General features: G+C 69.8%; 56 protein-coding genes (1 of these 56 cut by a window edge). 33 read left to right on the top strand and 23 right to left on the bottom strand.

The window, feature by feature from the left end:
- The 6 genes from DMC61_RS16190 to DMC61_RS16165 form a co-directional block, all read right to left on the bottom strand.
- Window positions 1–419, bottom strand: partial view of a trypsin-like serine protease gene (locus DMC61_RS16190; RefSeq protein ID WP_125689930.1) — the 5' portion only. It extends 352 nt beyond the left edge of the window; the window shows 419 of its 771 coding nt (coding positions 1–419); the start codon lies at window positions 417–419; the stop codon falls past the left edge of the window.
- Window positions 420–428: 9 nt separating this feature from the next.
- Entirely contained in the window at window positions 429–1,499 is a 1,071-nt protein-coding gene (gene glpX, locus DMC61_RS16185; RefSeq protein WP_043848377.1) for a class II fructose-bisphosphatase, read from the bottom strand.
- Window positions 1,500–1,583: 84 nt separating this feature from the next.
- A complete protein-coding gene (locus DMC61_RS16180) occupies window positions 1,584–1,805 on the bottom strand; it encodes an exodeoxyribonuclease VII small subunit (RefSeq protein ID WP_037340891.1) in 222 nt (73 codons plus the stop codon).
- Window positions 1,802–2,203 (bottom strand): hypothetical protein, encoded by a 402-nt coding sequence (locus tag DMC61_RS16175; protein ID WP_125689929.1) that lies wholly within the window; start codon window positions 2,201–2,203, stop codon window positions 1,802–1,804. The genes DMC61_RS16180 and DMC61_RS16175 overlap by 4 nt, the downstream gene beginning before the upstream one ends.
- On the bottom strand, window positions 2,200–3,462 hold the full coding sequence (gene xseA, locus DMC61_RS16170) for an exodeoxyribonuclease VII large subunit (RefSeq protein WP_125689928.1): 1,263 nt from the start codon (window positions 3,460–3,462) through the stop codon (window positions 2,200–2,202). The genes DMC61_RS16175 and xseA overlap by 4 nt, the downstream gene beginning before the upstream one ends.
- Window positions 3,459–4,115, bottom strand: a complete 657-nt coding sequence (locus DMC61_RS16165) for a lipid droplet-associated protein (RefSeq protein WP_125689927.1) — start codon at window positions 4,113–4,115, stop codon at window positions 3,459–3,461. The genes xseA and DMC61_RS16165 overlap by 4 nt, the downstream gene beginning before the upstream one ends.
- A gap of 151 nt (window positions 4,116–4,266) precedes the next feature.
- Here DMC61_RS16165 and DMC61_RS16160 point away from each other — a divergent pair, with 151 nt between their 5' ends.
- Window positions 4,267–5,280 (top strand): 4-hydroxy-3-methylbut-2-enyl diphosphate reductase, encoded by a 1,014-nt coding sequence (locus tag DMC61_RS16160; protein ID WP_043848376.1) that lies wholly within the window; start codon window positions 4,267–4,269, stop codon window positions 5,278–5,280.
- Between the two features lie 90 nt (window positions 5,281–5,370).
- Here the strand turns inward: DMC61_RS16160 and DMC61_RS16155 are convergent, their stop codons facing one another.
- Complete coding sequence (locus tag DMC61_RS16155) at window positions 5,371–6,246, bottom strand: DUF6542 domain-containing protein (protein WP_125689926.1); 876 nt, start codon at window positions 6,244–6,246, stop codon at window positions 5,371–5,373.
- A 247-nt stretch (window positions 6,247–6,493) separates the two neighbouring features.
- Window positions 6,494–7,408 carry a DNA recombination protein RmuC gene (rmuC, locus tag DMC61_RS16150; RefSeq protein WP_016337155.1) on the bottom strand — a complete coding sequence of 305 codons (915 nt, stop codon included), beginning with the start codon at window positions 7,406–7,408 and terminating at the stop codon, window positions 6,494–6,496.
- A 179-nt stretch (window positions 7,409–7,587) separates the two neighbouring features.
- On the opposite strand from rmuC, the gene DMC61_RS16145 reads away from it, so the two are divergent.
- On the top strand, window positions 7,588–8,739 hold the full coding sequence (locus DMC61_RS16145) for an exonuclease SbcCD subunit D (RefSeq protein ID WP_063277589.1): 1,152 nt from the start codon (window positions 7,588–7,590) through the stop codon (window positions 8,737–8,739).
- Window positions 8,736–11,687 (top strand): AAA family ATPase, encoded by a 2,952-nt coding sequence (locus tag DMC61_RS16140; protein WP_125689925.1) that lies wholly within the window; start codon window positions 8,736–8,738, stop codon window positions 11,685–11,687. Before DMC61_RS16145 ends, DMC61_RS16140 begins: the two co-directional genes overlap by 4 nt.
- Window positions 11,688–11,771: 84 nt before the next feature.
- Here the strand turns inward: DMC61_RS16140 and DMC61_RS16135 are convergent, their stop codons facing one another.
- Together DMC61_RS16135 and DMC61_RS16130 are read right to left on the bottom strand one after the other, a co-directional pair.
- On the bottom strand, window positions 11,772–12,272 hold the full coding sequence (locus DMC61_RS16135) for a methylated-DNA--[protein]-cysteine S-methyltransferase (RefSeq protein ID WP_016337152.1): 501 nt from the start codon (window positions 12,270–12,272) through the stop codon (window positions 11,772–11,774).
- A 10-nt stretch (window positions 12,273–12,282) separates the two neighbouring features.
- On the bottom strand, window positions 12,283–13,728 hold the full coding sequence (locus tag DMC61_RS16130) for a DNA-3-methyladenine glycosylase 2 family protein (protein WP_125689924.1): 1,446 nt from the start codon (window positions 13,726–13,728) through the stop codon (window positions 12,283–12,285).
- A gap of 105 nt (window positions 13,729–13,833) precedes the next feature.
- Here DMC61_RS16130 and ychF point away from each other — a divergent pair, with 105 nt between their 5' ends.
- Both ychF and DMC61_RS16120 read left to right on the top strand, forming a co-directional pair.
- Window positions 13,834–14,916 carry a redox-regulated ATPase YchF gene (ychF, locus tag DMC61_RS16125; RefSeq protein ID WP_016337150.1) on the top strand — a complete coding sequence of 361 codons (1,083 nt, stop codon included), beginning with the start codon at window positions 13,834–13,836 and terminating at the stop codon, window positions 14,914–14,916.
- Between the two features lie 2 nt (window positions 14,917–14,918).
- Window positions 14,919–15,236 (top strand): hypothetical protein, encoded by a 318-nt coding sequence (locus DMC61_RS16120; RefSeq protein ID WP_125689923.1) that lies wholly within the window; start codon window positions 14,919–14,921, stop codon window positions 15,234–15,236.
- A gap of 1 nt (window position 15,237) precedes the next feature.
- Here the strand turns inward: DMC61_RS16120 and DMC61_RS16115 are convergent, their stop codons facing one another.
- Window positions 15,238–15,606 (bottom strand): hypothetical protein, encoded by a 369-nt coding sequence (locus DMC61_RS16115; RefSeq protein ID WP_125689922.1) that lies wholly within the window; start codon window positions 15,604–15,606, stop codon window positions 15,238–15,240.
- Between the two features lie 42 nt (window positions 15,607–15,648).
- On the opposite strand from DMC61_RS16115, the gene DMC61_RS16110 reads away from it, so the two are divergent.
- Together DMC61_RS16110 and DMC61_RS16105 are read left to right on the top strand one after the other, a co-directional pair.
- Entirely contained in the window at window positions 15,649–16,176 is a 528-nt protein-coding gene (locus tag DMC61_RS16110; protein WP_125689921.1) for a hypothetical protein, read from the top strand.
- The gene (locus tag DMC61_RS16105) at window positions 16,173–17,387 is read left to right on the top strand and encodes a DUF6357 family protein (RefSeq protein ID WP_255431510.1); all 1,215 of its coding nucleotides are present in this window, start codon (window positions 16,173–16,175) and stop codon (window positions 17,385–17,387) included. Before DMC61_RS16110 ends, DMC61_RS16105 begins: the two co-directional genes overlap by 4 nt.
- An 83-nt stretch (window positions 17,388–17,470) precedes the next feature.
- Here the strand turns inward: DMC61_RS16105 and DMC61_RS41430 are convergent, their stop codons facing one another.
- A complete protein-coding gene (locus DMC61_RS41430) occupies window positions 17,471–17,614 on the bottom strand; it encodes a hypothetical protein (protein WP_199750000.1) in 144 nt (47 codons plus the stop codon).
- A 102-nt stretch (window positions 17,615–17,716) separates the two neighbouring features.
- Between DMC61_RS41430 and DMC61_RS16095 the strand changes: the two genes are divergently transcribed.
- Window positions 17,717–18,091 (top strand): hypothetical protein, encoded by a 375-nt coding sequence (locus DMC61_RS16095; RefSeq protein WP_125689919.1) that lies wholly within the window; start codon window positions 17,717–17,719, stop codon window positions 18,089–18,091.
- 13 nt (window positions 18,092–18,104) lie between these two features.
- Window positions 18,105–19,166 carry an ankyrin repeat domain-containing protein gene (locus DMC61_RS16090; protein ID WP_125689918.1) on the top strand — a complete coding sequence of 354 codons (1,062 nt, stop codon included), beginning with the start codon at window positions 18,105–18,107 and terminating at the stop codon, window positions 19,164–19,166.
- A 39-nt stretch (window positions 19,167–19,205) separates the two neighbouring features.
- On the opposite strand, the gene DMC61_RS16085 is transcribed toward DMC61_RS16090, so the two are convergent.
- A complete protein-coding gene (locus DMC61_RS16085) occupies window positions 19,206–20,567 on the bottom strand; it encodes a M20/M25/M40 family metallo-hydrolase (protein WP_125689917.1) in 1,362 nt (453 codons plus the stop codon).
- Between the two features lie 92 nt (window positions 20,568–20,659).
- Window positions 20,660–21,034 (bottom strand): hypothetical protein, encoded by a 375-nt coding sequence (locus DMC61_RS16080; protein ID WP_125689916.1) that lies wholly within the window; start codon window positions 21,032–21,034, stop codon window positions 20,660–20,662.
- A gap of 136 nt (window positions 21,035–21,170) precedes the next feature.
- On the opposite strand from DMC61_RS16080, the gene DMC61_RS16075 reads away from it, so the two are divergent.
- From DMC61_RS16075 to DMC61_RS16065, 3 genes are read left to right on the top strand one after another with little or no spacing between them, the layout of a single operon-like run.
- Window positions 21,171–21,374 carry a hypothetical protein gene (locus DMC61_RS16075; protein WP_016337139.1) on the top strand — a complete coding sequence of 68 codons (204 nt, stop codon included), beginning with the start codon at window positions 21,171–21,173 and terminating at the stop codon, window positions 21,372–21,374.
- Window positions 21,371–21,751, top strand: coding sequence for a type II toxin-antitoxin system death-on-curing family toxin (locus tag DMC61_RS16070; RefSeq protein WP_125689915.1), 381 nt, complete (start codon window positions 21,371–21,373; stop codon window positions 21,749–21,751). The genes DMC61_RS16075 and DMC61_RS16070 overlap by 4 nt, the downstream gene beginning before the upstream one ends.
- 17 nt (window positions 21,752–21,768) lie before the next feature.
- A complete protein-coding gene (locus tag DMC61_RS16065; RefSeq protein ID WP_125689977.1) occupies window positions 21,769–22,107 on the top strand; it encodes a helix-turn-helix domain-containing protein in 339 nt (112 codons plus the stop codon).
- Between the two features lie 385 nt (window positions 22,108–22,492).
- Here the strand turns inward: DMC61_RS16065 and DMC61_RS16060 are convergent, their stop codons facing one another.
- A complete protein-coding gene (locus DMC61_RS16060; RefSeq protein WP_125689914.1) occupies window positions 22,493–22,783 on the bottom strand; it encodes a 4a-hydroxytetrahydrobiopterin dehydratase in 291 nt (96 codons plus the stop codon).
- A gap of 75 nt (window positions 22,784–22,858) precedes the next feature.
- Here DMC61_RS16060 and DMC61_RS16055 point away from each other — a divergent pair, with 75 nt between their 5' ends.
- The 3 genes from DMC61_RS16055 to DMC61_RS16045 are packed head-to-tail and all read left to right on the top strand — an operon-like array spanning window position 22,859 to window position 26,552.
- Window positions 22,859–23,911, top strand: a complete 1,053-nt coding sequence (locus DMC61_RS16055) for a thiamine ABC transporter substrate binding subunit (RefSeq protein ID WP_125689913.1) — start codon at window positions 22,859–22,861, stop codon at window positions 23,909–23,911.
- A 47-nt stretch (window positions 23,912–23,958) separates the two neighbouring features.
- On the top strand, window positions 23,959–25,536 hold the full coding sequence (locus DMC61_RS16050) for an iron ABC transporter permease (protein WP_125689976.1): 1,578 nt from the start codon (window positions 23,959–23,961) through the stop codon (window positions 25,534–25,536).
- The gene (locus tag DMC61_RS16045) at window positions 25,536–26,552 is read left to right on the top strand and encodes an ABC transporter ATP-binding protein (protein WP_125689912.1); all 1,017 of its coding nucleotides are present in this window, start codon (window positions 25,536–25,538) and stop codon (window positions 26,550–26,552) included. The genes DMC61_RS16050 and DMC61_RS16045 overlap by 1 nt, the downstream gene beginning before the upstream one ends.
- Window positions 26,553–26,612: 60 nt before the next feature.
- On the opposite strand, the gene DMC61_RS16040 is transcribed toward DMC61_RS16045, so the two are convergent.
- The 3 genes from DMC61_RS16040 to DMC61_RS16030 are packed head-to-tail and all read right to left on the bottom strand — an operon-like array spanning window position 26,613 to window position 29,565.
- On the bottom strand, window positions 26,613–27,491 hold the full coding sequence (locus DMC61_RS16040; RefSeq protein ID WP_016337131.1) for an ABC transporter permease: 879 nt from the start codon (window positions 27,489–27,491) through the stop codon (window positions 26,613–26,615).
- Window positions 27,488–28,483 (bottom strand): ABC transporter ATP-binding protein, encoded by a 996-nt coding sequence (locus DMC61_RS16035; protein ID WP_063277575.1) that lies wholly within the window; start codon window positions 28,481–28,483, stop codon window positions 27,488–27,490. Before DMC61_RS16035 ends, DMC61_RS16040 begins: the two co-directional genes overlap by 4 nt.
- A complete protein-coding gene (locus tag DMC61_RS16030) occupies window positions 28,480–29,565 on the bottom strand; it encodes a DUF2092 domain-containing protein (RefSeq protein ID WP_016337129.1) in 1,086 nt (361 codons plus the stop codon). Before DMC61_RS16030 ends, DMC61_RS16035 begins: the two co-directional genes overlap by 4 nt.
- Window positions 29,566–29,709: 144 nt before the next feature.
- Here DMC61_RS16030 and DMC61_RS16025 point away from each other — a divergent pair, with 144 nt between their 5' ends.
- The 3 genes from DMC61_RS16025 to DMC61_RS16015 are packed head-to-tail and all read left to right on the top strand — an operon-like array spanning window position 29,710 to window position 32,162.
- Window positions 29,710–30,438, top strand: coding sequence for a response regulator transcription factor (locus DMC61_RS16025; protein ID WP_063277574.1), 729 nt, complete (start codon window positions 29,710–29,712; stop codon window positions 30,436–30,438).
- A complete protein-coding gene (locus DMC61_RS16020; RefSeq protein ID WP_125689911.1) occupies window positions 30,435–31,763 on the top strand; it encodes an ATP-binding protein in 1,329 nt (442 codons plus the stop codon). The genes DMC61_RS16025 and DMC61_RS16020 overlap by 4 nt, the downstream gene beginning before the upstream one ends.
- A gap of 9 nt (window positions 31,764–31,772) precedes the next feature.
- Window positions 31,773–32,162: a (deoxy)nucleoside triphosphate pyrophosphohydrolase gene (locus DMC61_RS16015; RefSeq protein ID WP_038508515.1), complete on the top strand. Its 390-nt coding sequence runs from the start codon at window positions 31,773–31,775 to the stop codon at window positions 32,160–32,162.
- Between the two features lie 49 nt (window positions 32,163–32,211).
- Here DMC61_RS16015 and trpS read toward each other — a convergent pair whose 3' ends face one another.
- Window positions 32,212–33,177 carry a tryptophan--tRNA ligase gene (trpS, locus tag DMC61_RS16010; protein WP_125689909.1) on the bottom strand — a complete coding sequence of 322 codons (966 nt, stop codon included), beginning with the start codon at window positions 33,175–33,177 and terminating at the stop codon, window positions 32,212–32,214.
- A 278-nt stretch (window positions 33,178–33,455) separates the two neighbouring features.
- On the opposite strand from trpS, the gene DMC61_RS16005 reads away from it, so the two are divergent.
- A complete protein-coding gene (locus tag DMC61_RS16005) occupies window positions 33,456–33,755 on the top strand; it encodes a YciI family protein (protein WP_016337123.1) in 300 nt (99 codons plus the stop codon).
- 7 nt (window positions 33,756–33,762) lie between these two features.
- Here DMC61_RS16005 and DMC61_RS41425 read toward each other — a convergent pair whose 3' ends face one another.
- A complete protein-coding gene (locus DMC61_RS41425) occupies window positions 33,763–33,921 on the bottom strand; it encodes a hypothetical protein (protein ID WP_167337783.1) in 159 nt (52 codons plus the stop codon).
- A 195-nt stretch (window positions 33,922–34,116) separates the two neighbouring features.
- Here DMC61_RS41425 and typA point away from each other — a divergent pair, with 195 nt between their 5' ends.
- The 5 genes from typA (at window position 34,117) to DMC61_RS15980 (ending at window position 42,841) form a co-directional block, all read left to right on the top strand.
- Window positions 34,117–36,039: a translational GTPase TypA gene (gene typA / locus DMC61_RS16000; RefSeq protein WP_016337122.1), complete on the top strand. Its 1,923-nt coding sequence runs from the start codon at window positions 34,117–34,119 to the stop codon at window positions 36,037–36,039.
- Between the two features lie 874 nt (window positions 36,040–36,913).
- Window positions 36,914–38,623 carry an ABC transporter family substrate-binding protein gene (locus DMC61_RS15995; RefSeq protein ID WP_125689975.1) on the top strand — a complete coding sequence of 570 codons (1,710 nt, stop codon included), beginning with the start codon at window positions 36,914–36,916 and terminating at the stop codon, window positions 38,621–38,623.
- A 287-nt stretch (window positions 38,624–38,910) separates the two neighbouring features.
- The gene (locus tag DMC61_RS15990) at window positions 38,911–40,716 is read left to right on the top strand and encodes an ABC transporter family substrate-binding protein (RefSeq protein ID WP_125689908.1); all 1,806 of its coding nucleotides are present in this window, start codon (window positions 38,911–38,913) and stop codon (window positions 40,714–40,716) included.
- A 183-nt stretch (window positions 40,717–40,899) separates the two neighbouring features.
- Entirely contained in the window at window positions 40,900–41,916 is a 1,017-nt protein-coding gene (locus DMC61_RS15985; RefSeq protein WP_016337118.1) for an ABC transporter permease, read from the top strand.
- Window positions 41,909–42,841, top strand: a complete 933-nt coding sequence (locus DMC61_RS15980; protein ID WP_125689907.1) for an ABC transporter permease — start codon at window positions 41,909–41,911, stop codon at window positions 42,839–42,841. Before DMC61_RS15985 ends, DMC61_RS15980 begins: the two co-directional genes overlap by 8 nt.
- 149 nt (window positions 42,842–42,990) lie before the next feature.
- Here DMC61_RS15980 and DMC61_RS15975 read toward each other — a convergent pair whose 3' ends face one another.
- Window positions 42,991–44,772 (bottom strand): ABC transporter ATP-binding protein, encoded by a 1,782-nt coding sequence (locus tag DMC61_RS15975; RefSeq protein WP_072030078.1) that lies wholly within the window; start codon window positions 44,770–44,772, stop codon window positions 42,991–42,993.
- A 158-nt stretch (window positions 44,773–44,930) separates the two neighbouring features.
- Between DMC61_RS15975 and mshB the strand changes: the two genes are divergently transcribed.
- From mshB to DMC61_RS15960, 3 genes are read left to right on the top strand one after another with little or no spacing between them, the layout of a single operon-like run.
- Window positions 44,931–45,773 (top strand): N-acetyl-1-D-myo-inositol-2-amino-2-deoxy-alpha-D-glucopyranoside deacetylase, encoded by an 843-nt coding sequence (gene mshB / locus DMC61_RS15970; RefSeq protein ID WP_233594819.1) that lies wholly within the window; start codon window positions 44,931–44,933, stop codon window positions 45,771–45,773.
- A complete protein-coding gene (locus DMC61_RS15965; protein WP_125689906.1) occupies window positions 45,770–46,177 on the top strand; it encodes a hypothetical protein in 408 nt (135 codons plus the stop codon). Before mshB ends, DMC61_RS15965 begins: the two co-directional genes overlap by 4 nt.
- Window positions 46,170–46,976, top strand: a complete 807-nt coding sequence (locus DMC61_RS15960; protein WP_063277765.1) for a hypothetical protein — start codon at window positions 46,170–46,172, stop codon at window positions 46,974–46,976. The genes DMC61_RS15965 and DMC61_RS15960 overlap by 8 nt, the downstream gene beginning before the upstream one ends.
- Here DMC61_RS15960 and DMC61_RS15955 read toward each other — a convergent pair.
- Entirely contained in the window at window positions 46,960–47,721 is a 762-nt protein-coding gene (locus DMC61_RS15955) for a site-2 protease family protein (RefSeq protein ID WP_016337112.1), read from the bottom strand. The two genes, DMC61_RS15960 and DMC61_RS15955, sit on opposite strands and share 17 nt — an antisense overlap.
- A gap of 171 nt (window positions 47,722–47,892) precedes the next feature.
- Between DMC61_RS15955 and DMC61_RS15950 the strand changes: the two genes are divergently transcribed.
- The gene (locus DMC61_RS15950; RefSeq protein ID WP_007028952.1) at window positions 47,893–48,276 is read left to right on the top strand and encodes a WhiB family transcriptional regulator; all 384 of its coding nucleotides are present in this window, start codon (window positions 47,893–47,895) and stop codon (window positions 48,274–48,276) included.
- A 132-nt stretch (window positions 48,277–48,408) separates the two neighbouring features.
- Window positions 48,409–51,675, top strand: coding sequence for a glycosyltransferase family 2 protein (locus DMC61_RS15945; protein ID WP_233594818.1), 3,267 nt, complete (start codon window positions 48,409–48,411; stop codon window positions 51,673–51,675).
- Window positions 51,676–51,968: 293 nt separating this feature from the next.
- Here DMC61_RS15945 and DMC61_RS15940 read toward each other — a convergent pair whose 3' ends face one another.
- A complete protein-coding gene (locus DMC61_RS15940; protein WP_016337110.1) occupies window positions 51,969–52,400 on the bottom strand; it encodes a metallopeptidase family protein in 432 nt (143 codons plus the stop codon).
- A 116-nt stretch (window positions 52,401–52,516) separates the two neighbouring features.
- Here DMC61_RS15940 and DMC61_RS15935 point away from each other — a divergent pair, with 116 nt between their 5' ends.
- The 4 genes from DMC61_RS15935 (at window position 52,517) to DMC61_RS15920 (ending at window position 55,647) form a co-directional block, all read left to right on the top strand.
- Complete coding sequence (locus DMC61_RS15935) at window positions 52,517–52,870, top strand: DUF3499 domain-containing protein (protein ID WP_073848429.1); 354 nt, start codon at window positions 52,517–52,519, stop codon at window positions 52,868–52,870.
- Window positions 52,871–52,942: 72 nt separating this feature from the next.
- The gene (locus tag DMC61_RS15930) at window positions 52,943–54,298 is read left to right on the top strand and encodes a phosphomannomutase/phosphoglucomutase (RefSeq protein WP_125689905.1); all 1,356 of its coding nucleotides are present in this window, start codon (window positions 52,943–52,945) and stop codon (window positions 54,296–54,298) included.
- A 52-nt stretch (window positions 54,299–54,350) separates the two neighbouring features.
- Window positions 54,351–54,572, top strand: a complete 222-nt coding sequence (locus DMC61_RS15925; protein ID WP_016337108.1) for a Trm112 family protein — start codon at window positions 54,351–54,353, stop codon at window positions 54,570–54,572.
- Window positions 54,556–55,647 (top strand): hypothetical protein, encoded by a 1,092-nt coding sequence (locus DMC61_RS15920; RefSeq protein WP_043848372.1) that lies wholly within the window; start codon window positions 54,556–54,558, stop codon window positions 55,645–55,647. The genes DMC61_RS15925 and DMC61_RS15920 overlap by 17 nt, the downstream gene beginning before the upstream one ends.
- Window positions 55,648–55,667 lie beyond the last annotated feature (20 nt).

The following is a 55,667-nucleotide window of genomic DNA, read 5'->3' as shown; positions in this document are numbered from 1 at the left end:
GGCGTCCCGGGCGCCACGACGGCACCGATCGCGATCGGCGCCGCCTTCACCGGGGCGGCCAGCCGCACCAGCGCGAGATCACCGCCCGCGTGCTCGGGTTCGGGGTTGTAGGACGGGTTCACGACGATCTCGGCAGGCTTCGCGATTTCGCCGCCTTGGGTGTTGTCGTTGCTGCCGATCCGCGCACCCAGATTCGCCGGGTTCTTGCCCTCGACGCAGTGCCCCGCCGTCACGAGCCAGTCCGCCGCGATCAGCGTCCCGGCGCAGAAAGCCTTGCCGGAGGCCGAATGCAGCGAAACGATGAACGGATAGGGCTCCTCGGCCTCTCTGCCGCCGACGAGGTCGCCCGCGCCCGAGGCCTGCCCGGCCGGCGTGAGGAGCATCGCCGCGAGCAGGACCACGAGCACGCGCTTGAGCACGGTTTCTCCTTACGGGAGCGGGGGAACGACGTCGTCTTCCAGGGTTTCGTCGAGGTGGCCGTCGAAGTTGACGGACGAGTACGAGCGGAGCTTGGTCAGCCGGTGGTAGCCGTCGATCATCCGGACCGTGCCGGACTTCGACCGCATCACGATCGACTGGGTCGTGGCGCCGCCCGCGCGGTAGTGCACGCCGCGCAGCAGGTCGCCGTCGGTGACGCCGGTGGCGCAGAAGAACACGTTGTCGCCGCGGACGAGGTCGTCGTTGCCGAGCACGCGGTCGAGGTCGTGGCCCGCGGCCAGCGCCTTCTCGCGCTCCGCGTCGTCCTTCGGCCACAGGCGGCCCTGCAGTTCGCCGCCGAGGCACTTCATCGCGCAGGCCGCGATGATGCCTTCGGGGGTGCCGCCGATGCCGAGCAGCATGTCGACGCCGGTGCTCGGCCGGGCCGCGGCGATCGCGCCCGCGACGTCGCCGTCGGAGATGAACCGGATCCGGGCGCCCGCCTCGCGGACCTCCTTGATCAGCTGCTCGTGGCGCGGCCGGTCGAGGATGCACACGGTGACGTCGGAGACGCTGGAGTTCTTGGCCTTCGCGACCCGGCGGATGTTCTCCGCGATCGGGGCGGCCAGGTCGACCTTGCCCGCGGCGTCCGGGCCGACGGCGAGCTTCTCCATGTAGAACACCGCGGACGGGTCGAACATCGCGCCGCGTTCGGCGACCGCGAGCACGGCCAGCGCGTTCGGCATGCCCTTGGCCATCAGGGTCGTCCCATCGACCGGGTCGACCGCGACGTCGCAGTCCGGCCCGTCGCCGTTGCCGACCTCTTCCCCGTTGAACAGCATCGGGGCTTCGTCCTTCTCGCCCTCGCCGATGACGACGACACCGCGCATCGACACGGTCGAGACCAGCTGGCGCATCGCGTCCACGGCGGCACCGTCCCCGCCGATCTTGTCCCCGCGGCCCACCCAGCGGCCCGCGGCCATCGCGGCGGCTTCGGTCACGCGGACCAGTTCCATCGCGAGGTTGCGATCGGGGGCTTCAGGGCGTCGAGAAGAGCTGGCGGACGAGGTGGGGGTGGGCATGCGGCCTCCCGGGTCAGGAACTCGGCGGGGTCCCAGTCTCTCAGATACCCACGGTGGTTCGGTGGCGCAGGAGCATGGTGAACGTCACTGACCGTCGCCGGCCTCGTCCTCGACGGACGACAGCGCGGCCTCGATCCGCTCGCGCGCGCCCTCGAGGTGGTGCTCGCAGACCTTCGCCAGCTGCTCGCCCTTCTCCCACAGGGCCAGCGACTGCTCCAGGGACAGCCCGCCCGCTTCGAGCTCGCGGACGACCTCGACCAGCTTGTCGCGGGCCTGTTCGTAGCCGAGTTCGGCGGTCTCGCTCACGCTGTGCTTCCTTCTACCGGACGTCGGTGCTTGCCGATACCCGCGCACACTACCGCGCCGGCCATGGCGTTGTCGTAACCCACGAAGGCGAGAGCGAACTCCTGGCCGTCACCCTCCGCGATCGCCGCGACCAGGTTCTCCTGGGCCCTCGCCACCCGTTTGCGGTGCACCGTGCCGTCCGCGAACCACCAGCGGGTGCCGACGTGCTCAGCCGTCGCTTCGGAGAGTTTTCGCAGCTGGGCGTCGAGACCCCGCTTGGTGGCGAAGTCGCATCCGGCCAGCAGCACCGTCCAGCACTCACCGGCCGCGCGGTCGGTCAGCAGCGCGTTGCGCAGTACCTCGGCGGCGTCGGCCCGTCTCGCGGCGTCGATGGTCAAAGGCAGGAAACTCGCCGTCAACGCCCCTCCTCCGGCTCTCCTGAGACGACGGCGCCGAGCGCGCCGTCGACCACGCGGACGCGCAGTTTCGCGCCGTCCACGACCTCGGAGACGGACCGGAGTACCTGAAGGTTGCCTTCGGAATCGGTGTACTGCACCACGGCGTAGCCGCGTTCGAGGGTCGCCGCCGGGCCGAGCGCGGTCAGCCGCGCGCGGGCGCTGGCGATCTCGGCCTGGTCCTTCGCGAGCAGCGTGAGCATCGCGCGCCGTCCGCGTTCGCGGTGGATCTCGACGTCGTCCGAGCGCCGCTGGATCGGCCCGAGCGGGTCGGCGAGCACGGGGCGGCTGCGCATCTGGTTCAGCAGCCTGACCTGCGTGTCCACCCAGCCGTGCAGGGCGCGGCGGCCGCGATCGCGCATCTGGCGGACACGCTGGGTCTCCTCGCGCACGTCGGGCACGATCCGCTTGCTGGCGTCGGTCGGCGTCGAGCAGCGGAGGTCGGCGACGTGGTCGAGCAGCGGGGTGTCGGGCTCGTGCCCGATGGCGCTGACCACCGGGGTCCCGGCGGCGGACACGGCGCGGCACAGCGCTTCGTCGGAGAACGGCAGCAGGTCTTCCACGCTGCCGCCGCCGCGGGCGATCACGATGACGTCGACGTCCGGGTCATGGTCCAATTTGGACAGTGCCTGGAGGATCTGCGGGACGGCCAGCGAACCCTGCACGGCGGTGTTGATCACCTTGAACGCGACATGCGGCCAGCGGGCCTGCGCGTTCACCAGGACGTCGCGTTCGGCGGCGGACGCGCGACCGGTGATCAGCCCGATTCCCTTGGGCAGGAACGGGATCTTGCGTTTGCGCTCGGGTGCGAACAGGCCCTCGGCGGCCAGCAGGCGTCGCAGCCGCTCGATCCGCGCGAGCAGCTCGCCGATGCCGACCGCGCGGATCTCGTTGGCGCGCAGGCTCAGCGAACCGCGGTTCATGAAGAACGTCGGCTTCGCGTGCACCACGACGCTCGCGCCTTCGCGCAGCGGCGGTTCGATCGTGCGCAGCAGGCCCATCGGGCAGGTCACCGACATCGAGACGTCCGCGGACGGGTCGCGCAGGGTCAGGAACGCGGTGTTGGTGCCCTGGCGGGCCGAGATCTGCGTGACCTGGCCCTCGACCCAGACCGCGCCGAGGCGGTTGATCCATTCGCCGACCTTGCGGGCGACCGTGCGGACCGGCCACGGGTTCTCGGCGGTGGTGGACGGGCCCGCCGCGGAAGTGGCTTCGGCGCTCACTGGCCTTCCGCGCCGTCGCCGTCGGCCTTCTTCACGTTCCCGATCCGCCGCGCGAGCATGCCGACGAACGACGCCCTGTCGGCGTTCGCCTTCTCATAGGTCAGCAGCTCTTCCAGCTGCGCGAGGTCGAACCGGCGCAGCCGGGCGCGCAGCTGCGGCAACGTGAGCGTGTCGTAGTCGTCGAGCCCGGCCGGACCGGAGGTCACGGGCGCGCTCGCGCTGTCGAACTCGCCGTCGGGGTGCTCCTCGGCGAGCGCGCGCTCCTCCTCGGCCCACGGGTCCTCGGTGAGCGCTTCGAGATCGCGGAGGTGGCCGTTGGTCTCCCCGCGTGGCTCGGGGACCTCGGCGTCTTCCCGCAGCGGGACGACGCACGAGTCGCGCTCGTACCGGCGTTCGCCCAGGTCCGGCGGGAGATCTTCGTCGAAGGTCGCCCAGCTGGGCGTGTCCTCGACCGGGCGAAGGCCCGACAGCACGTCGTCGCCCTTGATCGCGAGCTCGGTGACGTGCTGCTGGACGCGCATGGAGAACTGGAGCACCTGGCTGACCACCGTGACGGGGAGCCCGGTGAGCTGCTTGGGAAGTTCGCGAACCCGCTCGGCGGTGGTGACGGCGAGGCCCGCGGCGACCCGAAGGGGGAGCGGGAGAGGCTTCATGCGTCTAGCCTGCCGTATTCAGCCCATCCTGCCCAACCGAACGGGTGTGTCGGCTCACAGGACGTGACTCCCCGCACATACTTTGGAGGGGTTCCCTGGTCACCTGAACGTGAGTGCGAGGTGCCCCCGGGGCAGCCCGTACCCTGGGGGCATGAGTTCTGCGAGTCCCGGAATCACGCCCGCCGGCAGTCCGACGATCAGCGAGTCCGGTGTGCCGGCAGGTGGCAAACGTGTCCTGCTCGCCAAGCCTCGCGGCTACTGCGCGGGTGTCGACCGCGCGGTCATCGCCGTCGAAAAGGCACTCGAGCTCTACGGCGCACCTGTGTACGTGCGCAAGGAGATCGTGCACAACCGGCACGTCGTGGAGACCCTGCGCGAACGCGGGGTGATCTTCGTCGACGAGACCTCCGAGGTGCCCGAGGGTGAACTGGTGGTGTTCTCCGCGCACGGCGTCTCGCCCGCGGTGCACGCCGAGGCGGCCGAGCGCAACCTGCGGACCATCGACGCGACCTGCCCGCTCGTGACGAAGGTGCACAAGGAAGTCAACCGGTTCGCGAAGGACGACTACGACATCCTGCTGATCGGCCACGAAGGCCACGAAGAGGTCGAAGGCACCGCCGGCGAGGCTCCCGACAAGGTGCAGCTCGTCGACACCGCCGAGGACGTCGACAAGGTCCAGGTCCGCGACCCGTCGAAGGTCATCTGGCTTTCGCAGACCACCCTTTCGGTGGACGAGACCATGGAGCGCGTGGATCAGCTGCGGGACAAGTTCCCCGGCTTGGCCGACCCGCCCAGCGACGACATCTGCTACGCCACCACGAACCGCCAGGTCGCGGTCAAGGCCATGGCCGCCGAGTGCGACCTGGTGCTGGTGGTCGGCTCGACGAACTCGTCCAACTCGAAGCGGCTGGTCGAGGTCGCGCTGAAGGCGGGGGCGCGCGCGTCGCACCTGGTCGACTTCGCGCACGAGGTCGACGAAGCCTGGCTCGAAGGTGTCGAGACCGTCGGTGTCACCAGTGGTGCTTCGGTGCCGGACGTGCTGGTGATGGACCTGCTGGCGTGGCTGGCCGAACGCGGCTGGGACAGCGTCGACGAGGTCACCACGGCGAACGAGAAGATCGCGTTCGCGCTTCCGCACGAGCTGCGCAAGGCCGCGAAGGCCTGACGTTCCTTACGAGAAAGGGCCGTCCGAGGAAGTCCTCGGGCGGCCCTTTTCGCTGGTCAGCGCGCTAGGTGGGAGCAAAGGTCCCTTGCTTCAGCGCTCGTCGTCCCACGGTCGGCGGCGGGGCGGCTGCCCTCCGCGGCGCGGGTCGTCGGCACGCGGCGGGCGGCGGCGCGGGGCACCGGGGGCGCTTTCGCCACGAGGGTCGCGGCGGCGCGGTTCGCCGTCTTCCGGACGCGGCCGCCGGGGCTGACGTCCCGGGGGCGGCGGTTTGCGGGCACCGGGTTCGGCGTCGCGGCGGGGCCGGCGCTCGTCGTCGACCGGACGGCGACGGGGCGGGGCACCGTCTCGCGGCGCGGCGTCCCGGGGAGCACCGCGGCGGGAAGGCGGGGGCGGGGTCTGGCCGGTCCGGGATGCCGGACGGCCACGGCCGGGCGCGGCGGCCGCGGCGGGCTTGGCCTCGTCGCGACGTTCCGGTTTGGTGCCCGGCTTGACCTTCACCGGGGCCTCGGGATCGCGTTCGCGGTAGATCCGGAAGATGCCGATCGCCAAGGTGACGCCGGTGGTGATGGCCATCGTCGGGAAACCGTTGATCAGCGGCGTGCCGACGTCGAAGGCTCTCGAAAGAAGGTCCGTGCCCTTGCTGCCGTCCGAGGTCAGGAGGATGACCCCCGGGACGGTCACGGCGAGGACCAGGGGCGGCTGCACCATCGGGCCGAACAGCCCGCGGCGCTGGACGGCCACCACCGCGGCCACCGCGCTGGCCGCGTAGCAGGCCTTGAACAGCAGGCCCAGGTCCTTCTGCATCATCATGTCGACGAAGGCGCCAAGGATGGCTAGCCCGAAGCCCACCAGGACGGCCGCCCACCAGGGCAGCCCGCGCCTGGCGCCGACGAGCGGACGCTCGTCCCAGGCAACGGGGACGTCGTCGGCATCAGGATCGCTCTGGCGATCGCGAATCGCGGTCACAGGCTCCACCGTATATCCAAGCTGCGGGCATACCGCCAACAGGCGGTGTGTCTATCGCCTGGTAGTGGTCATTCCGGACCACCCGGACGGAGCGTCCGGATGCTTACCGGAGGTACTACGAGTAAGCGGGCGACAAGGTTGCCGGCGGGGGCGAAACGGAGCTCGCGATTCCGGAAGTCGCAGGTAGGGAGGTCCGGTGCGCATCCGGCTCGTGAGTGGTTAGGACGGTTCTAACCGTCCTAACCACTCACGAGGCCGGGAGTTCGTCCGCCTTCCTGATCAGCGGCACCGGGGCCGGGCTGCCCGCGGCGTCCGTCAGCGGCGAGACCGTGCTCCGGAAGCTCTCGAGCGCCTCCAGCTCCCGCCGTCGGGCCGAGATGAAACGCTGCAGATGGGTGCTCGACAGGTTCAGCGCGTCGACCGCGTTGCCGGCGGCCCGGTGTGCGGCCGCGGCGCCCGCCCGCACCTGCTCGACGTCCTCGACCAGCGCCCGTTCGGTCGCGGCGAACAGCGCGGCGGAGGCCAGTACGGCGAACCCCGTCGGCCCGCAGAGGAAGACCCGCCGGTCCAGCATCCAGCGCAGCAGTTCCGGGTCGGTGTCCAGCGCGGCCACCACGGCCGCGTCGGACGGGACGAACATGATCGTCCCGTAGATCGCGTCGGCCCAGCGTTGGTAGCCCTTGCCCGCGAGCTCGGCCGCCCGCGACCGGAGCTGCCGGACGTGGACGCGCAGCGCGTCCAGCCGTTCTTCGGGGTCGTCGGTCTCGACGGCCTCGGCCCAGCAGGCCATGCTCGCCTTCGCGTCGACGGGCACCGTCCGGCCGCCGCCGACCCGCAGCACCATGTCCGGTTTCGCGGCGCCACCGCCCGCCAGATCCGTCTGCAGCGTGAAGTGCAGCTCCTCGCGGAGCCCGAGCGCGCGTGCGGTCTCCAGGAGTACCTGCTCGCCCAGCTCGCCCCGGCCGCTGATCGAGGCGAACGCGACTTCGTACCGGCGCAGCGCGAGCTGCTGCTGATCCGCCTTCGCCCGCTCGGCCGCGACCTGTTTCGCCGCCGCGTCCGCCCGCCGCATGCCGTCGTTGTACAGCCGCCACAGCAGCGCGACGGCCGCGAGCAGCAGCAACGCGAGCACGACGGCCGCGGTGGTGATCACCGTCGCCACCGGTACCTCCCCTCCGGATCCGAGTCGGGGGACATCATGGCGGAAGCCACCGACAAAACCGGAGCGGCGCGGTCGCGCTCCGTATCTGACCTGCGCCGTCCCCGGCGTGTCGGAAAGCGCAGTGCCGCGAAGGGCGCGCCTCCGCTGTCCGGCCGGTGCGCGGCCCTACCTTGGGCTGCGTGAAGCTCCTGCACACCTCCGACTGGCATATCGGCCGCACCTTCCACGGCGCCGATCTGCTCGCCGAACAGGAAGCCGTGCTGAGTCATCTCGCCGAGCTCGTGGCCGCCGAGTCGGTCGACGTCGTGCTCGTTTCCGGCGACATCTACGACCGCGCGGTGCCCTCTGCGGAGGCCGTCCGCGTGGCCACGACGGCGCTGGGCCGGATCCGCCAGGCCGGGGCGAAGCTGGTGATGACCCCGGGCAACCACGATTCCGCGCCGCGGCTGGGCGCGTTCGCCGAATTCGCCGCGGCGGGCGGGCTGCACCTGCGTGCCACGATCGACGGGCTCGCCGAGCCGGTGCTGCTGCCCGACGAACACGGCGAGGTCGCCCTCTACGGGATCCCGTATCTGGAACCGGAGCCCGCGCGGCACGCTCTCGGTGTGCCGGAGGCCCGTGGCCACACCGGAGTCCTCACCGAAGCGATGCGGCGGATCCGGGAGGATCTCGCCGGGCGGCCGTCCGGGACGCGGTCGGTGGTGCTCGCGCACGCCTTCGTCACCGGTGGCGAGCCGACCGAATCCGAGCGGACCATCGCGGTCGGCGGCGTCGAGCAGGTGCCGGGTTCGGTGTTCGACGGCGTCGATTACGTCGCGCTCGGCCACCTGCACGGCCCGCAGACCCTCGCCGAGCACCTGCGCTATTCGGGCAGCCCGCTGGCGTACTCGTTTTCCGAGACACGCCAACGGAAATCGGTCTGGCTGGTGGAACTCGGCGCCGACGGGCTGGCCGAGGTCCGGCGCCACGAACTGCCGGTGCCGCGGCATCTCGCGATGCTGCGCGGCGAGCTGGCGGAGCTGCTTTCGGACCCGGAGCACGACGGACTCACCGAACACTTCCTCTCCTTCACGGTCACCGATCGGGTCCGCCCGATCGACGCGATGCGCAAGCTGCGCGAGCGGTTCCCGTACGCGGTGCACATGGACTGGCAGCCCGAAGGCGGGCACGACGGAGCCGCGCTGAAGTACGCCGAAGCCGTCCGCGGGCGGTCCGACGTCGAGATCACCCGCAGTTTCCTGGAGGACTGCCGGGGTTCCGCGCCGTCGGAGAGCGAGGAGCGGCTGGTGCTGGCGGCGCTGGGCGCGGCGGGCAGGGAGCGCGAAGTATGAGACTGCACCGGTTGGAGGTCGCCGCTTTCGGTCCGTACGCGGGCCGTGAGGTGGTGGACTTCGACGCGCTCGGCGCGGACGGGCTGTTCCTGCTGCATGGTGACACCGGCGCGGGCAAGACGACGCTGCTCGACGCGATCGCGTTCGCCTTGTTCGGCACCGTTCCCGGCGCTCGCGGCGAGGTCAAACGGCTGCGCTGCGACCTCGCCGAGCCGGACCAGGTCACCGAAGTCGTCCTCGAACTGACCGTGCAGGGCCAGCGGATGCGGATCGCGCGCAACCCCGAGTACCAGCGGCCCAAGCGCCGGGGCGAGGGGATGACCGTCCAGCAGGCGAAGGCGGTGCTGAGCTGGGTCGGCACGGTGCCCGCCGGCCACGTGGCCGAGGGCATCACGCGGATCGACGAGGTCGCGCGCACGGTCGAGCGGCTCATCGGCATGACGCACGAGCAGTTCTTCCAGGTGGTCTTGTTGCCGCAAGGCGAATTCGCGCGCTTCCTGCGCGCGAACACCGCCGAGCGCGAAGAGCTTCTGGAGCGCCTGTTCGGCACCGAGCGCTTCTCCGACGTCGAGGACTGGTTCGCGAATCTGCGCGCCGAACGCGGTCGCGAGTTGCAGGCCCGGCAGCAGTCGCTGCGGGAATGGGTCGCACGGTTCGCCCAGGTCGCGGGGCAGGAAGCACCCGAAGAGGGGCAGGCCGAGTGGGTCGGCGAGGTGCTCGCCGAGTCGGCGCGCCGTGTCGGCGAGGCGCAGGAACGCGACACGAAGGCTCGTACGGCGGCCAAGAAGGCCGAGGCCGTCTGGCAGGAGAACCGGTCCACCGCCGAGCGGATCCGCCGCGTGCGCACCGCGTACACGCGGCTTTCGGTGATCGCCGAGCAGGCGGACCAGCGGGCGGAGTGGGCGGAAGAGGTCGAGGCGGCCCATCGCGCGGCGGGGGTGGTCGCGGAGGCCGATCTCCTCGACCGCAGGCTGGACCAGCTCGCGGAGGCCGAAGCCGCCGAGGCTCTCCGCGCCCAGGAGGTTCCGGATGCTGCGGACAGTTCCGCCGCGGAGCTGCGCGCTCGGGCGGGCGGTCTGCGTGAAGAGGCGGGGGCGCTCGCCGAGCTCGTGGCGGAAAGCGAGCAACAGCACCAGGATCTGGCTCGGCGCGAGCAGCTGACCGCGGTCGCCGCCAAGGCGGAGAAGCAGGCCGAGGAGTTCGCCGCCGAGTTGGGGGCCGCGCCGGAGAAGGTCGCGGCTTTGCGTGCGGAAGCGGCCGCTGCCGCCGAGGCCGAAGCGAAGCTCGACGGCGCTCGCGCCCGTGTCGACGAGTTGACCGCGCTGGCCCGCGACGCCGACGAGATGCCTCGGGTGAAGCAGGCCGTCGAGCGGGCGCGTGTGGCGGTCAGCGAGGCCGTGGACGGTCATCAGCAGGCGCGGCAGCATCGTCTCGATCTGCGGGAGCGGCGTCTCGAAGGGATGGCGGCCGAACTCGCGGCCGGTCTCCACGCGGGCGAGGACTGCCCGGTCTGCGGGTCGACGGACCATCCGTCGCCGGCGACGCATACCGGTGGCCTGGTCGATCCCGAAGACGAACGCCGCGCCGAAGTCGCGGAGCAACAGGCGCATACGCGGCGCGAGAAGGCGAAAGCCGCGTTGCAGGAGGCCGAAAACCGCCTGACCGTGCTGATCGAGCGGTTGGGCGAGCACACCGCCGAGACCCTGCGGGCCGGGCTCGGCGAGGCGCGCGCTCTGGTCGCCACGCTGTCGGAAGCCGCTCGCCGAAGGCCTGATCTCGACACTCGGATCGGTGCCCTGGAACGGAAGATCGAGCAGCTGACCGAACAGCGCGGCGCGGCCGAGCGTCGTGCCGTCGAGATCGCGACCGAGGTGCGCGGCCTGGCGGAACGGCTGACCGAACGCGAGCGGCGATTGGAGAGCGCACGCGGGGAGTTCGCCGACGTCGCCGCCCGGCGACGGCATCTGCTCGGCTTCGCGACCCGCCTCGACGCGCTCGCCGAAGCGCGGCTGAGCGTCGCTGGTGCCCGAGAACGGCGTGACGAGCAGGCGAAACTGGTCAAGGAAGCGTTGCGGGCCAAGGGATTCGCCGATCTCGACGAGATGCGCGCCGCGGCGCGGCCGGAAGAGCAGATCACGAAACTGGAGGCCAGCCTCGCCGACGCGAAGGTGATGGAGCGGGCCGCCCGCGAGGAGCTGGCGCAGCCCGACCTGTTCGGCATCTCGCCGGAGGACGAGATCGACGTCGGTGCTTCGGCGGACGCGGCGCAGGACACGCGAGGCGAGGCCGAGCAGGCGCTCGTGGCGCTGCGAGCGGCCACGTCACGGCACGCCGACCTGACGAAACTGGCCGAGCGGATGACGTCGTTGATGGCGGATCTGGCGCCGGTCGAAGAGCGGTACCTGGAACTGAAGGCGCTCGCCGAGGTGGTCAACGGGCGCGGCCAGAACGCGCGGAAGATGTCGCTGCGTTCTTATGTGCTGGCCGCGCGGCTGGAGGAGGTCGCGGTCGCGGCGACCGCGCGCCTGCGGACGATGAGCCAGGGGCGTTACTCCTTCGTGCACTCCGACGCGGCCGGGGCGCGGGGCACCCGCGGTGGCCTCGGGCTCGACGTGCTCGACGACTACTCCGGCACCATCCGGCCCGCGAAGACGCTGTCCGGCGGCGAGTCCTTCCTCGCGTCGCTCTCGCTGGCCCTGGGCCTCGCCGACGTCGTCGCCGCCGAAACCGGCGGAGCGCTGCTGGACACGCTGTTCATCGACGAGGGCTTCGGCACGCTGGACGCCGAGACGCTCGACATCGTCATGAACATCCTCGACGAGCTTCGCGCGGGTGGGCGAGTGGTCGGGCTGGTGTCGCATGTGGAGGAGCTGCGGCAGCGGATCCCGACGCGGCTACGCGTGCGGAAGGCGCGTACGGGCTCTTCGGTGGAGATCCACGCCGCCTGACCCGCCCTCCCGCGCGCTAGGAAAGGCTCTTTCCTTGCAAAATTTGCAAGGAAAGAGCCTTTCATTGCATGGCCGGGCGCGAGATCAGGCCGCTTCGTGGGTCAGCAGCCACTGCTTCGCCGGAACGCCCCACCGGAAGTTCCCCACGCCGCCGCCGGTCCGCACCACCCGGTGACACGGCACGAACAGCGCCGCAGCGTTCTTCGCGCACGCCGACGCGGCCGCTCGCACCGCCGCCGGATTCCCAGCCAGCGCCGCGTACTCCGCGTAGCTCACCGGCTCACCTGCGGGCACCTTCCGCAGGATTTCCCAAGCGTGCTCTCGGAAAGCGCCGGACCGCTGCCGCACCTCGATGTCGGCGACGGCGTCCAGGTCGCCGTCGTGGTACCGGCGGATCGCGGTGCTCACCGGCCCCAAGTCCCGTCGCTCCTTCACCTCGCCGGGGGCGAGCGAAGGCGAGATCAGCGGCGTCAGTTCGGCGACGTCACCGGTCCAGCCCGAGGCGAGCACGGCCCCGTCGCCCGCCACCACGGCGGTGAACGGGCCGATCTTCGTGTCCATTGTGGACCAATACGCGATGCTCATCGATTTCCTTTCAAGCGCGCAGAAGGTACATTCCGGCGTACGAGGACCAGGGCTGCCAGGCCCGTCCGCGTTCGGCCAGCGTCTTTTCGTCGTCGGTGATGCCCAGCGCGGCCGCTCCACGGCGCAGCGCCGGGTCACCGGTCAGCAGGACGTCCGGCGCGCCGAGTACGCGCATCAGGACGTAGTCCGCGATCTCCGGCCCGATTCCCGGAAGTTCCAGCAGCTCCGCCCGCAACTCCAGGGGATCGCGGCCGACGTGGACCGAAACCTCGTCCGCCAGCGCGCGGGCCGCCGCGGCCACCCGTTCCGGGCCGTGTTCGGCGACCTGGGCAGCCGTCGGGAACAGCGTGGTCAGCCCTTCGAGTGACTCGTCGCAGCTGGGCACGCGTTCGCCGAGGCTCTCGGCGAGCGCGGCCGTCTCGGCGGGGGAGAGCATCGCGCGCAGCACGAGCTCGTCGCCGTCGACAGCGCCGGGCACCCGGATGCCGGGGATTGCTTCGACCAGCGGCGCGAGGGCAGGGTCGGCGCGGAGCACCCGCGCGACCGCCTCGGGGTCGGCGTCGAGATCGAGCAGGCGCCGCACCCTGGCCACCGCGCTGCTCAGGTCGCGCAGGTCGGTGAGCCGCAGGTCGCAGCGGACGTGGTCGTCCTTCGCCGTCAGCCACACCACGCCGGAGCCGTGCGCGAGCCGCAGCGTGCGGCCGTAGCCGGTCACGCCGGAATCGTCGCGCGTCACGTGCTCGACGCCGGGGACGGCCCGGTCGGCCAGGAAGTCCAGCACCCCGGCCGCGTCGAACGGCTTCCGGAACGGCAGCCGCAGGCTCAGCCGGGTCCCGGTCGGCAGCTCCTCGGCCTTACGGCGACGCAGGGCCGCCGTCCGAAGCTGCGAAGGCGTCGTCGCGAAGACCTCTCGGATCGTCTCGTTGAACTGGCGGACGCTGGAGAACCCGGCCGCGAACGCGACGTCGGTCAGCGGGAGCCCGGACATCTCGATCAGCAGCCGCGCCGAATGCGCGCGGTGTGCCCTGGCCAGCGCCAGCGGACCGGCGCCGAGCTCCGCGGTGAGGACGCGCCCGAGCTGGCGTTCGGAATAGCCGAGCCGCCGCGCGAGCCCGGGGACGCCGTCGCGTTCGACGGTGCCGTCCGAGATGAGCCGCATCGCCCGTGCGGCGAGGTCGGCCCGGATGTCCCAGTCGGGCGAGCCGGGGACCGCGTCGGGCAGGCAGCGTCGGCAGGCGCGGAAGCCGTGGGACTGGGCGGCCGCCGACGTCGGGTAGAAGCGGACGTTCTGCTGCTTCGGCGTCGACGCTGGGCAGGACGGGCGGCAGTAGATCCCGGTGGTGGAGACGGCCATGATGAACTGGCCGTCGAACCGGGAATCACGGGCGGCGACGGCGCGGTAACACCGTTCGGCGTCCCGCCACACGGCCCGCTCGGCCAGGGTCTGCTCGGTCATGACATCGATCGTGCCACCAGGTCGGAGGCGCGGCTGGCGGAAATCCGACACGGCGATCAAGGCCTCGGCGGATGGGGCGGCGGGCGGCACGTAGACTTCTGGCCCGTGAGTCTCACCCTCGGCATCGTCGGCCTGCCCAACGTCGGCAAGTCCACCCTGTTCAACGCGCTGACCCGCAACGACGTGCTCGCGGCGAACTACCCGTTCGCGACGATCGAGCCCAACGTCGGCGTCGTCCCGCTGCCGGACCCGCGGCTGGACAAGCTCGCCGAGGTCTTCGGGTCCGAGCGGACCGTGCCCGCCGTCGTGTCCTTTGTGGATATCGCGGGCATCGTGAAGGGCGCCTCCGAGGGGGCGGGGCTCGGGAACAAGTTCCTCGCGAACATCCGCGAGGCCAACGCGATCTGCCAGGTCATCCGCGTGTTCGACGACCCGGACGTGATCCACGTCGACGGCCGGATCGACCCGGGCAGCGACATCGAGACGATCAACACCGAGCTGATCCTCGCCGACCTGCAGACCTTGGAGAAGGCGCTGCCGCGGCTGGAGAAGGAAGCGCGGACCAAGAAGGAGAACAAGCCCGCGCTCGACAACGCGGTCAAGGCCAAGGAGATCCTCGACGCCGGGCGCACGCTCTTCCAGGCGCAGAAGGAGGTCGACTTCGAGGCGCTGCGCGAGCTGAGCCTGCTCACCACGAAGCCGTTCCTCTACGTCTTCAACGCCGACGAAGGCATCCTCACCGACGAGTCGCGCCGCGAGGAGCTGGCCAAGCTGGTCGCCCCGGCCGACGCGGTGTTCCTCGACGCCAAGGTCGAAGCCGAACTGCTCGAACTGGACGACGAGGAGTCCGTGCGCGAGCTGCTGGAGTCCGTCGGCCAGCACGAGCCGGGCCTCTACTCCCTCGCGCGCGCCGGTTTCCACACCCTCGGCCTGCAGACGTACCTGACCGCCGGCCCCAAGGAGTCGCGCGCCTGGACGATCCCGCAGGGCGCGACCGCCCCGCAGGCCGCGGGCGTCATCCACACCGACTTCGAGCGCGGCTTCATCAAGGCCGAGGTCGTCTCGTTCGACGATCTGATCGAGAACGGCTCGATGGCGGCCGCCCGGTCCGCGGGCAAGGTGCGCATGGAGGGCAAGGACTACGTGATGGCGGACGGCGACGTGGTCGAGTTCCGGTTCAACGTCTGATCATGCCCCGTGACGTCTCGTTCATCGATCGCTGGGGCGTGCAGATCGAGGACGACATCTCCGTCGAGGCCTTCGGCGCCCTGCTCGACGCGCTGAACGACGATGATGCCGAGCACGTCGTCGTCGACATCAACGACAGCGACGACTGGTTCGTCGAGTTCACCCGCCGCTCTGTCAGTTTCCAGCAGGCAGAACGCGGCGGGGAAGTCGTCGGGACCCTTGACTACGCCGACCGCGACGAGGCGCTCGCGATCGCCAAGGAGTTCATCGACGGCGACTTCGAGGCTCTTCGCGCACGCGCCTGGAAATCCGACGGGTGAATCACACGCCGTAGCGGTCCTGGAACATCTTCGCGGGTGCCTCGCCGTGCCGCGCCGTGTAGGCCGCCACGATCTCGTCCGCCACGTCCTCACCGGCCTGGAGACGGACCAGATACGGCACCACCCAGTGCAGATCCGCCTCGTCGAACTGCTCCGCCCAGTACGGACTGAGCCCGGTCCGCGACTCGTCGAGCACTGCGGAGATCGGAACCTGCCCTCCCGCGTTCACCGCATGCGGGCCCACTGAGATCGAGACGCGGGAAGCCGCCCCTGCGAGGTGCACGGCCACCTCCATGGGGTGCGGGTGGCGGCCGGGCGCCGTGCGTGCGATCACGAGGAACCGCAAGGGCCCCCGTTTCGTCTTCTTCATGCGGCCATTCGAGCACGCCGCCACGGACCGAGGACGAACCGCATGACGAGCCCCGCTCTCTCCCCGCTCGCCGGTGCCCTGGCGCGCACGGACTTCGCGGAGAGCTGGTACCGCTGGTGCGATGCCCGGCGCGACTGGGCGGCCGAGGCGACGGGTACCTACGACGAAGACTCCCTGCTGACCGCGAGCGGCGGTTTCGCCGCCCTCCCCGCGAGTGAGTTCATGCGGGCGTATCGCGTGGCCGGCGCCGAGGTCTCGCGGGGCTCGACAGGCCGTCGGTCGTTCACCGTGGAGGTCGCCGCCGGAGACGTCGTGTGCGTCCTGACGGTCCAACTCGGGCGTGGACTCAACTCCCAGGAGTGTCGCCTGGCCGTGTTCGCGGACGGTGAGCGGCAGGGGGAGCCCGAGATGTTGCACACGCTGGCGCTGGCCATCCGCCGTTCCCGGGGCGAGCCGGATCCGGAGCCGCCTTACCCTCGGCCGATCATCGGCAGCCGCAGTCAGCTGGAGGTCGTGTCGCGCGAGATCGTCGACGTTCTCGGCCAGGTCGCCCGGGGCTGGACGTCATGACCGAGGTGCTCCGAAGCCGCCTACCAGGCCAGAAAGCAAGGACGACGATGAGGCCACTGACCTTCAGTGATGACAAGGACAACGAGGAGAAGTGGGTTCCGGGCGGTGCCCGGTCCGCCCCCGACGCGTTCCGCGAATTCGTCGATCGGCACCGTGCCGAGGACAACGCGTCCTTCCGCATCGAGGACGAGGAGCACGAAGAGGCGCTGCTGCTCATGTTCGACGCCGGCACCATCTGCCGGATCAAGGGCGCACAGGATTCGCAGGTCGATTACCGCCTCGTCACCAACGGCGGCGACTACCGGAGCCAGGTGGCGAACTTCGTCCGCGGCGGTTTGACCGCTCTCGACCGCGGCGGGCCGTGGTTGCCGGACGTCGCCGCCCTCGACCGGGCGAGGCTCCGCTTCGAGTTCGACGGGTCCGTGTTGCGACGGACCCATCCGCGCGAGCTGCGCCGCCGCCTGGAGATCCTGACCGTCATCGACGGGCACGAGCCGACGACGGTCGACGGGGTCACGCACTACGGCTTCGGCAACGGCGGCGGTGACACGGTCAACGCCTGGTTCACCGCCGACGGGCGCGGCCTGGTGACGACGTTCGACCACACCGGCGCGCTCAACTTCTACGAGGACCCGCAGGCGCAGGCAGCCCTGTACGACGGCGTGCCGGCGGACCTCCTCGCCATGGTGAAGGACGCGCCCGAGACGGAAACGACGCTCGAGGTCGGCGGCCTGGTGGCCGCCAGCGGCGTCTTCACCTTCTCGGGCCCCTGTGCCATGGCGGAAGGACTGGTGTCCCGGCTGCAGGAGGCACAGCTGGGCATCACGGAAACGGGGGTCGGCTGGCTCCTGGAAGGCCTTCTCTCACTGGAGGACTTCACCCCCGCCGCGGTTGCGGAGGAAGTGGCGTGGTGGAGCGCCGAGGAAATCGAGAAGGGGTTCGTCGCGGGCGCTCAGGAACAGCCCGCCCCGTTCGATCAGGAGACGGTGGATCGCTTCTGCAGGATCTGGGCCGACTCCGGGTACAACGACCGCTGGGACGTGCACTACGTCCTGTTCGACGGCGACACGGGCGAGGCCAGGGACGAGCTCCTGGCCTTGGTCCGGACACTCGGACTCGAACGCGTCGATGCCCCGCCCGGAGCCCCCGACGGCGAAGTGTGGGTGCGCACCGATCCCCGGATCGACGCCGAACTCGAGCGCTGGTCGTAACCCGTCAGGGCAGGCCCGGACCTGTCGCCCGGCGGTTCGGATGAACACGGACAGGGTTTCCTGGTTTTGTTCTTCGTGCTGTTTCACGGCGGCGAGATCCGGAGCTTGGTGCAAGGCCTGAGCCGCGCGTGATCGGCCGCCGCCCCGCGTTTGTCCGATTCGGTGTGCGCGGCTCGCAACTCGTCGTCCGGTGCCGAGCGCTGCTTGAGGAACCACTTCGCGATCACGCCAAGGTGCCGGAGATCGCGACCACACTGGTCAGCACACCGTTCATGGCCGGGGATCGTAGGATCTCCGCGGTCGCACAGGAACCGGATCCGAGGAGAACAGTGCCGAACGACGCCACCGTCGATCTCATCGGATCGTTGGCCCACGCGATGGGACCGGTCGACGGATGGGAATCACTGGCGATGATCCTGGAATTCGGGGAAGGGTTCCGCAGTGCGTACGGATACGCGTACTCGCCCGGAGCCGCCATCACGCCCGTGGCCTGCGAGTGGCCGAGGATCGAAGCCGCGGTGGACGCGTACCTGGGCGGCTACTACCGGCCCGGCGACAAGTTGCCGGTGAAGATCCTCGTGCAGTTCGATCGCACGTCCGGGAAGTACGAGGTGACGTTCGAGGACACCGACGAGGACCGCTGGGCCGTGAAGCCGAAGAACTTCCGGATGATGCGCGAACAGCTTCGCCCGAAGTTCGACTGAGGAGAACAGCACGATGGCACGGAAGCGAAAGACCCTTCCCAAGGACTTCCAGGAGATGCTGACCTCGGCGTCGGTGGACGAGCTCAAAGCCGTCTTCGGCAAATGCGAGATAGACGCGCGGGGCGGCTACGCCAAAGGGACCGCCATCGGCTTCCCGCAGTGCCCGGACGAACTCGTCGTCTGGCTGACCGGGCAGGGGCTCGCCGTCGACACCCCGGACAGCTACGGCAGGACGCCGCTTCATACGCGGGCTTCCCGAGGTGCTTCGAAGCAGATTCCTTTGCTGCTCTCGCTCGGCGCGGACATCGACGCGGTCGACACCTCCGGGAAAACGCCGCTTCAGGCGGCGGTGGAGAGGCTGAGGACCGAGTCCGCGCGAGTGCTGATCGAGCATGGGGCGTCGACCGGGATTCTCGACAGGCGCGGTGACTCGTTGCTGATGCGATGCCTGATCAGTACGGAAAACGCCTACATCCCCGAGTGTGCCGAGATCGCGAAGCTGCTCATCGACCACGGAGCGAGCATCACGGCCGAGATGCGCGAAAAGGTCGAGCGGATCGGCAGTGGTTTCGAGTTCCACCGGGAGACCTTCAACCGGGACCTCCTCGAAGAGACCGACGCCGCGCTCAGTGAGCTGTACCGGATCTTCGACGTTGAGCCGGTCGCGCGGCGGTCGAAGCACGACGGGGTTTCGCCGATCGTCGTGCCCGACGGCTCCTGGCAGGAGCGGCACAAAGCGCTTTGGGAGCTTCTCGTGCCGTCGAGCGGCGCGGGCGCGACGGTGCAGTGCGAAGCCATCCGCGTCACCGGCCGGATCTCCGACGAGATGTTCCGCAACGGCGGGGCGAACTGGGACCGTGCCTATCGCGCGATGGCCGACGCGTTCCCGGGTTTCCTCGCGCAGGGCGAACCTCTCGCCGAAGAAGAACTCCGAGAAGCCAAGGAGATCGCCAAGCAGGTCCGGTCGGGCCGCGGGGCGGACGACCACCTCGATCGCTTGAGCGAGCTAGCCGTCACTTGGGTCGCGAAGAACCCGGCCCCGATCGCCTTGGGGCCGGTGGACTACACACGTTGAGGGGTGCCGGGTGCCCCCGATGAGGACACCCGGCGAGCCTCACTTCCGCAACAGGCTGTACGCGGCGGAACCGATCAGCTCCAGCGAAACCTGAAGCCGCTCAAGGGAAACGTTGTCCTTGATGGTGTCTTCCGGCGTGTGGTACGTCGGCTCCAGCAGCGCCGGGCCGGTTTCGCCACGCCAGCTGAAGTTGCCCGAAGCGATCCCGCGCTCGAAGAACGGCACGTGGTCGCTCGAACCGCGCGCCACCGGGCCCTTCACCCGCGGGTCGTAGCCGAGCCGTTTGGCGGCGGCGTTGACGGCCGCGGTCGTGGCGTTGTCGGCACCGTCGACCGAAAGCAGCCAGTAGGTGATCGCCGGGTCCCAGCTGGTGGCGACCATGTCGTTCTGGAAGCAGCCCGCGATTCGCTTCGCCTCCGGGTCGGACAGGTTCTTGACGTAGTGCCGCGAGCCGATCAGCCCGTACTCCTCCGAACCCCACAGCGCGAACCGCAGCGTCTTGTTCGTCGGCAGGTACCGCAGGACACGCGCCAGCTCCAGGCACAGCACGGTGCCGCTGCCGTCGTCGTTGGCGCCGGGGGAGCCGGGGACGCTGTCGTAGTGCGCGGTCACCATGACCACGCCTTCGTCCTTGCCGGGGAACGTGGCGGGCCGCTCGGCGATGACGTTGTACGACGTCAGGTTCTTGTGGTGGGTGGCCGTCGCCTTGACCGTGACCGAGCCCTTGGCGAGCCGTTCGCGCAGGCGCTCCACCTGCACCTGGGCCAGGCCCAGCACCGGGATGGTGACCGGGGTGGCGAGCGTCGGGGAGAACGCCGACAGCTTGCGGGCCGGGTCGGCGCCGATCCGGCCGAGCAGCACGGCGTCCGCTCCGCGCTGCGCGGCCGTCAGGTACGCGTCGGCCTTGTTCGCCACGGCGGCGATCAGCACGATCTTGCCGGTCAGGTCGTCGGGCAGGGTGCTCCCGTCACCGGCGTCGACGACGACGGCCTCGCGGGTGACGTCCTGCGCGCCCTGCGGCGACGAGCCGGTCTGCCAGCTGTCGCGTCCGATCGTCAGGGTGCCGAGGAACTTGTCGGCGATCGGGAACGGCTGCAGCGTGACCTGGTAGCGCAGCTCGCGAAGCACCTTCGCGATGTAGTCCCTGGCCCGCAGCTCGCCTTCGGTACCGGCGATCCGGGGGCCGATCTTGTCGCTGAGCACCCGCAGGTGCTCCAGCGCCCGCCGCGACCGCACCCGCGCGATCACGGGGTAGTCCCCGAACTCCAGCGACGGCGGGAACTGCGCGCCCGGACGTTGTTGCGTGGCCGCGGCGGCGGTGCCGGGGTTCAGCCCGATCGTCGCCGCGCCCGCCAGTGCCACCGCGCCCGCGAGCACCTCACGTCTGCGCAGACCTGCCATGGAACACCCCTCACTTCTCGAAGAAAACTCGTTCGAGTAGCTAAGAGTCACGAAGCCGCCAAGGCAACCTCCGATCGTCCCCTTTTTCCGGTTCAGCGCACGGCCACCCGGCGGTAGGCGCGGGAGACGGCGACGACACCGGTGACCGCCGCGGCGATCACCCCGCCGATGAGCAGCACGGTCCCGGCGAAGGGCCCGAAGTCGCCGACGTCCGCGAGCCGTCCCCAGAACGAGCCTTCGAGCAGCGCGCCGACGAGGATGAACACCGGCGCGGCGACGCCGAGGAAGAGGATCCACCGGTACCTGGCGGCCAGCGTCAGCACGAGGATCCCGGTCACGCCGAGGATGAACGGGCCGGGCGGGATGTCCGGGAAACCCGGGACGCCCGAGGCGATCTGGATGATCAGGCCGGCGACACCGACGAAGAGGAAGAAGGCGTTGGCGACGGCGGCGGTGGAACGGTCCATGGCGAGCTCCTCACTGGGTTTCAAGACCACTGAAGAGTCGCGCTCGCGACGGCCGAGGGCGTCGGCCCGGAAGCGGCAATCAGGCCTACGCGGTTTTGCGTACGCCGCACTGCTACCAAAGTGGTAGCATCGATCCATGGCCATGACCCTGAGGTTGAACGACGAGCAGGAGCGCGCGCTCGCCCTGCTGGCGGAGGCCGACGGCGTGAGCAAGCACGAAGCCACGGTTCGCGCCATCACCGAGGCCGCCGCGCGCCGCGTCCGCGACGATCGGGTCCGTGCGCTGTCGAAGGACGGCCGGGAGCGCTACGCCGCCTTGCTCGACCGTCTCGCCCAGTGATCGAGTACCTCACCGTCGAAGACCTCCTGGCGCTCGCGGAGGACCTCCGGGTGCCCAAGATCCGCGATCTCGGGCTGCTCGACTCCGCCGCGCACCGGCCCCAGTCCTCGTTGATGGGGCAGGACGCCTATCCGACGCTGCACGAGAAGGCGGCGGTGCTGCTGGAGTCGGTCGTGCGCAACCATCCGCTCATCGACGGCAACAAACGCCTGTCCTGGATGGCGACGTTCGTGTTCTACGGCCTCAACGGGTACGACCTCGACGCGCCGGAGGACGACGCGTACGACCTGGTGATCGCGATGTCCACCGGTTCGCGCACCCATCGGGAAGCAGCGGTCGAACTGGCGGCGTGGGCGAGGGTAACTTCGGACGGGTGAAGCCCTTGAGTCCAGACATGTTCGCGCCCGGCTGCCCGTCGAACCTGACCCCGTTCCGGATCGGCGACAAATGGGCGGGCCTGGTCGTGCTGTGCCTGGAAGAAGGGCCGCGCCGGTTCTCCGAGCTGCGGGTGCCCTTGAAGGGAGTCACGTCGAAGGTGCTCACGGAGACCCTCAGGGCTCTGGAGCGCGACGGCATGATCACGCGGACGGCGTACGACGAGACGCCGCCGCGGGTGGAGTACGAGCTCACCTCGCTCGGCCGGACGTTGTTCGAGCCGATGGAGGCATGCCGTGAATGGGCGGCGAAGCACCTTCCGGAGCTCGTCGCCGCCCGTGAGGCCTACTCGGGCTGAAGAGTTAGCCGAGCAGGCCGAGCACGACGATCGTCAGCAGCGTGATGGCCGCGGCGAAGGTGGTCACCCAGGCGCGCTGGGCGGCGGTGATGGAGGCGTTGTTCACGGCGGTTCCCCGGGGGAGAGAAGCGACAGGTCCGCCGGGAACAGCGCGTTGATCAGGCTCCGCGTTACCTTCGCGACGCCGCTGTGATCAAGATCACTGGTCGTGCTGGTGATGCCGCTCGCGCGCGGTGTACCAGAGCACTCCGGCGGCGGCCGCCACCATCGCGCCGAACGCCGAGAACCCCACCACGATCGCCTGCGTCATCACTCGTCCTTTCTCGTTGTGTCCCTACTGGGGTGACGTCCGAGAAGCGGAGTTGTGGCGCGGTCGTAGCGGACGTCACATGGCCGCGAGTACCCCGTCGATCTGCGACGCAAGCGAGAAGTCCTTCTCCGTCAGCCCTCCCGCGGAGTGCGTGCTGAGCCGGAACGTCACCGTCCGCCAGCGGATGTCGATGTCGGGATGGTGGTCGGCCGCCTCCGCCAGTTCGGCCACCTTGTCCACCGCTTCGATGGCCTTGGGGAAGCTCGGCAGCTTCGCCGTCCGCTCGATCGTCACACCGTCACGGGACCAGCCGGAGAGCTTGGTCACGGCTTCGTCGGCCTGCTGGTCGTTCAAGATTTCCGCCATGACTCCATGGTGGTACGCCGTCGGCTACGCTGCACGTTTGCCACGGGTCCCCCCTTGAAGAACGCAGGAGGCTAGATGAAACGCGCCCTCCGCACGGTCGTTGCGGCTGGCACGGTGGCCGCCCTCGTCGCGGGCTGCTCGCTCTCCGGGAACACGGGGAACGACCCGCAGGCGCCGGCGACGGTCACGCTCGTGACACACGACTCGTGGCTCGCGCCCCAGGAGGTCCTCGACGCGTTCGAGCGGCAGTCCGGGATCAAGATCTCCGTGCTCAAGCAGGGTGACGCCGGCGCGCTGACCAACAAACTGGTGCTCACCAAGGCGAATCCGATCGGTGACGTCGCGTACGGCATCGACTCGACGTTCGCCTCGCGCGCGCTCGCCGAGGGTGTTTTCGAGCAGTACACCAGCCCGGAGGCCGATCGCGGCCCGCAGCGCTACTCCGTCGACCCCGGGCACCGGCTCTCCGCGGTCGACCTCGGCGACGTCTGCGTCAACATCGACGCCCGGTACTTCGCGGACAAGGGGATCCCGGAGCCGAAGTCGTTCGCGGATCTGACCGACGCCAAGTACAAGGACCTGATGGTCGCCGAGCCCCCGTCGACGTCGTCGCCGGGGCTGGCGTTCCTGCTCGGCACCGTCGCCCAGTTCGGCGAGCAGGGCTGGCAGGGGTACTGGACGCAGCTGAAGGCCAACGGGCTCAAGACGGTCAGCGGCTGGGAAGAGGCGTACACCAAGGAGTTCTCCGGCTCGTCGGGCAAGGGCCCGCGTCCGATCGTCGTCTCCTACGCCTCCTCGCCGGCCGCCGAGATCGGCGACGACGGCAAGCCGCGGACGAAGGCGCTGCTGGACACCTGCTACCGCCAGGTCGAGTACGCGGGTGTGCTGGCGGGCGGCAAGCAGGTCGAGAAGGCCCGCAAGGTCGTGGACTTCCTGCTGTCCCAGCAGTTCCAGGTCACCGTAGCGAGCAACATGTACGTGTACCCGGCCCGACAGGGCGTCGAGCTCCCGCAGGGCTGGGCGCAGGCCGCGCCGCTGCCGCAGCAGCCGAAGACGCTCGAACCGGCCAAGATCCAGGCCGGGCGCGAGCAGTGGATCGCGCAGTGGCGCACGCTACTCGAAGGCTGAAAACCACCGGGCTGACCTTCCGAGGAGCCGGGCTGGCCGCACTCGCCGTGCCGCCGCTCGGTTTCCTCGTGGTGTTCTTCGCCTGGCCGGTCGCGGCGATCGTCGGCCGGGGCTTCGGCTCCGGCGGCGTCGGCACGGCCATCGGCGACCCGCTGACCTGGAAACTCGCCGGATTCACCGTCGCCAGCGCCGGGGTTTCGACGATCGTCGCGGTGCTGGCGGGGCTGCCGGTCGCGTTCCTGCTGGCGCGGGTGCGGCTGCCGGGGGTCTCGCTGGTCCGGACACTCGTGCTGGTGCCGTTCGTGCTGCCGACGGTCGTGGTCGGCCTGGCCTTCCGTGCGCTCTGGCCCGACGGCGGACTGCTGCCGCTGGTGCTGGCCAACGCCTTCTTCAACGTCGCGGTCGTCGCGCGCACGGTTTCCGGGCTGTGGAGCCATCTCGACCCGCGCACCGTGGACGCGGCCCGCGCGCTCGGCGCGTCGCCGTGGCGTGCCTTCCGTTCGGTGACGCTGCCCGCGCTCGCGCCGGCCATCGCGTCCTCGGCCGCGGTGGTCTTCCTGTTCTGTGCCACCAGCTTCGGGGTCGTGCTCATCCTCGGCGGGGCGAAGTACCGCACCCTGGAGACCGAGATCTACCTGCGCACGGTCGAACTGCTCGACCTCTCCGGCGCGGCCGCGTTGTCGCTGGTGCAGTTCGCCGCCGTCGTCGCCGCGCTCGTCGTCGGCGCGCTGGCCAGGCGGCGCCGGGAGAACGCGGTGCGGCTGCGTTCGGGGAGCGAGACCGCGCGGAGGCCGAGGGGCGGCGAGTGGTGGGCCGTGGCCGCCGGGCTCGCGGTGATCGCGCTCCTGATGACGCCGATCGTGGCGCTGCTGGTCGAGTCCGTGTCCACTTCGGACGGGTGGAGCCTCGCGGGTTACGAGGCGCTCGCCGGGCATGGCTCGCGTAACGCGCTCCAGGTCTCGGGCTGGGACGCGGCGTCGATGTCGCTGCGGACGGCGTTCGACGCGACGATGCTCGCGATGATCGTCGGCGTGCTGGCCTCGGTCGTGCTGGTGGCGTTGCGCCGTACGCCCGGCAGGCTGGCGCGGGGCATGGGCGAGACGATGGACGCCGCGCTGATGCTGCCGCTGGGGGTGTCCGCGGTGACCGTCGGGTTCGGCTATCTCGTCACGCTCGACGCGCTGCCGGGCGACCTGCGGACGTCGCCGCTGCTGGTCCCGCTCGCGCAGGCACTGGTGATCATCCCGCTGATCGTGCGGATGGTGCTGCCGGTGCTGCGGTCGGTCGACGTCCGGCTGCGGCAGGCCGCCTCGACCCTCGGCGCGAGTCCCGGCCGGGTGTGGCGCGAGATCGATCTCCCGCTGACGGCGCGTTCGCTGGTCGCGGCGGCCGGGTTCGGGTACGTGGTCGCGCTCGGCGAGTTCGGCGCGACGAGCTTCCTGGCCAGGCCGGACGCGCCGACGCTGCCGGTCGCCGTCGCGACACTGATCTCGCGGCCGGGGGAGCTGAACAACCAGATGGCCTACGCGGCCTGCGCGCTGCTCATGATCGTGACCGTGGTGGCGGTGGTGCTGATCGACCGGTTCGGCGCGGTCCGCGGGCAGAATTCGGTAGGGGAGTTCTAGTGTCGCTGTCGGTACGGGACTTGACCGTCCACTATGGATCTTTTGCGGCGGTGAAGAACGCCGGGCTGGACATCGCCGACGGCGAGGTGCTGGCGCTGCTCGGCCCGTCCGGTTCGGGGAAGTCGACGCTGCTGCGGGCGATCACCGGGCTGGAGCCGCTGACGTCGGGCACCGTGCGGTGGGACGGCGAAGACCTCGCCGGGGTCCCGGTGCACCGGCGGGAGTTCGGGCTGGTCTTCCAGGACGGGCAGCTGTTCCCGCACAAGGACGTCGCCTCGAATATCGCGTTCGGCCTGCGGATGCACGACGTGCCGCGCGCCGAGCACGCGGACCGCGTCCGTGCGCTGCTGGAGCTGGACGGGCTCGTCGGCTACGAGCGGCGGAGGGTGACCGAGCTGTCCGGCGGGCAGGCGCAGCGCGTGGCACTGGCCCGCGCGCTGGCGCCGGAGCCTCGGTTGCTGCTGTTGGACGAGCCACTGTCCGGTTTGGACGCCGGACTGCGGGAACAGCTGGCGATCGACCTCGCGGCCCTGTTGCGGCGCAGCAAGATCACCGCGCTGCTGGTCACGCACGATCAGGAAGAGGCGTTCACCCTCGCCGACCGCGTCGCCGTGCTCGAAGACGGCGAGATCCGGCAGGAGGGCGCGGTGCGCCGCGTCTGGCGGCAGCCGGTGGACGAGGGCGTGGCGCGGTTCCTCGGCGTGACCACGTTCGTCGACGGTGAGGCTTCCGGCGGTGTGGTGCGGACGCCGCTCGGCGAGGTCGCGCTGCACGACGTCGAGGACGGTGCGGTGCGGCTGGGACTGCGGCCGCACGGCCTGCGGGTTTCCTCCGATGGCGTCGAAGGCGAGGTCGTCGCGGTCGTGCATCGACGGGAGCACGTCCGGCTCGTGGTCGCTCCCGGCGGCGATCTGCCCACTGTGGACGCCGTCGCGCCGGTCACCGCCGATCTGCGTCCCGGTGACACGGTGCGGCTCGCGCTGGACCCGGACGGCGTCGCCCAACTCCGCAATTAGTCCTCTGAATGCGGTAGTTGCCCGCGCAACTACCGCATTCAGAGGACGAAACGCGAGGGGTCAGCCGTCCCGGGTGGTCAGGCGCGAGTAGGCGATCGAGAGCCCGATGACGATGTAGCAGGCGGCCCGCAGCGCACCCTCGCCGAGCATCGACATGTCCAGCGGGTCCATCAGCACCGCGGCCGGCGCCTGCGACCAATCCTTGTTGAGGAGGAACGGATGCAGCCACGAGACCGCGTCCAGGAAACCGAGGATGGTGAACACGATGGTCCCCGCCAGCACCGAGGCGACCACCAGCATCGGGTGCTCGGTGAACGACGAGATCGCGAGCGCGACCGCGCCGACCGCCCACAGCTGCAGGGTGATCCACAGCGCCACCACCAGCAGCCTGCCGAGTGCGTCCCACACGCTCAGCGTCGAACCGGTGAGGGTGAACATCGAGTCGGTGCCGCTGATTATCAGCCCGGTCACGAAACCGGTGAACGTCATCGCCAGCACCGCGACCACCGACACCGTCGCGACGCCGAAGGCCTTGATCGCGAGCAGCTTGCCCCGCCCGACCGGCGCGATCAGCCAGCCCCGCAGCGTGCCGTGCGCCGCCTCGCCGGCGATCGCGTCCGCTCCGGCCATCGCCGAAGCGAGCGGCAGGAGCAGCGCCAGCGTCATGGTCAGCGCCGCGACCGGCAGGATGAACCCGTTGTTCATCGCGGAGGCGAGCAGCGCGCCGTCCCCGCCGCCATTGCCGCCGTTGGCTTCCGCCGGGTCCACCAGTGTCAGCGCGACCCCGATGACGATCGGGATCAGCGCGAGCAGGCCCAGCACGGCCAGCGTGCGGGGCCGCCGGAAGATCCAGCGCAGTTCGGCGCGATACAGCCGGAGCAGGCCGATGCTGTCCCGGCCGGTCCTCGCCGCGGGTGCCGCGGCCAGAGCGTGGGTCACGACTCCCCCTCACCGTCTACAGTGGACTCCGGCTGGGTCAGCCGGGCGAACAGGTCCTCCAGGCCGGTCCGCGCCCGCGCCGCCTCGTGCACGGCCACCCCGGCCGTCACCAGATGACGCAGCACGTCGGGGGCCTCGGCGGCGGTCAGGTCCACGCGGACGCCGTCCGGCGTGAGCCTGCTGCCGATCCTGTTCTCCCGCAACGTCTCCACCGCGAGTTCGGCGTCCGGCGTCCGCACCAGCAGCGCCGCGTTCCCCGACTCCAGCAGTTCCGAGAGCTCGCCCTGGGCGATCACGTTCCCGGACTGGAGCACCGCGACGTGCGTGCAGGTCGCCTCGACCTCGGCCAGCAGATGCGACGACACCAGCACGGTGACGCCGTCGGCGTGCAGTTCGGCGATGATCCGGCGGATCTCCCTGGTGCCCGCCGGGTCGAGCCCGTTGGTCGGCTCGTCGAGCACGACCATCCGCCGCGGCACGAGCAGCGCGCTCGCCAGCCCCATCCGCTGCTTCATCCCCAGCGAATACCCCTTGTAGCGCCGGGTGGCGGCGTCGGTGAGGCCGACGCGCTCAAGCGCCGCGTCGACCGCCGCGGGGATCCCGGCCGAGGCCAGCCTCGGCTCGGCCGCGGCCACGCGCAGCAGGTTCTCGCGCCCGGAGAGAAAAGGGTGGAAACCCGGTCCTTCGACGAGCGCGCCGACGTCGGGCAGCGCGTGCGCCGCCTCGTCGGGCATCTTCTTGCCGAAGAGTTCGACCTCGCCCTCGGTGGGCCGCACGAGACCCAGGAGCATCCGGATGGTCGTCGTCTTACCCGAACCGTTGGGGCCGAGCATCCCCAGCACGGCGCCTTCGGGAACGTCGAGATCGACGTGGTCCACGGCCACCGTGCGGCCGTAGACCTTGCGCAGGCCCCTGGTGCGGGCCGCCATGGGTACCGCCGGAGCGGACGCCTCCTGGGAGGCGTCCGTCCCGGCTTCGAAAGTGGTGGTCACTTCGCGGCCAAAGCCTCGAAGAGGACCTGCTCCGGCACCGCGCCGACGGCGTAGCGGCCGTCGTCGGTCAGCACGCCGCTGCCGACCTTGGTGGTCACCAGCCAGCCGCTGCCCCAGGCACCGCTGACCGGCTTGGCGAACCGCGAAAGCAGCGCCTTCGGGTCGACCTGGCGGCCTTCCTCGTCCTTGGCCTGGCCTGCCTTGGCCAGCGCGTCGGCCGGGATCTTGCCCGTGATCGCGGTGTCCCAGCCGTCGCCGACGACCTTGAGGTCGGACTTCGCCTGCTCGGCCAGCTCACGGTTCTTCGGGTCGACCTCGGCGGTCTTCTCGGTCACCTTCGCGCCCTTCGGCGGGGTGAACTCGAAGTTCGACGCGGGCTGGGCCGCGAAGTTGATCTCGCTGAACGAGACCTCGAGCGCCGGGGACGAGGTGCCGTTGGCCAGCACCGTGACCCGCAGCGGAAGCCGGGTCTGGTCGTCGATCGCGACGCGGATCTCGCGCAGGAGCGTCCGCTCGGTCGGCTTCGGGGTCAGCACCAATTCGTACGCGGACCGGTTCGCCACCGAGGCCGTCCCGCTGACGGCGATCGTGCTGCTCTCGCGCACCTTGCCGAGCAGTTCCGACGCCACCGTGGCCGGGTCGACGTCCTTGCTCTTCTCCTGGTGCTCCTTGGCCAGCCCGTCCGGGATGGTGACCTTGGTGGCCGAGTTGTCCTTGGAGCTGTACTCCCAGACGGTCTGGCCGTTCCGGACGATGGTCTGCTGGCTGGAGCCCTCGGTGAGCGAAACCTTGCTCTTGCCCGCGCCGTCGGTGGAGATCTGCGCCGAGTCGACGTCGAGCGCCGAGACGCCGGGCAGGGTGCTGCCGACCTGAGGCAGGCCGAGGTCGTTGCTGACCTTGACCTTCCCGTCGAACGCCGACGGCTTCGCGTTGAGCGTCGACTGCACCAGCTCCTCGGCGCTGATCTGCGGCAGGACGGGCGCGTCGCCTGCGGTGGCCGGCATCGCGACGACGGCGAGGCCGCCGACGCCGAGCGCCGTACCCACCACCGCCGCGGTGATGGCCTTCCTCTTCGGATCCATGCTGTCTCTCCCTGTTTCCCCGAACCCCAGTGTGCTCGGGTCTTGGCGACAACGCTTCCCCGGAAACGCTGAGATACCACTCAGACTCCGCCTCCCCGGCTGAGATGGCGCTGAGAGGTCGCGCGTGAGCTGGTGAAAGCGTGAATGATGAAGGGCGTGAAACCTCGAGTACTGGTGGTCGACGACGAACCCGGCGTGCGCAAGGCGTTGCAGCGGGGGCTGCGCGCCGAGGACATGGACGTGGTCACGGCGGCCGACGGGCCCAGCGGCCTGCGGCTCGCGCAGACGGGCTCCTTCGACGTCGTCCTGCTCGACATCATGCTTCCGGGGCTTTCCGGCTACCGCGTGCTCGAACGGCTGCGCGCGCTCGGCGTCACCACGCCGGTGCTGATGATCTCGGCGAAGGACGGCGAGGTCGACCAGGCCGACGGTCTCGATCTCGGCGCCGACGGCTACCTTGTGAAGCCGTTCTCGTTCGTCGTACTGGTCGCGCAGGTGCGCGCGGTGCTGCGGCGGGCGTCGCCGGACGGGACCCGCGGGCCGCTGCGCATCGGCGCGCTCGAAGTCGACCGGAGCCTGCGGCAGGTCCGCTACGACGGCGTCGACGTGGCGTTCAGCCCCCGCGAGTTCGCGCTGCTGGAGGTGCTGGCGGGCCGGGCCGGAACGGTCGTCACCAAGGACGAGCTGCTGCGCGCCGTCTGGGGCGACGAGCAGGCCGCGACCCGCAACGTCGTCGAGGTCTACGTCGGCTACGTGCGCCGCAAACTCGACGCGGTCGGCGCGGGCGCGCTGGTCAGGACCGTGCGCGGGCACGGATACCTGGCCTCGGATCCGCAGCTCGACGAAGTGATCGCCCCGGCGGGACAGGGGTGATCGGCTCGCCGTCTTGGTGGCGCCGCCGATCGCTCCAGGTCCGGATCACCCTGCTCGCGGCCACGGTCACCCTCGGCTTCCTGCTCGGGCTGGCGGCGGTCGCCGGGGACAACCTGCAACCGCTGCTCATCGGCTCGGTCGACGACGAACTGAGCGCTCGGCTGGAGACCGCGAAGGCCGACGTCTCGGCCGGGCGGACACCCTCGGGGTCGGCGGTCACCGTCCGCGTCCTCGACACCGCGGGCGGCCCGGTGGACGGCCTGCCGCCGTCGAATCTCGGGCCCACGGACGTCCGCGCGCTGAAGGCGGGCGAATCGGTCACGACCGGCGGCGAGCAGAGCTGGCGCTGGGCGGGCACCGTCGTCACCGCGCCCGACGGGCAGCAACGCCTGGTCGTCGCGGGTGCGGGCTTGGTCGGCTTCGCGACGGCCGTGCATTCCGGCGGGTTGTGGCTGTTCGTGGTCGCGTCCGTCGGCGCGGTGGGCGCGGGGATCGCGACGTGGCTGCTGGTGCGGTTCGCCCTGCGGCCGGTGGCGCGGATGCGCGGATCGGTGCGGGCCCTCCCGCCGGGCGCGCGGCTGCCGCTCCCGGATTCGCACGACGAACTCCGCGCGCTGGCCGAGGAGTTCAACGCGTTGCTGGCGCGGCAGGAGGAGGGCGCCGACCGGCTCCGGCGGTTCACCGGGGACGCCGCGCACGAGCTCCGCTCGCCGGTCGCGTCGATCCGCGTGCAGGCCGAGGTCGCCGTCGCCAATCCCGATCCCGACCTCTCGCAGGAGACGCTTTCCGACATCCTGGAGGAGGCGGAACGGCTTTCCGCGCTGCTCGACGGGCTGCTCGCGCTGGCGAGGTCGGACGCGGGGGAGGTCCCGCCCGCGGAACCGGTCGAGCTGGTGAGCGAGGTGCGCGCCGCGGTCGCGCGGATGCCCGCCGGCGCTCCCGAGATCCGGGTGAGCGGCACGGTCGGCACGGCGTGGGCGCTGGCCACGCATTCCGAGGTCGAACTGGTGTTGAGCAATCTGCTGCGCAACGCCTGCCGGTACGCGCGGACCGAGATCGTGGTGTCGGTGCTCGCGGCGCGGTCCACCGTGCGGGTGGTGGTCGACGACGACGGGCCGGGCATCGCCCCTGAGCACCGCGAACGGGTCTTCGACCGCTTCTACCGCGTGTCCGACTCGCGGGCGCGGTCCTCCGGCGGCACCGGGCTGGGCCTGGCGATGGTCGCGGAGGCCGTCCGGCGCCGGGGAGGCCGGGTGCGCGTCGGCGAATCCCCCGACGGCGGGGCCCGTTTCCAGGTCGTCTGGCAGGCGGCGCGCGGTCAGTAGGGTGTGCGCGTGGTGATCGTGGGCGCCGCCATCGTGCGGGACGGACAGTTGCTGGCGCAGCAGCGGGCTTGGCCCGCCGACCACGCCGGGCAATGGGAACTGCCGGGCGGGCGGGTCGAGGACGGCGAAAGCGACGAAGCCGCCTTGGCGAGGGAATGCCTGGAAGAACTGGACGTCGCCGTGACGGTCGCGGGCCGCGTCGGCGAAGACGTGCCGCTGCCGAAGGGGAAGGTGCTGCGGATCTACGCCGCCTCGCTGGTCAGCGCGGGGGACGAGCCGCGGGCGGTCGAGCACAAGGACGTCCGGTGGATCTCCGCGCGCGAACTCGACGACCTCGACTGGCTGCCCGCCGACCGGATCCTCCTGCCCGCCCTGCACGCCCTGCTCACAAGTCCGTGAAGGCCTCCTTGAGAGACCCAGAGTCCCTCAAGGAGGCCTTCACGGAACTTCAGCCGGCGCCGATGAGCCGCAGCGCCGACTGGAGCCGGTGCTCACCCCGTTCCGCCGCCCGGACGGCACCCGCCTTGCGGACCCGTTCCAGCTCACCGGGGTCGGCCAGCAGCGACAGGGCACGCTCCCGGACCGGTCGAAGCTCCTCTATGAGCGCCTCGGCGACGGCCTCCTTCACCTGACCGTAGGAGTCGAACCGGTCCGCGAGGACCTCGGGCTTCTCGCGGGTACAAGCCGCGAGGATGTCCAGCAGGTTCGCCATCCCCGGCCGGGTCTCCGGCGCGTAGGCGGGCTTCGACCCGCCGTCGGTCTTCGCGCGTTTGACCTTCCGGCGGACCTGGTCGGGCTCGTCGAGGACGAAGACCACCCCGGCCTCTTCCTTCGTCGACTTCGACATCTTCCGCGTCGGCTCGGCGAGGTCCATGACCCGCGCGCCGGCGGGCGGCAGCACCGCCTTCGGCATGGTGAACACGTCGCCGTAGGTGGTGTTGAACCGCTTCGCGAGCGTTCTCGCCAGCTCGACGTGCTGCCGCTGGTCCTCGCCGACCGGGACCTCGTCCGCGCCCTGCAGCAGGATGTCGGCCGCCATCAGCACCGGATAGGTCAGCAGGGACAGCCGGACACCGGCACGGCCCTTCGACTTCTCCTTGAACTGGATCATCCTGGCGGCCTCGCCGTAGTTGCAGGTGCACTCCAGGACCCAGTTGAGGGCACCCAGCTCGCGGGCGATGTCGGATTGCACGAACACGCGGTCCGGCTCGATCCCGGCCGCGATCAGCACGGCCAGCTGCTCCGACGCCATCGAGCGCAGTTTCGCCGGATTGTGCGAGTTCGTCATCGCGTGCAGGTCGGAGACGAAGTACAGGTCGTCCGGCCCGCCCTCGTCGGCCCAGCGCCGGATGGCCCCCAGGTGGTTCCCGACGTGGACGTGGCCGGACGGGGTGATCCCGGACAACCTGATCATCTGCCTTCTTCCTTCCGGATTCGGGCCGCCCCAGGGTCCGGGCACGAAAAAGGCCGCCCGGTGGGGCGGCCTGGTGGTGCGCTCGTCTGGTTCAGCGCAGGACTTCGGGGCCGCCGGAGGGCGGCCACCACTGGGCGTTCTGCGCGCGCATGGCGACGATCGTACCGCAGCCCGGAAAGCAGGGGCGGATCACTCATTCCGGGCACGCGGCGTCAACACTTCATATCAGCCGGGGCAGTACGTCCGTCATATTGGCGATCCGGGTTTACCTTCGACTCATGTTTGTCGTCCTGCTGACCTACACCGCGCCCATCGAAGAAATCGACTATGTGCTCCCTGATCACGCCGACTGGCTGACCAAGCAGTACGAACACGGCAATTTCCTCGCCTCCGGCAGGCGCAACCCGCGCATCGGCGGCGTCATCATCACCAAGCCCATGGCCAGGGGAAAGCTGGACGCGATCCTCGCGACCGACCCCTTCTCGGTCAAGCACATGGCGAGCTACGAGGTGATCGAGTTCTCGCCGACCCGGACCGCGCCGGAACTGCGGGCGATCAACGAGGCGGTGGTGCACTGACGATCTTCTAAGCGGCCTTCGCGATCTTCGTTTTCGCCTTCTTCAGTGCGAGAACGGGGCATTTGCCGCACCGCGACTTCGACCGGCAGCATTTCTTCTTGACCTTGCCGGACTTCATCCATTTGCGCACGAGCTTGTGCGGGTCGTCGGACGGTTTCTTGCCCACGCGCGCTCCTTCTCCGACCGGTGTCGGCGACCTCTACACGTTAGGTGAGCCTAACCGATCTGGGGGCGTGGGGCTGCTCACAGTCGGGCTACAGGTATCCTGGTTTGGTCCGCGTAAGGCCAAAGTCGGCCGGGCGTGTCTCGAACGCGCGAGCGCGGGCACCACACCCGAACTTGAAACCTTTGGAGCCTTCGCGTGCCCGCAGCCAGCGCCACCGCAGTCGATGCCGGCCGCTCGTCCGGCAAGACCCGGCCCGACCTGCGCAACGTCGCCATCGTCGCACACGTCGACCACGGCAAGACGACCCTCGTCGACGCGATGCTCCGGCAGTCCGGTGCCTTCGAGGAGCGCGCCGAACTCGTCGACCGCGTGATGGACTCCGGGGAGCTCGAGCGGGAAAAGGGCATCACGATCCTCGCGAAGAACACCTCCATCCGGCGCCAGACCGACGAGGGCATGGTGACGATCAACGTCATCGACACCCCCGGTCACGCCGACTTCGGCGGCGAGGTCGAACGCGGCCTGTCCATGGTGGACGGTGTCGTGCTGCTGGTCGACGCCAGCGAGGGCCCGCTCCCGCAGACCCGGTTCGTGCTCCGCAAGACCCTCGAGGCCGGCCTGCCGGTGATCCTGGTCGTCAACAAGACCGACCGGCCCGACGCGCGGATCTCCGAGGTCGTCGAGGAGACCCACGACCTCCTGCTCGACCTGGCCGGTGACATCGAGGACGCCGACCTCGACGCGATCCTCGACCTCCCGGTCGTCTTCGCCTCCGCCCGGTCCGGCAAGGCGAGCCTCGAGCAGCCCGCCGACGGCGAGGTGCCCGAGAGCGAGAACCTCGACCCGCTGTTCGAGACCCTGCTGCGGCACGTCCCGCCGCCCTTCGCCGACCGCGAGGGCCCGCTGCGCGCGCTGGTCACCAACCTCGACGCGTCGAACTTCCTCGGCCGGATCGCGCTGATCCGCATCCACTCCGGCAGCCTGCGCAAGGGCCAGACGGTCGCGTGGATGCGCGAGGACGGCGAAGTCAGCTCCGTCCGCATCTCCGAACTGCTCGTCACCGAGGCGCTCACCCGCGTCCCGGCGACCGAGGCCAGCGCGGGCGAACTGGTCGCCATCGCCGGCATCCCGGAGATCACCATCGGCGACACCCTCGCCGACGTCGACAACCCGGAGGCCCTGCCCCGGATCGCCGTCGACGAGCCCGCCATCTCGATGACCATCGGCGTCAACACCTCGCCGCTGGCCGGCCGCAACGGCGGCGACAAGGTCACCGCCCGGCTGGTGAAGGCGCGCCTCGACCAGGAGCTGATCGGTAACGTCTCGATCCGCGTCCTGCCGACCGAGCGCCCCGACACCTGGGAGGTCCAGGGCCGTGGCGAGCTGGCGCTGGCCATCCTCGTCGAGCAGATGCGCCGTGAGGGCTTCGAGCTGACCGTCGGCAAGCCGCAGGTGGTCACCCGGATGATCGACGGCAAGCTGCACGAGCCGTTCGAGCGCCTGTCGATCGACTCGCCCGAGGAGCACCTCGGCGCGATCACCCAGCTGCTCGCCGCCCGCAAGGGCCGCATGGAGCACATGGGCGGGCACGGCTCGGGCCGCATCAAGCTCGACTACGTCCTCCCGGCGCGCGGCCTGATCGGCTTCCGTACCGACTTCCTCACCGAGACCCGCGGCACCGGTATCGCGAACCACGTGTTCGAGGGCTACCAGCCGTGGGCGGGCGAGATCCGCACCCGGCACTCCGGTTCCCTGGTCGCCGACCGGTCCGGCCCGATCACCGCGTACGCGATGATCCAGCTGGCCGACCGCGGCACGTTCTTCGTCGAGCCGGGCGCCGAGGTGTACGAGGGCATGGTCGTGGGCGAGAACCCGCGCGCCGAGGACCTCGACATCAACATCACCAAGGAGAAGAAGCTCACCAACATGCGCTCCTCCACCGGTGACGTGATGGAGACGCTGGCCCGGCCGCGCAAGATGGGCCTGGAAGAGGCGCTGGAGTTCTGCGCCGTGGACGAGTGCGTCGAGGTCGCCCCCGACGTCGTCCGCGTCCGCAAGGTCACGCTGGACATCAACCAGCGCGCCAAGGAGCGCAACCGCAACAAGAACCGCGGCTGAGCAGAGGCCACGATGAAGGCCCCCTTCCTTGCGCCAGGCGCAAGGAAGGGGGCCTTCATGTACTTGGGGAAGGTGTGAAGGTCGAGTTTCCTCGGCTGAGCCGAGGGCGGGGCCTTCACGCGCGGCGTGACTGGGTGGACGACACGTGTGATTGGACGGACGACACACGTGACTGGCCGGACGACGCTCTGACGCGACCGGTCCTGCCGCGAGTCGTCCGGCTGGACACGCGTGTCGTCCACTCGATCACCCGTGTCGTCCGTCTGATCACGCGCGCCGTCCCAACGTCGAAGGGCGTCTGCTCACTCACCGTGAGTAGGCGCCCTTCGACGTTTCCGGCGCCGAATGTGGTCACGCACCGTATTCGATCGAGCGTTCTTCGTTAAAGAAAGTTCCTTTCCCTGCAATTCCGAGGGAAAGCGATCGCCCTTTTCGGACGGTGTTCACAACACCGGAACGCCAGGCGCCGGAACGACGGCGGAGCGGCCGCGCGCGCCCGTTGGCGGAATGCGGACCCGGCCGCCGCGAAACGAAAAAGCCTAAATGCGTCCGGATAGGACTCGCGATCGCGATCGTTTCGGTCGTGAATCGTCCGGTGCCGAACATTCCGGCGGGCGTTCCGGAATGTTCCGGGTTTGCGGAACCGATTGCCGGAGTAGCGCGATCGGGTGTGCCCGAAAAGGCCCGGCGCGGCAGGAACCCCGGGCGGCTCCCGGACGTCCTCCTGGGGAGGACGGCATCCGGTCGGGCGACGACCGGGCCGATATGGGAATCTCGCTGCCGAGGCCATGTCCGGCGTGATAGCTCTATGGCGACGGGGCGAGGGACAAACCAGGAGGATCCAGGCGTGCGGTCACGGACCACAGCGGCACCCATGCTGGCGTGCGCGGCGGTGCTCCTCGCCGCCTGCAGCAACACCCCGCCCCCGCCCGTGGTCAGCTCTTCGGCCTCCCCGGTGAGCACGTCGACCACGAAGACGCCTTCGCAGGTCGTCGTAGGGGTCGACGACGTTCTCGGCGGCTACAACCCGCACAACCTCGCCGACGCGTCCCAGGTGACTTCGGCGCTCTCGCAGTTGCTGCTCCCGTCGGTGTTCCGCCCCAAGGACGACGGCAGCTTCGAGCTGGACAAGAGCCTGATGAAGTCCGCCGAGGTCGTTTCGCAGCAGCCGTTCACGGTCGCGTACACGATCCGCCCGGACGCCTCGTGGTCCGACAGCGCGCCGATCGCGGCCGAGGACTTCGCGTACCTCCGCGAGGCGATGCGCGACCAGCCGGGCGTCATCGGCGCCGCCGGCTACCGGCTGATCTCGGACATCCAGTCGCGCGAAGGCGGCAAGCGGGTCGAGGTGACCTTCTCCAAGCCGTACCCGGGCTGGCAGACGCTCTTCGGCAACCTCCTGCCCGCCCATCTGCTCAAGGACGCCCCGAACGGGTGGCAGGGCGCGCTGGCGACGGCGTTCCCGGCCGTCGGCGGCCCGTACTCGATCAAGGGCCTCGACACCGCGCGCGGAGAGATCACCCTGGAGCGCAACGAGCGCTATTGGGAGAAACCCTCCGCCCTCGACCGGATCGTGCTCCGTGCGGCCGATCAGGAGGGCACACTGGCCGCGCTGCGCAGCGGCAACGACCAGTTCGCGATGACCAGGACCGACGGCACCGGCCTCAAACGGCTCGGCGAACTCGGCTCCGCCGTCCAGCTGCACACGGTCGCGCGTCCCACGGTCGCGCAGATCCTCCTGCGGCCGGTGAGTTCGACGCTGTCGGATCCCAAGGTGCGCGAAGGCGTCACCGCGCTGATCGACCGCGGCAAGCTGATCACCGAGGCGACCGACGGCGGCCCGTCGGACAAGCTCCGTGCCGACGCCCAGGTCCGCGTCCCGTCGGCCCCCGGTTTCCAGCCGACGATCCCGGCTCCGGGCCCGCCGTCGGCGGCCGACCCGGTCAAGGGCGAGGAACTGCTCAAATCCGCCGGATACACCAAGGAAGCCGGAACCTGGCGGAAGAACGGGAAGAACCTTTCGCTGGTCGTCGCGTCGCCCGCCAAGCAGGAGCCGTACGCGACGATCGCCAAGGAGCTGACGGCGCAACTGGTGGCCGCGGGGATCGAGGTCAACGCGATCGCGCCGCAGCCGAGGGAGCTGTTCTCGACCCTGCTCGCCATGCCGGTGCTGAACGGGATCCAGCAGACGACGCCGGAGGGCGCGGGCAACGTCGGCATCGACATCGCGGTGATCGGCCAGGTCACCGGGGGTGCGGACGTCGCGTCGGCGCTGGCGTCCAGCTTCGGCTGCCGCCCCGATCAGCTCACCGAGAAGACCAAGGCCGTCGTCCCGGCGAACCCGCTGGGCTTCTGCGATCCGGCCCTGCAGCCGTCGATCGACGCCGCGCTGACCGGCGCCACCCCGGCCGCGGACGCGCTTTCGGCCCTCGAACCGGAATTGTGGCGTCGGAATGTTGCCATTCCGTTGTTCCAGCTGGCCGATACCCTCGCCATCGGCTCTGGTATTTCCGGAGTAACCGCTGGTCCTCCTATGGTGGGCCCTTTCGGGTCGGCGGTGAACTGGACGAGGGGTCCGAAGTAGCCGTTTCGAGTCCGAGCCGGACCCTGGAGGGTGACCTTTCCCGGCACGTTCGAGTGGCGGACTGATTCCTCAAGGTAACCGGTGTATTTCTTGATGTCAGCCGCAAGTTACCCTTTGGTCACGATCGCCCCGGAACTGGTGACTGTTCGTGCATTTCCTTTCTAGCGTGCACCCGCAGTGCGCCAAATGAGTGTCGCTTGGCGTGTCATAGGCTCCGGGCCATCTCACCGGAGCGGTGTGGGGTCCTGTTCCGATCTCAGGAGCCCAGTGCTAGGAGGGCACACTTCATGAGGAAGTCCAAGGCAGTCTCCGCCTGGTCGCTGGTCGCGGCCTCCGCGCTTGTGCTGAGCGCATGCAGCGGTGGCGACAGCGGTAGTACCGACCAGAACGGGTCGTCGACCGATATCAAGAGCATGGCGACCGGCAAGGCGCAGAACGGCGAAAACTTCAAGCTCGCGGACACCCCGGGGTACGAAGGCACCGTCACGGTGGGCATCGACGACGGGTACTCGGGCTACAACAACGACACGCCCGACACCAACACGTCGTACAACACCTACATCCTGACCGCCGTGCTCGCCGGCGCCGATGTGCTCGACGGCAACAACAAGGTGCTGCTGAACAACGACGTGTTCGACTCCTGGGAGGTCACCTCCAAGGCGCCGCAGACCGTCGTCTACAAGATCAAGCCGAACGTCAAGTGGTCGGACAACGAGGCGTTCGACTGCGACGACATGTACCTGTCGTGGCTGGCGCACTCCGGCAAGGCGAAGACCGCCGACGGCAAGCAGGCCTTCCTCGCCGCTTCGACGACCGGCTACCAGCTGATCAACGAGGCGACCTGCAAGGACGACCTGACCTTCGAGACCAAGTACACCGAGCCGTACCTGGACTACAAGGGTCTGTTCAACTCGACCGCGATCATGCCCGCGCACATCGTCGAGAAGAACTCGGGCGTCGCCGACATCACCAAGCTGACCCCGACCAGCGACGCCGCGCAGCTCACCAAGGCCGGCGACTTCTGGACCAACGGCTTCAAGGGCTTCAAGGCCGACGTCATGCCGGCTTCGGGCCCGTACAAGATCACCGCGTTCGACGCCAACCAGAAGGCCGTCACGCTCGAGAAGAACCCGAACTGGATCGGTGGCAAGGGTGGCCCCTCCAAGATCGTCGTGAAGGCGATGGAGGACACCAAGGCCATGGCGACCGCGCTGCAGAACGGTGAGATCGACGTCGCCGCTTCGACCCAGCCCGACGCCACCGCGGCCAACACCATGAAGGGCCTCTCCGCCCAGGGTGTGACCTACGGTTCGGCCTCGCAGCTGACCTTCGAGCACATCGACCTCAACTACAAGCGCATGTTCAAGGACAAGGACCTGCGCAAGGCGTTCTTCGAGGTCGTCAACCGCCAGGAGATCACCGACAAGCTGCTGAAGGAGGTCCAGGCCGACGCGACCCCGCTGAACAGCATCGTGTTCATGCCGGGCGAGCAGGGCTTCAAGGACCTGTACAGCAGCAAGGCCGGTCTGGGCGCCGAGGCCGCGGCCAAGACGCTGACCGACGCCGGCTGGGTCAAGGGTGGCGACGGCATCTTCGCCAAGAACGGCCAGCGCGCGTCGTTCAAGATCTCGCACAACCAGAACACCCGCCGTCAGCAGACCGTCGAGATCATCATCTCGCAGGCCAAGGCCGCCGGTATCGAGATCACGGACGACCAGGACGCCAACTTCCTGAAGGGTGGCCGTCTCGCGGCCAGCGACTACGACGCCGCGCTCTTCGGCTGGTCCGCCGCTCCGTTCAAGGCCGAGCAGAAGTCGATCTACATCACCCGTGTCGACGACAGCAGCCAGAACTACCAGGGCCTGTCGAACCCGACGATCGACTCGTCCTTCGAGGCGGCCGTGAAGGCCACCGACGAGGCCGTGCAGCTGGAGAACTACCAGAAGGCCGACCAGGCGATCGCGGACGAGTACGCGACGCTGCCGCTGTTCCAGACCCCGTCCATGTGGGCGTTCAAGGGCATCGACCGCACTTACATGCAGTCGTACAACGGTGTCCTGTGGAACGTCGGTGAGTGGGAGCAGAAGAAGTAGGGCCTTCCGCCCCGCTTTTTCACCACTCGCTTACGCGATCCTGGTGGTACGGGGGCCCGGCCACAAGCCGGGCCCCCGTACCCGCCGGAAGTAGCTGTTGACCGTAGGGTTACCGCCACTACGGTGGACAACCGGGCAGCGGTCCAGCACTTCGGCGACCAGGCCCGGATGAGGAGCAGTTCGTTGAACCTGGTGATCTACATTCTTCGCCGTCTGGCGATATCGATTCCCGTCCTGTTGGTCGGGACTTTCCTGTGTTTCGTCATGGTCGCCGGCACCGGTGACCCGCTCGCCGAGATGAAGAGCAACCCGGCGATGAGCAAGGAAGCCATCGCGCAGATGGCCTCGCAGCTCGGGCTGGACCAGAGCATCGTGCCCCGGTACTTCACTTGGCTCGGCAACTTCGTCACCGGCGACTGGGGCGTGTCCATCGCACAGGGCAACGCGCAGGCCCCGGTGTTCCCGAAGGTCATGGCCGCGTTCGAGGTCACCTTGAAGCTCGTGGTCGGTGCCGAGATCCTCGCGCTCATCCTCGGCGTCCTCGTCGGTGTGGTCGCGGCGGTCAAGCAGTACTCGATCATCGACTACATCGCCACCACGCTGGCCTTCCTGCTGTTCTCGATGCCGATCTTCTGTGTCGCCATCGTGCTCAAGCGGTACGCGATCGAGTTCAACGGCTGGGTGCGCGACCTGGGACTGTCCGATGTGCTCGGTAATCCCTGGATCCGCACCACGAGTCCGGAATCGCTGAATTTCGACGGTCCAGGCGGATTCCTGGCCAGTTACATCGGTGCCTATCTGCTGCCGACACTGTCCATCATGGCCATCAGCTTCGCCGCCTACAGCCGGTTCCAGCGCGCTTCGATGCTGGAGACGCTGAACGCGGACTACGTGCGGACCGCGCGTGCGAAGGGACTCGCCAACGGCCGGGTCATCTTCCGCCACGCCTTCCGTAACGCGCTCATCCCGGTGACCACGCTGTTCTCCGTCAACTTCGGTGCCGTGCTCTCGGGCGCGATCATCACCGAGACGGTGTTCAACTGGAATGGCATGGGCAAGCTGCTCGTCGAAGCCGTGACCAAGAGCGATACGCAGGTGATGATGGGGTGGCTGGTGCTCATCGCCAGCAGCATCATCGTCGCCAACCTGATCGCCGACCTGATGTACGGCATCCTGGACCCGAGGATTCGCGTTGGCTGACTTGAACTCCCTTATCGCGGCGGAAGGCTCCAAGTCCGCCGACGGCACGCTCCCGGACGAGGCGCTGCCCGAGCCCCAGAGTCAGGGCAAGCTGGTCCTGCGCAAGTTCCTGCGGCACAAGCTGGCCATGGTCTGCACCGGCGTCCTGCTGCTGCTCGTGCTGACCGTCATCATCATGCCGATCTTCTGGCCGCACAGCTACGAGGACAGCTCGTTCCCGTCCTTCGCCAAGCCCAGCGCGGAATATCCGCTCGGGACGACGCAGGTCGGCAAGGAAATGGTGTCGCAGATCCTGCGCGGCACCCAGTACTCGCTGCTGATCGCGCTCATCGTTTCGCTCGTCGCCACCACCATCGGCACCGTTTTCGGTGCCATGGCGGGGTATCTGCGCGGCTTCACCGACTCCGCGATCTCCCGCGTGACGGACCTGTTCCTGATCGTCCCGCAGATCGCCGCCGCCGCCATCCTGGCGAAGGTGTTCGGTGGCGGCACCTGGTACATCGTCGCGATGGTGCTGGCGGCGTTCGGCTGGATGCCGATCGCCCGTATCGCCAGGGCCGAGTCGATGTCGCTGTCCCAGCGCGAGTTCGTGGACGCCGCCCGCGCGTCCGGTGCCGGGACGTTCCACATCGTGTTCAAGCACCTGGTGCCGAACATGGTCGGCCTCATCACGGTCAACGCGACCCTCGCGATCGCGCAGGCCGTGCTGATCGAGGCGGCACTGTCGTTCATCGGGCTCGGGGTGCAGCTGCCGGACACTTCGCTCGGCCGCGTCATCCTCGAGAACTACGCGCAGCTGCAGGCGCGGCCGGCGCTGTTCTTCGGCCCGTTCGTCGTGCTGGTGCTGATCTCGCTGACGATCAACTTCATCGGTGACGGCCTGCGGGACGCTTTCGACCCGCGGCAGCGCCGTCAGAAGGCCTGAGGCCCTCTTTAGCGCGTGAAGGCCCCCTTCCCTCGGCTCAGCCGCGGGAAGGGGGCCTTCACGCGCTTCCAGACACGCGAGTGACGTCCAGATACACAAAGGCCCCCTTCACCGCGTCCAGCGCGGCGAAGGGGGCCTTCACGTAAGCGTCAGTCGGCCACCGGGGCCAGCTTGCCCGCCTCCCAGGCGGCACGCCGCTCGGCCTGCAGCACCGGGTCCGCGACCGGGGCGGCCGACAGCAGACGACGGGTGTAGTCCTCACGCGGCGAGTGCAGCACCTGGTCACGCGTGCCGACCTCGACCAGCTTGCCGTGCTGCATCACCGCGACGCGGTCGGCCAGCAGGTCGACGACGGCCAGGTCGTGGCTGATGAACAGGCAGGCGAACTGCAGCGAGCGCTGCAGGTCCAGGAACAGGTCCAGCACGCGGGCCTGCACCGACACGTCGAGCGCCGAGGTCGGCTCGTCCGCGATCAGCAGCGCCGGGTCGAGCGAGAGCGCCCGCGCGATGGCGACGCGCTGGCGCTGACCGCCGGACAGCTCGTGCGGGTACCGGTTGCGGTAGTGGCCGCCGAGCTCGACCTTGTCCAAAAGGGACGTCACGCGCTCGTTCAGGGCCTTGCCCTGCAGGAACTTGTGCAGCACCATCGGCTCGGCGATCGATTCGCCGATGGTCATCTTCGGGTCCAGTGTGGACGCCGGGTCCTGGAACACGATCGAGAAGTAGCGGCGCAGCGGGCGCAGCTCCTTGTTCGACATGTTCGTGATGTCCTTGCCCGCGATCGACACGGTGCCCGCGGTCGGGGTCAGCAGGCGGATCGCGCAGCGGCCGACGGTCGACTTGCCGGAGCCGGATTCGCCGACCAGGCCGACGATCTCGCCCTTGGCGATGCTCAGCGAGACGTCGTCCACCGCGCGGTTCTTCGCCTGGCCGCGGCGGCCGGGGTACTCCAGCACGAGGTTCTTGATCTCGAGCGCGGGCGCGTTCTCCTCGATCACCGCGGCGAGCTCGGAGTCTTCGAGCCGGATCTCCTCGGCGATCTTCGTGGCCTCGTCGCTGTCGGCGGAGATGCCCTCGTCGTCGAGCAGGCGGCGGCCCTCGGGGCGCTGGCCCAGCACGGGCACCGCGGCGAGCAGCTTGCGGGTGTACTCCTGCGACGGCGACGCGAACAGCTCGCGCACCGGCGCCTCTTCGACGATGTTGCCCTGGTACATCACGACCACGCGGTCGGCGAGGTCGGCGACGACGCCCATGTCGTGCGTGATCAGCACGATCGCGGTGTTGAGGGTGTCGCGCAGCTTGCGCAGCAGGCCGAGGATCTCCGCCTGCACGGTGACGTCGAGCGCGGTGGTCGGCTCGTCGGCGATGATGACCTTCGGGTCGCACGAGATCGCCATCGCGATGACGACGCGCTGGCGCAGACCGCCCGAGAGCTGGTGCGGGTACTGCTTGAAGCGCAGCGGCGGGTTCGGGATGCCGACCATCTCCAGCAGCTCGACGGCGCGCTTGTCGGCGGCTTCCTTCGAGATGTCCTGGTGCGAGCGGAGGGCTTCGCGCAGCTGCCAGCCGACGGTGTAGACCGGGTTCAGCGCGGTCATCGGCTCCTGGAAGATCATCGCGACCTGGTTGCCGCGGATCTTCTGGAGGTCCTTCTCCTTGAGGTCGGCCAGGTTGCGGTCGCCGAGGCGGAGCTCGCCCGCGATCCGGCTCGTCTTCGGGAGCAGCCCGAGCACCGACATCGAGGTCACCGACTTGCCGGAACCGGACTCGCCGACGACGGCGACGATCTCACCCGGCTTGACGTCGAAACCGATGCCCTTGACGGCGTCGACCACGCCCTCGTCGGTCGGGAACGAGACGCTCAGGTCGGAGATGGACAGAACCGAACCCGACACGCCGCCGAGGTCCGACGATGCTGCTTCAGTGCTCACCAAGATGCCCTTCGTGGGGGTACATATGGTCACGGCGCAATGCCCGTGACTCGCGCGAGGATAACCGAGAGTGGCCCGACTAAGGTCGGTGCTCTCCGGCTTCCGTTCCCGACACCCTATAAAGGAAAGCGCGCCGTGTTCGAATTAGTCTTCAAGCCGTGATCTCAGACCGGCCCAAATTGCTCCTGGTGCACGCCCATCCGGACGACGAAAGCATCACCACCGGTGGCACCATCGCGCGTTACGCGGCCGAAGGCGCCGAAGTGACCGTCGTCACGTGCACTCTCGGTGAGGAGGGCGAGATCATCCCGCCGTCCCTCGACGGTCTCGGTTCGTGGGCTTCCGATCAGCTCGGCGGCTACCGCGCGGGTGAGCTCGCGTCGGCCTGCGCGGCGCTGGGCGTCACCCGGCACCGGTATCTCGGCGGCATCGGCCGCTGGCGTGACTCCGGGATGGCCGGGACGCCGTCCGCCGCCCATCGGCGCGCGTTCTCCGGCGGCGACCTCGACGAGCAGGCCGCTCAGCTCGCCGAGATCCTCGACGAGGTCCGGCCCCAGGTCGTCGTCACCTATGACGCCTTCGGGGGTTACGGGCACCCCGACCACATCCGCGCGCACGAGGTCACCATGGCCGCGGCGCCGAAGGCCGCGTCGGTCGAGCGGGTCTTCCACACCGTTTCTTCGCGTGACGCCGTCACGGCCGGGCTCGCCGCGCTGCGCGGACGCTCGACGTTCCGGGTCCCCGAAGACGGCGAACTGCCGGTGACGCCTGACGAGACCATCACGACCGTCCTGGACGTCGTTGCGTACATCCCGGCGAAGGCGGCCGCGCTGCGGGCGCACGAGACCCAGGTCAGCGTGCCGGCCCCGCCGCATCTCGCCGACCACTTCGCGCTGAGCAACGACGTCGCGCAGCCGATCACCCCGAACGAGTACTTCGTGCTCGCCCACGGACCGGCCGAAGGTGCCGCGGCCGATCTGTTCGGGGGACTCGCGAAGTGAGTGAGCCGCTCACGTCGCGGCAGCGCCTGCTGCTCGTCTTGCTGGCCTTCGACGCGTTCCTGCTCGGCTTGCTCGAACTCTTCTTCCTGCCGCTCCGCCTCGACGGGATCGTGCTGCCGAAGCTCGGGGACGCGCCGCTGCCGGTGACCGTCGTGCTCGCGGTGCTCACGACCCCGCTCCTGGTGCGGACGACCGCGAAAGTGGTGCGGCCCTCCTTTTCGGTGATTCCGCTGCTCGTCTGGGTACTAGTCGTACTCGGGATGGGTGCGACCGGACCCGGAGGTGATCTGGTGCTGATACAGGACTGGCGGGCCTTGCTGCTGATCGGCGGCGGGGCGTTGCCGGGAGCACTGGCGCTGGGTGGCGGTCTGGGAAGGCCTGCGAAGGGAGTCAGCGGTGGGTGAAGCGATTTCGGACCGCCAGGTGGTGGCCGTGCTGCGGCCGTTCGTGCGCGCCTGCGGGCCGATGGTCGACGCGCTGCGGGACGCGGATCCGTTCGGATTGCAGGCCAGGGGCCGCCGCCACGAGGATCTGGACGGCGTCGAACCCGGGCTGAAGGACAAGCTGCTCAACGGGATCACCTCGGTCAAGGTGCCCGGCACCGCGGCGTGGGCCGAGATGTCGAACTACCAGCGGACCGACTGGTGGGTGAACCGGGTCGGCCGGTTCACCGCGCTGATCACCGCGATCCCCGGCCTCGGCGGCGCGCTCGCCGACCGGCTGCCCGTGCAGGACGCGCTCGGCTCGGCGGCGCAGGGGGTGCTGCTGTGCGCGATCGCGGGGGAGTACGGCGTGACCGACGTCGGCGCCCGTGTCCGGCTGATCGCGTGGGTCCTTTTCGAACGCGACATCGACCCGGTGATCGCGGCGGGCAAACACGCCGAACACGACAAGGCCGCCGAAGACGACGAAGCGGCGAAGCTCACCGAAGAACTCGACGACGCGAAGAAGAAGCACGGCAAGATCACCTTGAAGGCCGCCGCGGGCACGTTGTGGCGGCTCGGCCGGGGCCTGCTGGGCATCGTCGAAGAACTGGAGAAGCGGCCACGCGGCCGTCTTTTCCACCGTGCGCTCGGGAAGCTGCCGGTGGTCGGGATGGCGGGCGACTACCTCGGCGAGCGGTCCGGTCTCAAACGCGTCTGGAAGCGGGCGCACGAATGGTTCACCGAACACCCCGACGGCGAGCTCACTTCCAGAACATGAACGCGTCCTGGCCGTACATGGCCGCGAGCTTGAACCCGCCCACGGTGTCGAAGACCGCGAAGGACCCCTGCCACAGCAACGAGCTGGCCCCGGGTACGAGGAACAGCACGGCGAACAGCACGATCGGCGCCCACGGCCGGGCTTTCGCGCCGAACTCGCGCGCGCCGGGCGAAAGGTAGGGCTCGATCGCGCCCCAGCCGTCGAGGCCGGGGATCGGCAGGATGTTCAGGATGAACGTGACGATCTGAAGCAGCGCCAGGAACGAAAGCCCGATCACGAGACCGGACGACATCGGCACGAGCGCGACGACGAGGGTCAGCAGGACACCGACGCCGAGGTTGCTCAGCGGGCCGGCGAGCGAAACCCACGACTGGACTCCGCGGGAGCGCAGGCGCCCGTGTTCGATCCACACCGCGCCACCCGGCAGCGGGATGCCGCCGATGAAGAGGAATACCAACGGCAGGATGATGGACAGTGCCGGATCCGTGTATTTCCGGACGTCCATGGACAGGTAACCCTTGTGGGCGACGCTGTGGTCGCCGCCGCGGAACGCCACCATCGCGTGGCCGAACTCGTGCAGCGTCAGTGACGCGACCCAGCCGCCGGCGACGAGCAGGACGACGCCGATGATGATGAGCGGGTCGTACTTCTGGCTGGAAATCGTCGTCGTGTCACCGAAAGCCGCCAGTACACCGCCCAGGACGGTGACCGCGAGGATGCCGAGGAAGATCGGGCTTGGCCGCACTGCTGATCTCTGCACCCCTCCAGTCTTCCGTATGCCCGATGTGAAGTTGTCGGCGTGTCCCCTTGCGCGATGAGGCGTGAGTATCCCCCGAACTCGCTACTCGGCTTGACCTGACCGCACTACACGGGTGTAATCACAGTGATGTCATTCGTCGCTGGAAGGGGGCGGCGGATGGTGTTTCAACACCGCCAGCCTGGGGAGTGCGTGGACAGCGAGGAGGCGGACGTGCGGTTGGAAGCAGATGGAAGGGAATGGGGGCAAGTCGTGGGTTGGGGTGAGGTCCCGGAGCAGCAACTGGGCGATCTCACCGAGCTTTTCGACGATGCCTCCGCGGAAGAGCAGGACTGGCAGGAACGGGCCCTCTGCGCGCAGACGGACCCGGAGGCGTTCTTCCCCGAGAAGGGCGGCTCCACCCGTGAAGCCAAGCGGATCTGCCTCGGTTGCGAGGTCAAGGACGAGTGCCTCGAGTACGCCCTCGCGCATGACGAGCGGTTCGGTATTTGGGGCGGGCTCTCCGAACGTGAGCGTAGGAAACTGAAAAAGCGAGCTGTGTGACGGCGATCTCCGGCGGCCTCGTGCGCCGGAGATCGCTTCCGTTCGCATCCACCTAGTGGGGCCACCAACGGGTGACAGGGTCGCGTCGTAGGGTGGCGGCACTCGACTTCGCCGCCACATCTGGAGTGCCCGTTGTCTCGCACTGCCGCGTCATCTGTGCCGCGCACGGCCCCCGTTCTGGCCATTGTGGTCTGTCACAACGGCGAGAACTGGTTGCCACTGGCGCTTTCCGCGCTGCGGCGCAGCGGTGTCCGGCCGCGGCACGTACTCGCCGTCGACACCGGATCCACCGACGGCACGGCGAAGATCCTCGCCGACGCGGCGGCCGACCGCGAAGCGCCGGTCTTGGATGGAATTCTCACGCTTTCCGGTGATGTCGGCTTCGGTGCCGCGGTGGGCGAGGCCGTCGAGCACGCCGTCGAACGCTGGGGCGACCCCGGCGGTTGGCTCTGGCTGCTGCACGACGACTGCGCGCCGGAACCGGGGTGTCTCGAAAACCTGTTGGCAGCGGCCGAAAACGAGCCCGCCGCGACGGTGCTCGGCCCGCTCGCGGTCGACTGGAGCGACCCGCGCCTGATCGTCGAAGCCGGTTTGTCGACCGACGCGATCGGCCATCGGCAGCAGATCTCACCGGATGAGAACGACACCGCCGTACTCGCCGTGCCGAGCGCGGGATCGCTGGTGCGCAGGGAAGTCTGGCACGACCTCGGTGGCTACGACCCCGGCTTTCCCTTGCTGCGCGAGGATCTCGACTTCGGCTGGCGGGCCAACGCCGCGGGCGGCCGCGTGCTTTCGGTGCCGTCGGCCCGGCTGCGGCACGCCCGCGCGCTCAGCACCGGACAGCGCGAACCGGAGGCCCTCGGCCTTCCCCTCGCCACGGCGAACCGCGCGCACGGGCTCCGGGTGTTCCTCGTCAATTGCCCGCCACTGTCCTTTTGGTTCGGACTTTTTCGAATTCCGGTCTTCGCGGTGCTGCGGGCACTCGCGTTCCTGCTGCTGCGGCGCACCGGCGAGGCGGGCGCGGAACTCGCGGCCACCTGGCATCTGCTGCGCGGCCGCGGCGGACTGCGCGCGGCCCGTGCGGAACGCCGGAAGACCGGACGGCCCGGCAAGGTCGGCGGCCTGTTCACCGGACGGATGACGCGGGTGCGCAACGCCGTGCGCGCCGGTGTCGTCGGCCTCGTACGGCGTGGCGTGGAACGGGATTTCGCCCTCGGGACGGTGCCGGAGGGCGTGGATCAGGAGGGGGCCTGGATCCCGCCGGAGGCGTTGAAGGCGGGGCAGGATCGTCCGGTCGGTCCCGGTGCGCTGCCCGCGGGGGCGATGCGCGGCGTCGGCTCGCGCGGGACGGGGCTTCGTCGGCCCAGCGCGGTCGTCGCGGTCGCGGTTCCCGAAAAGCCCGTGGCGGAGGGCCCGAAACCGTCGCCGGTGCCGAGGGACGGCGGACGGCGGCCGGAACCGGAACTCGTGTTCGTCGAGGTCGACCGGAAGCGGGTGCTCGGCGCGACCGTGTTCGCCCCGCCGGTGCTCATGCTCGTCGTGCTGACGGCGCTCGCGTTCGTGGTCAACGGATCCCGGCTCGGGCTCGACCTCTTCGGCGGGAAACTGCTGCCGGTCGGCGGGCTCGGCGAGATCTGGTCGTCGTATCTCGCGCCGTGGCACGCGATCGCCGGCGGGACGGCGAGTCCCGCGCCCGCGACGCTGCCCGTGCTGGGCACGATCGGCGCGATCTTCACGCCGATCGGTGGTCCCGCGGCGCTGGTCGCGATCCTGCTGATCGGTGACATCCCTCTCGCCGCCCTGAGCGCTTATGTGGCCACTCGGCACCTTCGCGTGCGTCGCTGGGTGCGTGCCGTCGCGGCGGCGGCGTACGGCGTGCTTCCCGCGGCCACGGCTTCGGTCGCGCAGGGTCGGCTCGACGTCGTCGTCGTGCATCTGCTGCTGCCGCTGGTGATCGCGGGCATCGTGGGGCTGCTGGTCCGCGCGGACTCGCGCTGGCTGCACGTTTCGGCGCTGAGCGCGATCGGGCTGGCGCTGATCGGCGCCTTCTCCCCGCTGGCGCACGCGCTGGCGCTGGTCGGGCTGGTGATCGGGTTCGTGGTGCTGCCTTCGCCGACCGGGCTCGCGCGGCGGATCGCGTCGGTCGGCATCGTGGTGTTCCTGCCGCTGGCGTTGCTGCTGCCGTGGCCGAGTGTGCTTTTGAGGCATCCGGAACTGCTGCTGCACGGGCTCGGCGGTGGTGCCACGGCCGCGTCCGGCGCCGATCTCGCCGGGCTGGACCCGGGCGGTCCCGGAGCTTGGCCGATCGGGGTGGCGCTGGTCGCGGCCGCGATCGTCGCGCTGGTGGTGCGGCCGACGAAGGGCGCGGGCGGCGGTGTCGCGGTCGTCGTGCTGGGTGCGCTCGGGCTCGGCGCGGTGCGGTTCGTGGCGGTGACGCCGATGTCGGGCGGCGCGCACGCGACCGGGTACGCCGGGGTGCCGCTGCTGGTGATCGGCGCGGGACTGCTGTGGACGGTGCTGGCGACCTGGCAGCGGGGCGGTTCCGGGATCGATCCCGCGCCGTGGCTGGCGAAGGTCACGGCCGTGGCGGGGGTGCTCGTGCTGCTGGCGCTGGCGACCGGCGCGGTCGTCGCCGGACGGGAAGGGCCCCTGCGGGCGGGCGAACGCCCCTCGCTGGCGCCGGAGATCTCGGCGGAACTGGCTTCGAGCGGCCGATCGGTGCTGGTGATCGGTGACCTCGCGCGCCAGACCGGTGGGCGGTTGCCGAGTTTCGGCGACGACGAGTTCGCGCCGACGCCGGGCAGTGCCGATCGGCTGGCTTCGTGGCGGCGGGACCTTCTGCAAGGCTCGCCGGACGCGGTGAAGCAGGCCTTCGCGGCCGCTTTGGCCTCGGGGGTGTCGTATGTCGTGCTGCCGAGCGGCGCGGATGGTGGCGCCTTCGTCGAACTCGCGCGAGACCTGGTCGCCTTGGCGGCGCCGACCTCGGACGGGCGTCCGGTGCTGCGGTTGCTGCCCGCCGGCGGGCAGGTGGCGCTGATCTCGCCGGAACTGGCGCAGGCCGCCGTGACCGGGAAGGGCGCGCCGGGCGCGTCACCCGGGGTGGCGCCGGTGCAGGCCGGGCTGCCGGACGTGCGGGTGCGGGTCTCGGAAGGCCCGACCGGACGGCTGCTCGTGCTGGCCGCGGAGTTCGAGGCGGGCTGGCAGGCGAGCGTGGACGGCAAGGCCGTGCCGATCGTGCGGGCTTGGGGGCATCAGGTGGCGGTCTCGGTGCCGCCCACTCCTTCGGAGGTCGTGGTGGAGCATCAGGGGACGACGCGGAACCTGCTGCTTCTCGCACAGGTGGCGGCTGTGCTGTTCACGCTGCTGACTGCTGTTCCTACGCGGCGGCGTGCTTCTTGAGCTCGCGGGTGTCCTGAAGGCCTCCTTTGAGACGTTGAGTGTCCCGAAGGAGGCCTTGGCGGCGCGCACATTGGGGGCGGACCGCGGCGCCGAGGGTTCCCAATGCCGCATTTGGGTCGCTCAGCGTCTCAAATGCGACATTGGTTACTCACCAGGCTTCAACGAGTTATCCACAGCCCCTTCCCCTTGTGGACAACTCCGCCCGTCAGGGCCGTTTCCGCAGGTCCCGTCGGTGGGCGGCGATACACTGGGCTGGGGACGCCCCCCGGGGAAGGGCGGGGGCTGGGCAGGGGTTATTCGCCTTCGATGACGTCGGGTTCGACGCCCAGGTAGCCCGCGACCTGTTCCACGAGGACGTCGTGGACGAGTTCCGCGAGTTCGCCGGGGTCCTTCGCGCGCGCTTCGAGGGGGCGGCGGTAGAGGACGATCCGGGCCCGCGTCGGGAGGCCGGCGCGGTCGACGCCGGCGGGCACGAGCCGCGAGAGCGGGACGGCGCCGTCGTGCAGCACCCCGTCCACTCCGGCGGGTGCGCCATCCGAGCGAACTTCGGGAACGTCGTCGACGGCGACGTCGAGCTTCGTCAGCTCGTGCCGCCACCGCGCTTCGATCGGTTCGAGCGCGTCCAAAACCAGCGCGTCGAACCTTTCCGCCCTGCTAGCGGCGGCGGGAAGGGTCGACGGATACAGCGCTCCGCGCAGGCCCCGGCCGTGCCGGTCCCGTCGCATCCGCCGTCGCTGTCGGGAATCACGAGCCGTCGCCACGCACCGAAGGGTACGCGCTCGGCGATTCAAAGCGCGTGTCGCCGGTACGCCGGGCTCGCGACGCGCTATCGTTCTCGATCGTGCGGAGCGTACGAAAGTGTTCGCGAACGGGTTGTCTCGAACCCGCTGTCGCCACGCTCACGTATGCCTACAGCGATTCGACAGCCGTAGTGGGCCCACTGGCCACCGCGAGCGAGCCGCACTCCTATGACCTCTGCGAGGCCCACGCCCTCCGGCTGACCGTGCCCAAGGGCTGGGAAGTCGTCCGGCACGAAGGCGCCTTCGCCGCCCCGGATCCCTCCGCCGACGAGCTGACCGCGCTGGCCGAGGCCGTGCGCGAAGCCGGCCGCTCCGACAAGCCCGCGCCCGAGCCCGAACCCGAGGGACCCTCGGGCAGGCGCGGCCACCTGCGCGTCCTGCCCGGCCGCGCCTGACGCGAGGGCTCGCCGGTAGGCTTTCGAGCGCGCCAGAGGGCGTTGTAACGAGACTATTGGCGGGGAGCAGGCGTGCCAGACCTTTCGGGCATCGTGAAGGCCTACGACATTCGCGGCGTGGTCGGTGAGCAGCTGGACGCGGCACTCGTCCGCGACCTCGGATCGGCGTTCGCCCTGTTGATCAAGCCGGAGTCCGACTCCGTGGTGATCGGCCACGACATGCGCGACTCCTCGCCCGAGCTGTCCGCCGCCTTCGCCGACGGCGTGACCTCGCAGGGCCTCGACGTGGTGTCGATCGGCCTCGCCAGCACCGACCAGCTGTACTTCGCGTCCGGCTCGCTCAACCTGCCCGGCGCCATGTTCACCGCCAGCCACAACCCGGCGAAGTACAACGGCATCAAGCTGTGCCGCTCCGGCGCCGCCCCCGTCGGCCAGGACTCCGGTCTCGCGGAGATCCGCGACACCGTCGAGCAGGGCGTGCCCGCCTTCGAGGGCCAGCGCGGTTCGGTGACCGAGAAGGACGTCCTCGCGGACTACGCGGCGTACCTGCGCAAGCTCGTCGACCTCTCGGGCAGCCGCCCGCTGAAGGTCGTCGTCGACGCCGGCAACGGCATGGGCGGCTACACCGTCCCCACGGTCTTCGCGGGCCTGCCCATCGAGGTCGTCCCGATGTACTTCGAACTCGACGGCAACTTCCCGAACCACGAGGCCAACCCGCTCGACCCGAAGAACATCGTCGACCTCCAGGCGAAGGTGCGCGAGGAAGGTGCAGACGCGGGCCTCGCCTTCGACGGCGACGCGGACCGTTGCTTCGTCGTCGACGAGCGCGGCGAGCCCGTCTCGCCGAGCGCCATCACCGCCCTGGTCGCCGTCCGCGAGCTGGAGAAGGAGCCGGGCGGCACCATCATCCACAACCTGATCACGTCGAAGGGCGTCCCCGAGATCGTCGCCGAGCACGGCGGCAAGCCGGTGCGGACCCGGGTCGGGCACTCGTTCATCAAGGCCGAGATGGCCAAGACCGGCGCGATCTTCGGCGGCGAGCATTCTGCGCACTACTACTTCCGCGACTTCTGGCGCGCCGACACCGGCATGCTGGCCGCGCTGCACGTCCTCGCCGCCCTCGGCGAGCAGGCGGGCCCGCTGTCCGAGCTGACGGCGGAGTACTCGCGCTACGCGGCCTCCGGTGAGATCAACTCGACCGTCGACGACCAGGTCGCCCGCATGATGGCGGTCAAGGACGCCTTCGGCGCGCGTGACGGCGTCGAGATCGACGAACTGGACGGGCTCACCGTGCAGCTCCCCGGCGGCGGCTGGTTCAACCTGCGCCCGTCCAACACCGAACCGCTGCTCCGCCTGAACGTCGAGGCCGCCGACGCCGAGGCCGTCCGGGCGCTGACCGAAGACGTATTGGCGATCGTCCGTGGGTAACGAATGTGTCGTGAAAACACACATAGAGATGTCCCACAGGTAGGGAGTAAGCATGGCCGTCACGTTCGACGCACAGTTGCTGGAGATCCTGGCCTGCCCGTCCCCCGATCACGCGCCGCTGCGGCCGGGGACGGCGGCCGATCCCGAGGCCGACGCACTGACCTGCACGGAATGCGGTCGCGTGTATCCGGTCCGTGATGGAATCCCGGTACTGTTGCTGGACGAAGCCACCGAGCCGACGACCCCGGATGGCGCCCATGCCGACGGTCCCTGACGATTCCCTGCTCGACGATCCCGCGAGGCTGGCCGAGGCCGACACCGCGGGGCTTCTCCGTGCCGCCGCGATGGCGGGCGCCCAGGTGCGGGCGACCGCCGAAGCCGCGGCCGAACTCGAGCTGAGCGATCGCCTGGACGTCGGGCGCCCGCGCTCGCTCGTGCTGATCGACCGGCCGGGCGTCAGCCGGACGCTGACCCGGCTGGTCGCCGCGCTCCTGACCCCGTCGTGCCCGGTGCCGGTGGTCGTCGCCGAGGTGGTGCCGAGCTGGATCGGCGCGCTCGACGTGGTCTTCGCGCACACCGACGACGCCGGTGACCGCGAGCTCGCCGCGTCCCTCGAACGCGCCGCCCGGTTCGGCGCGACCGTCGTGCTGTCCGCGCCCGCCGAAGGCCCGGTCGCGGCCTCCGTCGCGGGCAAGGGGCTGCTGCTCGCGCCGAGGCTCCCGGTGCCGCCGGAGATGGCCTTCCCGCGCGGGCTCGCCGCCGCCCTGCTCACCGCGAACGCCCTCGGCCTGCTGGTGGCCGACCTGGAGCAGCTCGCGGACCACCTCGACGCGGAAGCCGAGAAGGATTACCTGGCCAGGGAGTCGTTCGCCAACCCGGCCAAGGCGATGGCGCTGAAGCTGGCCGAGCGCCAGCCGCTGCTGTGGGGGCTGGACCCGGTCGCGGTCGCCGTCGGCGAGCACGCGGCCCACGCGTTCGCCGCGCACGCCGCCGTCGTCTGTGACGTGGAGGACTACCGCCAGGCACTGGCCAGGCCCGCTTTGCGGCGGGCGGCGTTGTCCGGCGGCGTGGATCGCGATATCTTCGCGGACCCTGAGGAGGGGGCGGGCGCGACGCCGAGGGTGCTGCTCCTCTCGGTCCGGACCGGGCCCGCCGCGGAGGCGGCCCGCTATCAGGCGGAAGACCTGCTGCCCGGCGGCGACGTGATCGCCCCGGCCGAAGAGATCGAAACGGACGAGATCGTGCGTGCGGCCGTTCTCGCCCTGCGTTTCGAGCTGGCCGCGGTCTATCTGGGGCTGGCCGTCGGCAGCATCGGCGGCGCCGGGAGGTACACGCCCGCAACGGCGTGAGTCCCGAGCGCGACGTAGGA

Origin of the sequence: Amycolatopsis sp. WAC 04169, from assembly GCF_003947535.1 — a bacterium.
GTDB classification, from domain to species: domain Bacteria; phylum Actinomycetota; class Actinomycetes; order Mycobacteriales; family Pseudonocardiaceae; genus Amycolatopsis; species Amycolatopsis keratiniphila.
The sequence above is the reverse complement of the archived record's forward strand: the minus strand, read 5'-3'. Positions and strand labels throughout refer to the sequence as shown.

Bases quoted from the DNA above. Each gene is read 5' to 3' on its own strand.
- DMC61_RS16165 (WP_125689927.1), bottom strand. From the start codon at position 4,115: ATGAAGCCTCTCCCGCTCCCCCTTCGGGTCGCCGCGGGCCTCGCCGTC.
- DMC61_RS16080 (WP_125689916.1), bottom strand. From the start codon at position 21,034: ATGGACCGTTCCACCGCCGCCGTCGCCAACGCCTTCTTCCTCTTCGTC.
- DMC61_RS15950 (WP_007028952.1), top strand. From the start codon at position 47,893: ATGGTGTTTCAACACCGCCAGCCTGGGGAGTGCGTGGACAGCGAGGAG.
- DMC61_RS16060 (WP_125689914.1), bottom strand. From the start codon at position 22,783: ATGGCGGAAATCTTGAACGACCAGCAGGCCGACGAAGCCGTGACCAAG.
- glpX (WP_043848377.1), bottom strand. From the start codon at position 1,499: ATGCCCACCCCCACCTCGTCCGCCAGCTCTTCTCGACGCCCTGAAGCC.
- DMC61_RS15940 (WP_016337110.1), bottom strand. From the start codon at position 52,400: ATGCGACGGGACCGGCACGGCCGGGGCCTGCGCGGAGCGCTGTATCCG.
- DMC61_RS16140 (WP_125689925.1), top strand. From the start codon at position 8,736: ATGAGACTGCACCGGTTGGAGGTCGCCGCTTTCGGTCCGTACGCGGGC.
- DMC61_RS16105 (WP_255431510.1), top strand. From the start codon at position 16,173: ATGACCGAGGTGCTCCGAAGCCGCCTACCAGGCCAGAAAGCAAGGACG.
- DMC61_RS16115 (WP_125689922.1), bottom strand. From the start codon at position 15,606: ATGAAGAAGACGAAACGGGGGCCCTTGCGGTTCCTCGTGATCGCACGC.
- DMC61_RS16025 (WP_063277574.1), top strand. From the start codon at position 29,710: ATGATGAAGGGCGTGAAACCTCGAGTACTGGTGGTCGACGACGAACCC.
- DMC61_RS15990 (WP_125689908.1), top strand. From the start codon at position 38,911: ATGAGGAAGTCCAAGGCAGTCTCCGCCTGGTCGCTGGTCGCGGCCTCC.
- DMC61_RS15920 (WP_043848372.1), top strand. From the start codon at position 54,556: ATGCCGACGGTCCCTGACGATTCCCTGCTCGACGATCCCGCGAGGCTG.
- DMC61_RS16030 (WP_016337129.1), bottom strand. From the start codon at position 29,565: ATGGATCCGAAGAGGAAGGCCATCACCGCGGCGGTGGTGGGTACGGCG.
- DMC61_RS16120 (WP_125689923.1), top strand. From the start codon at position 14,919: ATGCCCCGTGACGTCTCGTTCATCGATCGCTGGGGCGTGCAGATCGAG.
- DMC61_RS16135 (WP_016337152.1), bottom strand. From the start codon at position 12,272: ATGAGCATCGCGTATTGGTCCACAATGGACACGAAGATCGGCCCGTTC.
- trpS (WP_125689909.1), bottom strand. From the start codon at position 33,177: ATGATCAGGTTGTCCGGGATCACCCCGTCCGGCCACGTCCACGTCGGG.
- DMC61_RS16055 (WP_125689913.1), top strand. From the start codon at position 22,859: ATGAAACGCGCCCTCCGCACGGTCGTTGCGGCTGGCACGGTGGCCGCC.
- DMC61_RS16090 (WP_125689918.1), top strand. From the start codon at position 18,105: ATGGCACGGAAGCGAAAGACCCTTCCCAAGGACTTCCAGGAGATGCTG.
- DMC61_RS16130 (WP_125689924.1), bottom strand. From the start codon at position 13,728: ATGACCGAGCAGACCCTGGCCGAGCGGGCCGTGTGGCGGGACGCCGAA.
- DMC61_RS16005 (WP_016337123.1), top strand. From the start codon at position 33,456: ATGTTTGTCGTCCTGCTGACCTACACCGCGCCCATCGAAGAAATCGAC.
- DMC61_RS15925 (WP_016337108.1), top strand. From the start codon at position 54,351: ATGGCCGTCACGTTCGACGCACAGTTGCTGGAGATCCTGGCCTGCCCG.
- DMC61_RS16160 (WP_043848376.1), top strand. From the start codon at position 4,267: ATGAGTTCTGCGAGTCCCGGAATCACGCCCGCCGGCAGTCCGACGATC.
- DMC61_RS16110 (WP_125689921.1), top strand. From the start codon at position 15,649: ATGACGAGCCCCGCTCTCTCCCCGCTCGCCGGTGCCCTGGCGCGCACG.
- DMC61_RS16065 (WP_125689977.1), top strand. From the start codon at position 21,769: ATGTTCGCGCCCGGCTGCCCGTCGAACCTGACCCCGTTCCGGATCGGC.
- DMC61_RS15995 (WP_125689975.1), top strand. From the start codon at position 36,914: ATGCTGGCGTGCGCGGCGGTGCTCCTCGCCGCCTGCAGCAACACCCCG.
- DMC61_RS16085 (WP_125689917.1), bottom strand. From the start codon at position 20,567: ATGGCAGGTCTGCGCAGACGTGAGGTGCTCGCGGGCGCGGTGGCACTG.
- DMC61_RS16075 (WP_016337139.1), top strand. From the start codon at position 21,171: ATGGCCATGACCCTGAGGTTGAACGACGAGCAGGAGCGCGCGCTCGCC.